Source organism: Microbacterium sp. NPDC057407, assembly GCF_042803895.1.
Classification (GTDB): domain Bacteria; phylum Actinomycetota; class Actinomycetes; order Actinomycetales; family Microbacteriaceae; genus Microbacterium.
Map to the genome: position 1 here is coordinate 1 of NZ_JBHVCA010000002.1, position 54,875 is coordinate 54,875.

At 68.7% G+C, this 54,875-nt stretch carries 60 protein-coding genes and 1 tRNA gene (1 of these 61 running past the window's edge); 39 read left to right on the forward strand and 22 right to left on the reverse strand.

The features are described from left to right. Positions 1-105 precede the first annotated feature (105 nt). From ACFUTX_RS04775 to ACFUTX_RS04855, 17 genes are all read left to right on the forward strand, one after another. Complete coding sequence (locus ACFUTX_RS04775) at positions 106-1,677, forward strand: primosomal protein (RefSeq protein ID WP_378861067.1); 1,572 nt, start codon at positions 106-108, stop codon at positions 1,675-1,677. Continuing rightward, positions 1,677-2,711 (forward strand): HAD-IIA family hydrolase, encoded by a 1,035-nt coding sequence (locus tag ACFUTX_RS04780; RefSeq protein ID WP_378861068.1) that lies wholly within the window; start codon positions 1,677-1,679, stop codon positions 2,709-2,711. The genes ACFUTX_RS04775 and ACFUTX_RS04780 overlap by 1 nt, the downstream gene beginning before the upstream one ends. 39 nt (positions 2,712-2,750) lie before the next feature. Further along, positions 2,751-2,930, forward strand: coding sequence for a hypothetical protein (locus tag ACFUTX_RS04785; protein ID WP_378861069.1), 180 nt, complete (start codon positions 2,751-2,753; stop codon positions 2,928-2,930). Continuing rightward, positions 2,927-3,727: a TlyA family RNA methyltransferase gene (locus tag ACFUTX_RS04790; protein WP_378861070.1), complete on the forward strand. Its 801-nt coding sequence runs from the start codon at positions 2,927-2,929 to the stop codon at positions 3,725-3,727. Before ACFUTX_RS04785 ends, ACFUTX_RS04790 begins: the two co-directional genes overlap by 4 nt. Beyond that, complete coding sequence (locus ACFUTX_RS04795) at positions 3,724-4,668, forward strand: NAD kinase (RefSeq protein WP_378861071.1); 945 nt, start codon at positions 3,724-3,726, stop codon at positions 4,666-4,668. The genes ACFUTX_RS04790 and ACFUTX_RS04795 overlap by 4 nt, the downstream gene beginning before the upstream one ends. Then, entirely contained in the window at positions 4,665-6,353 is a 1,689-nt protein-coding gene (gene recN, locus ACFUTX_RS04800; RefSeq protein ID WP_378862832.1) for a DNA repair protein RecN, read from the forward strand. The genes ACFUTX_RS04795 and recN overlap by 4 nt, the downstream gene beginning before the upstream one ends. Positions 6,354-6,436: 83 nt before the next feature. Next, positions 6,437-8,134, forward strand: coding sequence for a CTP synthase (locus ACFUTX_RS04805; RefSeq protein WP_378862835.1), 1,698 nt, complete (start codon positions 6,437-6,439; stop codon positions 8,132-8,134). Next, positions 8,127-8,732 carry an NUDIX domain-containing protein gene (locus tag ACFUTX_RS04810; protein ID WP_378861072.1) on the forward strand — a complete coding sequence of 202 codons (606 nt, stop codon included), beginning with the start codon at positions 8,127-8,129 and terminating at the stop codon, positions 8,730-8,732. The genes ACFUTX_RS04805 and ACFUTX_RS04810 overlap by 8 nt, the downstream gene beginning before the upstream one ends. A 1-nt stretch (position 8,733) precedes the next feature. Continuing rightward, a complete protein-coding gene (gene xerD / locus ACFUTX_RS04815) occupies positions 8,734-9,678 on the forward strand; it encodes a site-specific tyrosine recombinase XerD (protein ID WP_378861073.1) in 945 nt (314 codons plus the stop codon). 47 nt (positions 9,679-9,725) lie between these two features. Continuing rightward, positions 9,726-10,631: a ParA family protein gene (locus ACFUTX_RS04820; RefSeq protein ID WP_378861074.1), complete on the forward strand. Its 906-nt coding sequence runs from the start codon at positions 9,726-9,728 to the stop codon at positions 10,629-10,631. Further along, positions 10,615-11,460: a segregation and condensation protein A gene (locus tag ACFUTX_RS04825; RefSeq protein ID WP_378861075.1), complete on the forward strand. Its 846-nt coding sequence runs from the start codon at positions 10,615-10,617 to the stop codon at positions 11,458-11,460. Before ACFUTX_RS04820 ends, ACFUTX_RS04825 begins: the two co-directional genes overlap by 17 nt. After that, the gene (gene scpB / locus ACFUTX_RS04830) at positions 11,450-12,097 is read left to right on the forward strand and encodes an SMC-Scp complex subunit ScpB (RefSeq protein WP_378861076.1); all 648 of its coding nucleotides are present in this window, start codon (positions 11,450-11,452) and stop codon (positions 12,095-12,097) included. Before ACFUTX_RS04825 ends, scpB begins: the two co-directional genes overlap by 11 nt. Beyond that, the gene (locus ACFUTX_RS04835) at positions 12,094-12,921 is read left to right on the forward strand and encodes a pseudouridine synthase (RefSeq protein WP_378861077.1); all 828 of its coding nucleotides are present in this window, start codon (positions 12,094-12,096) and stop codon (positions 12,919-12,921) included. Before scpB ends, ACFUTX_RS04835 begins: the two co-directional genes overlap by 4 nt. Then, a complete protein-coding gene (locus ACFUTX_RS04840; protein WP_378861078.1) occupies positions 12,918-14,042 on the forward strand; it encodes a prephenate dehydrogenase in 1,125 nt (374 codons plus the stop codon). The genes ACFUTX_RS04835 and ACFUTX_RS04840 overlap by 4 nt, the downstream gene beginning before the upstream one ends. Beyond that, entirely contained in the window at positions 14,035-14,748 is a 714-nt protein-coding gene (cmk, locus tag ACFUTX_RS04845; protein ID WP_378861079.1) for a (d)CMP kinase, read from the forward strand. Before ACFUTX_RS04840 ends, cmk begins: the two co-directional genes overlap by 8 nt. Further along, positions 14,738-16,273: a ribosome biogenesis GTPase Der gene (gene der / locus ACFUTX_RS04850; RefSeq protein ID WP_378861080.1), complete on the forward strand. Its 1,536-nt coding sequence runs from the start codon at positions 14,738-14,740 to the stop codon at positions 16,271-16,273. The genes cmk and der overlap by 11 nt, the downstream gene beginning before the upstream one ends. A gap of 91 nt (positions 16,274-16,364) precedes the next feature. Then, positions 16,365-17,267: an NUDIX domain-containing protein gene (locus tag ACFUTX_RS04855; protein ID WP_378861081.1), complete on the forward strand. Its 903-nt coding sequence runs from the start codon at positions 16,365-16,367 to the stop codon at positions 17,265-17,267. A 29-nt stretch (positions 17,268-17,296) separates the two neighbouring features. Here the strand turns inward: ACFUTX_RS04855 and ACFUTX_RS04860 are convergent, their stop codons facing one another. The 4 genes from ACFUTX_RS04860 to ACFUTX_RS04875 all read right to left on the reverse strand — a co-directional run bounded on the left by ACFUTX_RS04860 (position 17,297) and on the right by ACFUTX_RS04875 (position 20,920). Then, positions 17,297-17,665, reverse strand: a complete 369-nt coding sequence (locus tag ACFUTX_RS04860; RefSeq protein WP_378861082.1) for an RNA-binding S4 domain-containing protein — start codon at positions 17,663-17,665, stop codon at positions 17,297-17,299. Beyond that, a complete protein-coding gene (locus tag ACFUTX_RS04865; RefSeq protein WP_378861083.1) occupies positions 17,662-18,381 on the reverse strand; it encodes a lysoplasmalogenase in 720 nt (239 codons plus the stop codon). Before ACFUTX_RS04865 ends, ACFUTX_RS04860 begins: the two co-directional genes overlap by 4 nt. An 83-nt stretch (positions 18,382-18,464) precedes the next feature. Further along, entirely contained in the window at positions 18,465-19,052 is a 588-nt protein-coding gene (locus ACFUTX_RS04870) for a GNAT family N-acetyltransferase (RefSeq protein ID WP_378861084.1), read from the reverse strand. Positions 19,053-19,129: 77 nt separating this feature from the next. Then, the gene (locus ACFUTX_RS04875; protein ID WP_378861085.1) at positions 19,130-20,920 is read right to left on the reverse strand and encodes a hypothetical protein; all 1,791 of its coding nucleotides are present in this window, start codon (positions 20,918-20,920) and stop codon (positions 19,130-19,132) included. Positions 20,921-21,128: 208 nt separating this feature from the next. Here ACFUTX_RS04875 and ACFUTX_RS04880 point away from each other — a divergent pair. From ACFUTX_RS04880 to ACFUTX_RS04900, 5 genes are all read left to right on the forward strand, one after another. Beyond that, positions 21,129-21,202 (forward strand) — tRNA-Pro (locus ACFUTX_RS04880). Positions 21,203-21,384: 182 nt separating this feature from the next. Next, complete coding sequence (locus ACFUTX_RS04885; protein WP_378861086.1) at positions 21,385-21,624, forward strand: helix-turn-helix transcriptional regulator; 240 nt, start codon at positions 21,385-21,387, stop codon at positions 21,622-21,624. A gap of 4 nt (positions 21,625-21,628) precedes the next feature. Continuing rightward, positions 21,629-22,810 (forward strand): site-specific integrase, encoded by a 1,182-nt coding sequence (locus ACFUTX_RS04890; protein ID WP_060960683.1) that lies wholly within the window; start codon positions 21,629-21,631, stop codon positions 22,808-22,810. Positions 22,811-22,847: 37 nt separating this feature from the next. Beyond that, positions 22,848-23,123 carry a hypothetical protein gene (locus tag ACFUTX_RS04895; protein ID WP_060960682.1) on the forward strand — a complete coding sequence of 92 codons (276 nt, stop codon included), beginning with the start codon at positions 22,848-22,850 and terminating at the stop codon, positions 23,121-23,123. Next, positions 23,116-24,081 carry a hypothetical protein gene (locus tag ACFUTX_RS04900; protein ID WP_375992803.1) on the forward strand — a complete coding sequence of 322 codons (966 nt, stop codon included), beginning with the start codon at positions 23,116-23,118 and terminating at the stop codon, positions 24,079-24,081. Before ACFUTX_RS04895 ends, ACFUTX_RS04900 begins: the two co-directional genes overlap by 8 nt. 9 nt (positions 24,082-24,090) lie before the next feature. Here the strand turns inward: ACFUTX_RS04900 and ACFUTX_RS04905 are convergent, their stop codons facing one another. The 18 genes from ACFUTX_RS04905 to ACFUTX_RS04990 all read right to left on the reverse strand — a co-directional run bounded on the left by ACFUTX_RS04905 (position 24,091) and on the right by ACFUTX_RS04990 (position 41,267). After that, on the reverse strand, positions 24,091-25,344 hold the full coding sequence (locus ACFUTX_RS04905) for a helix-turn-helix domain-containing protein (protein WP_378861087.1): 1,254 nt from the start codon (positions 25,342-25,344) through the stop codon (positions 24,091-24,093). A 147-nt stretch (positions 25,345-25,491) separates the two neighbouring features. Beyond that, on the reverse strand, positions 25,492-26,061 hold the full coding sequence (locus ACFUTX_RS04910; RefSeq protein ID WP_174524690.1) for a hypothetical protein: 570 nt from the start codon (positions 26,059-26,061) through the stop codon (positions 25,492-25,494). Between the two features lie 8 nt (positions 26,062-26,069). Then, positions 26,070-26,498, reverse strand: coding sequence for a single-stranded DNA-binding protein (locus tag ACFUTX_RS04915; RefSeq protein WP_060960679.1), 429 nt, complete (start codon positions 26,496-26,498; stop codon positions 26,070-26,072). A 53-nt stretch (positions 26,499-26,551) separates the two neighbouring features. Continuing rightward, the gene (locus ACFUTX_RS04920; RefSeq protein WP_378861088.1) at positions 26,552-28,324 is read right to left on the reverse strand and encodes a TraM recognition domain-containing protein; all 1,773 of its coding nucleotides are present in this window, start codon (positions 28,322-28,324) and stop codon (positions 26,552-26,554) included. Then, entirely contained in the window at positions 28,321-28,911 is a 591-nt protein-coding gene (locus ACFUTX_RS04925; protein ID WP_378861089.1) for a hypothetical protein, read from the reverse strand. Before ACFUTX_RS04925 ends, ACFUTX_RS04920 begins: the two co-directional genes overlap by 4 nt. Beyond that, positions 28,908-30,401 carry an ATP-binding protein gene (locus ACFUTX_RS04930; RefSeq protein WP_378861090.1) on the reverse strand — a complete coding sequence of 498 codons (1,494 nt, stop codon included), beginning with the start codon at positions 30,399-30,401 and terminating at the stop codon, positions 28,908-28,910. Before ACFUTX_RS04930 ends, ACFUTX_RS04925 begins: the two co-directional genes overlap by 4 nt. Beyond that, complete coding sequence (locus ACFUTX_RS04935) at positions 30,398-30,877, reverse strand: hypothetical protein (protein ID WP_060960675.1); 480 nt, start codon at positions 30,875-30,877, stop codon at positions 30,398-30,400. The genes ACFUTX_RS04930 and ACFUTX_RS04935 overlap by 4 nt, the downstream gene beginning before the upstream one ends. 53 nt (positions 30,878-30,930) lie before the next feature. Further along, positions 30,931-32,394, reverse strand: a complete 1,464-nt coding sequence (locus ACFUTX_RS04940; protein ID WP_378861091.1) for an SCO6880 family protein — start codon at positions 32,392-32,394, stop codon at positions 30,931-30,933. Next, on the reverse strand, positions 32,391-33,782 hold the full coding sequence (locus tag ACFUTX_RS04945) for a conjugal transfer protein TrbL (protein WP_082808095.1): 1,392 nt from the start codon (positions 33,780-33,782) through the stop codon (positions 32,391-32,393). The genes ACFUTX_RS04940 and ACFUTX_RS04945 overlap by 4 nt, the downstream gene beginning before the upstream one ends. Positions 33,783-33,815: 33 nt before the next feature. After that, positions 33,816-34,085 (reverse strand): DUF6112 family protein, encoded by a 270-nt coding sequence (locus tag ACFUTX_RS04950; protein WP_060960673.1) that lies wholly within the window; start codon positions 34,083-34,085, stop codon positions 33,816-33,818. Positions 34,086-34,181: 96 nt separating this feature from the next. After that, positions 34,182-34,448 (reverse strand): DUF6112 family protein, encoded by a 267-nt coding sequence (locus tag ACFUTX_RS04955; protein WP_378861092.1) that lies wholly within the window; start codon positions 34,446-34,448, stop codon positions 34,182-34,184. 10 nt (positions 34,449-34,458) lie between these two features. Continuing rightward, positions 34,459-35,526, reverse strand: coding sequence for a M23 family metallopeptidase (locus ACFUTX_RS04960; RefSeq protein WP_378861093.1), 1,068 nt, complete (start codon positions 35,524-35,526; stop codon positions 34,459-34,461). 105 nt (positions 35,527-35,631) lie between these two features. Next, on the reverse strand, positions 35,632-36,312 hold the full coding sequence (locus ACFUTX_RS04965) for a hypothetical protein (RefSeq protein WP_378861094.1): 681 nt from the start codon (positions 36,310-36,312) through the stop codon (positions 35,632-35,634). Continuing rightward, on the reverse strand, positions 36,312-37,316 hold the full coding sequence (locus ACFUTX_RS04970) for a ParB/RepB/Spo0J family partition protein (protein WP_378861095.1): 1,005 nt from the start codon (positions 37,314-37,316) through the stop codon (positions 36,312-36,314). Before ACFUTX_RS04970 ends, ACFUTX_RS04965 begins: the two co-directional genes overlap by 1 nt. A 2-nt stretch (positions 37,317-37,318) precedes the next feature. Beyond that, positions 37,319-38,218: a hypothetical protein gene (locus tag ACFUTX_RS04975; RefSeq protein WP_378861096.1), complete on the reverse strand. Its 900-nt coding sequence runs from the start codon at positions 38,216-38,218 to the stop codon at positions 37,319-37,321. Between the two features lie 417 nt (positions 38,219-38,635). After that, the gene (locus ACFUTX_RS04980) at positions 38,636-39,292 is read right to left on the reverse strand and encodes a DUF2637 domain-containing protein (RefSeq protein WP_378861097.1); all 657 of its coding nucleotides are present in this window, start codon (positions 39,290-39,292) and stop codon (positions 38,636-38,638) included. After that, on the reverse strand, positions 39,289-40,101 hold the full coding sequence (locus ACFUTX_RS04985; protein WP_378861098.1) for a bifunctional DNA primase/polymerase: 813 nt from the start codon (positions 40,099-40,101) through the stop codon (positions 39,289-39,291). The genes ACFUTX_RS04980 and ACFUTX_RS04985 overlap by 4 nt, the downstream gene beginning before the upstream one ends. Before the next feature lie 77 nt (positions 40,102-40,178). Continuing rightward, on the reverse strand, positions 40,179-41,267 hold the full coding sequence (locus ACFUTX_RS04990; RefSeq protein WP_378861099.1) for an ArdC-like ssDNA-binding domain-containing protein: 1,089 nt from the start codon (positions 41,265-41,267) through the stop codon (positions 40,179-40,181). A gap of 231 nt (positions 41,268-41,498) precedes the next feature. On the opposite strand from ACFUTX_RS04990, the gene ACFUTX_RS04995 reads away from it, so the two are divergent. From ACFUTX_RS04995 to ACFUTX_RS05075, 17 genes are all read left to right on the forward strand, one after another. Continuing rightward, entirely contained in the window at positions 41,499-42,134 is a 636-nt protein-coding gene (locus ACFUTX_RS04995; protein WP_378861100.1) for a helix-turn-helix domain-containing protein, read from the forward strand. 91 nt (positions 42,135-42,225) lie between these two features. Beyond that, entirely contained in the window at positions 42,226-42,741 is a 516-nt protein-coding gene (locus tag ACFUTX_RS05000) for a hypothetical protein (protein WP_378861101.1), read from the forward strand. Then, positions 42,741-43,697, forward strand: a complete 957-nt coding sequence (locus tag ACFUTX_RS05005; protein ID WP_378861102.1) for a hypothetical protein — start codon at positions 42,741-42,743, stop codon at positions 43,695-43,697. The genes ACFUTX_RS05000 and ACFUTX_RS05005 overlap by 1 nt, the downstream gene beginning before the upstream one ends. A 2-nt stretch (positions 43,698-43,699) precedes the next feature. Then, complete coding sequence (locus ACFUTX_RS05010; protein WP_378862838.1) at positions 43,700-44,848, forward strand: alpha/beta hydrolase family protein; 1,149 nt, start codon at positions 43,700-43,702, stop codon at positions 44,846-44,848. A 98-nt stretch (positions 44,849-44,946) separates the two neighbouring features. Next, positions 44,947-45,399 (forward strand): hypothetical protein, encoded by a 453-nt coding sequence (locus tag ACFUTX_RS05015; RefSeq protein WP_378861103.1) that lies wholly within the window; start codon positions 44,947-44,949, stop codon positions 45,397-45,399. Positions 45,400-45,489: 90 nt separating this feature from the next. Beyond that, positions 45,490-46,158 (forward strand): DsbA family protein, encoded by a 669-nt coding sequence (locus ACFUTX_RS05020; protein ID WP_378861104.1) that lies wholly within the window; start codon positions 45,490-45,492, stop codon positions 46,156-46,158. Between the two features lie 26 nt (positions 46,159-46,184). Beyond that, on the forward strand, positions 46,185-47,177 hold the full coding sequence (locus tag ACFUTX_RS05025; protein ID WP_378861105.1) for an NAD(P)-binding domain-containing protein: 993 nt from the start codon (positions 46,185-46,187) through the stop codon (positions 47,175-47,177). Between the two features lie 13 nt (positions 47,178-47,190). Next, positions 47,191-47,889 (forward strand): copper resistance protein CopC, encoded by a 699-nt coding sequence (locus ACFUTX_RS05030; protein WP_378861107.1) that lies wholly within the window; start codon positions 47,191-47,193, stop codon positions 47,887-47,889. Continuing rightward, positions 47,886-48,161, forward strand: coding sequence for a zf-TFIIB domain-containing protein (locus tag ACFUTX_RS05035; protein WP_378861109.1), 276 nt, complete (start codon positions 47,886-47,888; stop codon positions 48,159-48,161). Before ACFUTX_RS05030 ends, ACFUTX_RS05035 begins: the two co-directional genes overlap by 4 nt. Positions 48,162-48,237: 76 nt before the next feature. Then, positions 48,238-48,786: a signal peptidase II gene (locus ACFUTX_RS05040; RefSeq protein ID WP_378861111.1), complete on the forward strand. Its 549-nt coding sequence runs from the start codon at positions 48,238-48,240 to the stop codon at positions 48,784-48,786. Next, positions 48,783-49,118, forward strand: a complete 336-nt coding sequence (locus ACFUTX_RS05045) for a DUF6804 family protein (RefSeq protein WP_378861113.1) — start codon at positions 48,783-48,785, stop codon at positions 49,116-49,118. The genes ACFUTX_RS05040 and ACFUTX_RS05045 overlap by 4 nt, the downstream gene beginning before the upstream one ends. After that, a complete protein-coding gene (locus ACFUTX_RS05050; RefSeq protein ID WP_378861115.1) occupies positions 49,115-49,714 on the forward strand; it encodes a TlpA family protein disulfide reductase in 600 nt (199 codons plus the stop codon). Before ACFUTX_RS05045 ends, ACFUTX_RS05050 begins: the two co-directional genes overlap by 4 nt. Next, a complete protein-coding gene (locus ACFUTX_RS05055) occupies positions 49,711-50,478 on the forward strand; it encodes a cytochrome c biogenesis CcdA family protein (protein ID WP_378861117.1) in 768 nt (255 codons plus the stop codon). The genes ACFUTX_RS05050 and ACFUTX_RS05055 overlap by 4 nt, the downstream gene beginning before the upstream one ends. Beyond that, positions 50,459-52,147, forward strand: a complete 1,689-nt coding sequence (locus ACFUTX_RS05060; RefSeq protein WP_378861119.1) for a cytochrome c biogenesis protein ResB — start codon at positions 50,459-50,461, stop codon at positions 52,145-52,147. Before ACFUTX_RS05055 ends, ACFUTX_RS05060 begins: the two co-directional genes overlap by 20 nt. Next, positions 52,144-53,085: a cytochrome c oxidase assembly protein gene (locus ACFUTX_RS05065; protein WP_378861121.1), complete on the forward strand. Its 942-nt coding sequence runs from the start codon at positions 52,144-52,146 to the stop codon at positions 53,083-53,085. The genes ACFUTX_RS05060 and ACFUTX_RS05065 overlap by 4 nt, the downstream gene beginning before the upstream one ends. 3 nt (positions 53,086-53,088) lie before the next feature. Then, complete coding sequence (gene lnt / locus ACFUTX_RS05070; protein WP_378861123.1) at positions 53,089-54,708, forward strand: apolipoprotein N-acyltransferase; 1,620 nt, start codon at positions 53,089-53,091, stop codon at positions 54,706-54,708. Then, positions 54,705-54,875 carry the 5' portion of a M23 family metallopeptidase gene (locus ACFUTX_RS05075; RefSeq protein WP_378861125.1) on the forward strand. 1,233 nt of this gene lie beyond the right edge of the window, so 171 of the gene's 1,404 nt are visible here — the first part of the coding sequence; it begins with the start codon at positions 54,705-54,707; its stop codon lies off the right edge, out of view. Before lnt ends, ACFUTX_RS05075 begins: the two co-directional genes overlap by 4 nt.

Sequence of the window (54,875 nt, forward strand, 5' to 3'; positions counted from 1 at the left end):
GAGAGTAGGACACCGCCGGACTTCCATTACCGAAATGGCCACCCAACGCAGGGTGGCCATTTCGCGTTAACCCACCACCCACCCACACCGGGAGGAACTTGAGACATGGTCGACCAGGAGTCACGCGACGACGCCGGCGGGCGCGCGTCCGACGCCCGCGAAAGCGGTCGACCGCCTCGAGCCCGCGACGCCGCCGCACGGAAGCCCCGCGCCAGCGGCGACCGCAAACCATATGGCAACCGTGACAGCAGCGACCGCAAGCCGTACGGGAATCGCGACAGCAGTGACCGCAAACCGTACGGGAATCGCGACAACGGCGACCGCAAACCGTACGGGAACCGCGACACCAGCGACCGCAAACCGTACGGGCCCCGCGCCAGCGGCGACCGCAAACCATATGGCAACCGTGACAGCAGTGACCGCAAGCCGTACGGGAATCGCGACAGCAGCGACCGCAAACCGTACGGGCCCCGCGCCAGCGGCGACCGCAAACCGTACGGGAATCGCGACAGCAGTGACCGCAAGCCGTACGGGAATCGCGACAGCAGCGACCGCAAACCGTACGGGAATCGCGACAGCAGTGACCGCAAGCCGTACGGCGGCGGCGACCGCAAGCCGCGCCCGGACCGGCCGACTCGCGGAGGGGCGGGACGCCCCGGCCGGGCAACGCGTCCCGAGGAGATCCGTCCCGTTCGCCCTCGGCACGACGACCCGGTCATCCCCGAGGAAGTCACCGCCAAGGACCTCAACCCTGGTGCGCGCAACGAGCTCAAGACTCTCAGCAAGGAGAACGCAGAGCAGGTCGCGCGACATCTGGTGATGGCATCCGAGCTCATCGACGACGACCCGGAACTCGCCCACCAGCACGCGCTCTCCGCCTCACGCCGCGCCGGCCGGATCGCCATCGTGCGCGAGACGCTCGCGATCACGGCCTATGCGACCGGCGACTACGCACTCGCGCTCCGCGAACTGCGCACCTACCGCAGGATCTCCGGCAGGGACGACCAGATCGCCCTCATGGTCGACAGCGAGCGCGGCGTGGGTCGCCCCGACCGGGCCCTCGAAGTCGGACGCAGCGTCGACCGCGCGAGTCTGCCCACCGACGTCCGTGTCGGCCTCGCGATCGCCATGTCCGGAGCGCGACTCGATCTCGGCGAACCCGAGCGCGCACTTCTCGAGCTGGACATCCCGGAACTCGACCCCGACCGCGCCTTTGAATGGAGTCCCGCACTTTTCGCCGCCCGAGCGACGGTCCTCGAAGAGCTCGGACGCGACGACGAAGCCACCCGGTGGCGCGAGCGTGCAGAGGTCGCTGCGGATGCGATCGACGCCGCAACCGGCGGCGGTGACCACGAGACGATCTTCATCGACGAGATCATCGAGGTCGACGACGAAGAAGGCGCCGAACCGCACGGCGCCGACGAAGAACGCTCACACGAGCATGGCGCGACTGAGCCGGAGACCGACGACGTCCGTACGCCGTCCGACCAAGCGGGCGAGCTCCCCGCTGCGGGGGACGCGGCATCCGACTCCGCCGATCCTGTGTCCGTCGCCGACGAGGTTGCGGAGATCCTCGCGGAGGCCGGCATCGACGGCGCACCAGCCGCGGAGGCTCCCGACGAGGACGCCGCTTCTGACGACGAGGTGACCGGCACGGACGAAGGCGCGTCGCGCTGATGGCGCTGTTCGGCCGCCGATCCCAGCCGACTCCGCTCGACGGTGTCGACGTGGTGCTCGCAGACCTTGACGGGGTCGTCTACGCGGGAGCGGGCGCTCTGCCGCACGCCGTCGAGAGCCTCACCCGCGCGCGCGACGGACGTGCACTCGGCTATATCACCAACAACGCATCGAGGACGGATGCCTCGGTCGCCGCGCATCTGTCAGACCTGGGCCTTGCGACACGGCCCTCCGAGGTCGTGACCAGCCCGCAGGCCGCGATGCGCCTGCTCGCGCAGCGCGTGAACCCCGGCGCGACCGTGCTCGTGGTCGGCGGGGACGGACTCACCGACGAAGTCACCAAGGCGGGATTCGTGGTCACCCGGTCCGCCGACGATCGACCTGCCGCCGTCGTGCAGGGGTTCGCTCCCGAAGTCGGCTGGACCCAGCTCGCCGAGGCCGCGTTCGCGCTCAAGGTGCCCGAGGAGGACGGCGGCATCCCCTGGATCGCCACCAACACCGACTGGACGATCCCCCAGGCGCGCGGCATCGCCCCGGGAAACGGCACGCTCGTGTCGGCCGTGCACACCGCGGTCGGCCGCCTCGCGACTGTCGCCGGCAAGCCCGAGGTCCCGATCTTCGAAGAGGCGGTTTCGCGGTTCGGGGCGAAGCGTCCCCTCTTCCTCGGTGACCGCCTCGACACCGACATCCTCGGCGCGAACCGCGCCGGCATCGCCTCGGCCCTGGTGCTCACGGGCATCGACCGCCCCAAGCACGTGCTGGCGGCGCCGGCCGGCTCACAGCCCACCTACATCCTCGGCGACCTGCGCGAGCTTCACGAGCCGTACCCCGAGATCCGGGTCGCGGATGGCGTGGCCACCGTGCGCGGCGCCGTGGTCGCCGTCGAGGGACCGGACGTACGAATCGTGTCGGCCGGCGACCGACCCGTCGATCTCCTACGAGCGGGGGCGGCGGCGATCTGGTCGACCGGCCGGGCGATCTTCGGATTCCGGGTGCCTGAGGAGCTCTACGCCGATCCGTTCCACCGGCCCTGATCTCCCGGCGACGTCCGCGCGGCCACGTATCCTGAGAGCATGGCCCAGACCGACGAGCACCGCAGCGTCCCCGACGACGGCACGGCCGATCTGCTCTCGGCCCTCGAGGTGATCGAGGCGCAGCCGCTCGCGACCCGCGCCGAGGCGTACAACGGTCTGCACGACACGCTGGCGCGCCGGCTCGAGGCGGCGCCCGGCGGCGACGCCGGATCCGCATGACGACGCGCCTCGATGCCGCGCTGGCCGCTCGAGGACTCGCCCGCTCGCGCACACACGCCGCCGCGCTGATCGCGGACGGCGTGGTCTCGGTGGACGGCCGGGTGGTGGTGAAGCCCTCCACGCCGGTCGCCGACGACGTCGACCTCACCGTCGCCGGCGGCGATCACTACGTCAGCCGCGCGGCCCACAAGCTCATCGCCGGACTGGACGCCTTCGGCATCGACGTCGCCGGACGCGTGGCACTCGACATGGGCGCGTCCACCGGCGGATTCACCCAGGTCCTTCGGGAGCGGGGCGCAGAGCCGGTGATCGCCGTCGATGTCGGTCACGGGCAGCTCGCGGCATCCGTCGCGCTCGACCCCGGGGTGATCTCGATCGAAGGGTTCAACGTCCGCTACATGACCCCCGAGTCGCTGGCGGAGGCGGGCGGCGTCGTCGCCCCTCCGGCGGTGGTGACCGGCGACCTGTCGTTCATCTCCCTGACCCTCGTTCTGCCCGCCGCGCGGGCGGTGGCCGCGCCCGACGCCGATCTCGTGCTGCTCGTCAAGCCGCAGTTCGAGGTGGGGCGCACCGCCGTCAAGGGAGGGCTGGTCACCGACCCCGCTGCCAGGGCCGATGCGGTCGCCGAGGTGCTGTGGTCGGCATGGGACCTCGGCCTGGGCACAAAAGGTGTCGTCGCGTCGCCGATCGTCGGCACGCACGGCAATTCCGAGTACATCGCACACCTCGCGCCGGGGCGCGGCGCCAATCCGACAGAATGGTTGAGCACTGTGAACCGACTCGCGGGAGCCCGATGACCCCCTCTGACGCGCACGCCGAGCGCAGCATCCTGGTCGTCGCGCACGCCCACCGCGAAGACACCGTCCTTGCGGCGGAGCGCGTGGTCACGGCCCTTCGTGCCGCCGGTGCCCGTCCCGTGCTCGCGGCCGACGACCGTGCGGAGCTGTCGGCGGTGAGAGCCGGATTCGAGGATGTGGCGGCTCTCGGCGAAGACGTGCCCATCGACGACGTCGAGCTGGCGATCGTGCTCGGCGGCGACGGCACGATTCTGCGTGCCGCCGAATTGGTTCGCGACGGCACGGCGCCGGTTCTCGGGATCAACATGGGGCACGTCGGCTTCCTCGCTGAGATCGAGCGTGACGACATGGACGACGCCGTCCGCCGGGTCATCGCCCGCGACTACCAGGTCGAAGAGCGTCTCGCGCTGTCGGTGCGGGTGAAGGATGCCTCGGATGCGGTGATCTACGAGACGTGGGCGCTCAACGAGGCCACGGTCGAGAAGGCCAGCCGTGAGCGCATGCTCGAAGTCGTCATCGAGGTCGACGGCCGTCCCCTGTCGAGCTTCGGCTGCGACGGGGTGGTCGTCTCGACGCCGACCGGATCGACCGCCTACAACTTCTCCGCCGGTGGCCCCGTGATCTGGCCGACGGTGGAGGCGATCTCGGTGGTGCCGCTGTCGGCGCACGCGCTCTTCGCCAAGCCGCTCGTGGTCGGGCCGGAGCACGCCGTGGCCATCGAAGTGCTCGAGCGCACCAACGGCGTGGGCATTCTGTGGTGCGACGGCCGGCGCTCTCACGACCTGCCGCCCGGCGCGAGGGTCGTGGTGCGCCGGTCCACGCGTCCCGTCCGGCTCGCGCGCCTCCATCCGGCACCGTTCACCGATCGCCTCGTGCGCAAGTTCCGTCTGCCGGTCGAGGGATGGCGCGGACCGGCCGCGATCACTGGGCCGACGCCGTGATCGAAGAGATGCGTCTGCGAGACCTGGGCGTCATCGCTGAGGCGACCCTGCCGATCGGTCCTGGGTTCACCGCCATCACCGGCGAGACCGGTGCCGGCAAGACGATGGTCGTCACGGGCCTGGGGCTGCTGCTCGGTCAGCGCGCCGATTCCGGCGCCGTCCGCTCCGGTGCCGCCCAGGCGACGGTCGACGGCGTGTGGATCGTGCCCGAAGCGGGCCCGGTGGCGGAGCGGGTGCGCGAGGCCGGAGGAGAGGTCGACCCTCTCGGCGACGGCACCGCCGAACTGCTCGTGGGTCGTTCGATCTCCAGCGAAGGCAGAGGCCGCGCTTCCGTGGGTGGCCGTGCGGCCCCGGCGGGGGTGCTCGCCGACCTCGCGGACGACCTGGTGGTCGTGCACGGCCAGTCCGACCAGCTGCGGCTGCGCAGCGCCGCGGCGCAGCGAGAGGCGCTCGACCGCTTCGGCGGTGCCGCTGTCGCCGATGCGCGCGGACGCTACCGCGAAGCGTACGAGCGGTGGCGGGCGATCGATCGCGAGCTGTCGTCCCTCGTCGACGACCGCGACGCCCGGGCGCGAGAGGCCGAGGAGTTGCGCGCCCAGGTGGCCGCGATCGAAGAGGCCGCCCCGCAGTCCGGGGAGGACGTCGAGCTCACTCTGCGGGCCGAGCGTCTCGCGAACGCCGAAGAGCTGCGCCTCGCCGCGGCCACCGCCCACGACGTGCTGTCCGGAGAGAGCGAGCCCGACGTGTCGTCGCTGCTCGCCGAGGCGCGGCGTGCTCTGGAGCGCGCCCACGACCCGGTGCTGGAGGACCTCGGCTCGCAGGTCGCCGAACTGGGGTACCGCGCAGCCGACATCGCCGGCGCTCTCGCCGGCTACCTCGCGGATCTCGACGAGTCCGGACCCCACGAGCTCGCCGCCGTCGAGGAGCGGCGCGCGATCCTCGCATCCCTCGTCCGCGCCCACGGATCGCTCGACGCCGCGATCGGTCTTCTCGACACGGGTTCCGCCCGCCTGGCGGAGCTCGATGACGACAGCGACCGCGTCGAGCGCCTGACGGCGGAGAGGGAGGCCGCGGCATCCGTCCTCGACGAGGCGGCCGCCCGATTGACCGAGGCCCGCACCGAGGCGGCGGAGCGGCTGGCGGCGGCGGTGACCTCCGAGCTGCGGGCCCTGGCGATGCCGGACGCCCGGCTGACCGTTGCGGTGTCGCCGGGAACCGAGTCCGCGGCCGGACGCGACGACGTCTCGATCCTGCTGTCGCCGCACACCGGCGCGGAGCCGCGCCCCGTGGCGAGGGGCGCGTCCGGGGGAGAGCTCAGCCGGGTCATGCTCGCGATCGAAGTGGTGATCGCCGGGGTCGACCCGGTGCCGACGTTCGTGTTCGACGAGGTGGACGCGGGGATCGGCGGCGCGGCCGCGATCGAAGTCGGGCGCCGGCTCGCGCGGCTCGCCCAGTCGTCACAGGTCATCGCGGTCACCCACCTGGCGCAGGTGGCGGCCTTCGCGACGAACCACCTGACGGTCGTGAAGGCGGGAGACGGGTCGGTGACGGCGTCCGACGTGCGACGTTTGGACGGCGCGGATCGTGAAGCCGAGATGGCGCGCCTGCTGTCGGGGATGCCTGACAGCGAGGCGGCGTTGACCCACGCACGTGAACTCCTCGACCTTCGGATCGAGGGAGCGTGAGGCCCGAAGCTCCGCCGCTGCGGCGGGCACGCCGCCGACGGTCAGGCTCGAGCACTCGACGTGAGATAGGATAAAAGCCCGTGATGCAGACTTCGGATTCTTCCCACGGCGACTCTTCCAACGACACCACCAAGCACATCTTCGTGACCGGAGGTGTCGTTTCGTCATTGGGCAAGGGCCTGACCGCGGCCAGCCTCGGCAACCTGCTCACCGCTCGCGGCCTTCGCGTCGTGATGCAGAAGCTCGACCCGTACCTGAACGTCGACCCGGGAACGATGAACCCGTTCCAGCACGGCGAGGTGTTCGTCACCGACGACGGCGCCGAGACCGACCTCGACATCGGGCACTACGAGCGGTTCCTCGACATCGAGCTGAGCCAGGCGGCCAACGTCACGACGGGCCAGATCTACTCGCAGGTCATCGCGCGTGAGCGTCGCGGCGAATACCTCGGCGACACGGTGCAGGTGATCCCGCACATCACCGACGAGATCAAGCGCCGCATGCGCCTGCAGGCGACCGAGGAACCCCGCCCCGACGTCATCATCACCGAGATCGGCGGAACGGTCGGTGACATCGAATCGCAGCCGTTCATCGAGTCGGCGCGTCAGATCCGTCACGAGCTGGGCCGCCAGAACGTGTTCTTCGTGCACGTCTCGCTCGTCCCGTTCATGGGCGCGTCGGGTGAGCAGAAGACCAAGCCGACGCAGCACTCGGTCGCCGCCCTGCGCAGCATCGGCATCCAGCCCGACGCGCTGGTGCTTCGCAGCGACCGGCCCGTCACCGAATCGAACAAGCGCAAGATAGCGCTGATGTGCGACGTGGATGAGGGCGCCGTCGTGAACGCGGTAGACGTGCCGAGCATCTACGACATCCCCTCGATGCTCAACGAGCAGGGTCTCGACGAGTACATCGTGCGGGCGCTCGGGCTCGGCCGGGCGGCCGAGGTGGACTGGTCCCGGTGGGAGCGGGTGCTGCAGGCGGTCCACAACCCCAAGCACGAGGTCACGATCGGTCTCGTCGGCAAGTACATCGACCTACCCGACGCGTACCTCAGCGTCACCGAGGCGCTCAAGGCGGGCGGGTTCGCGCAGGAGACGCACGTCAACATCCGGTGGATCCCGTCCGACGAGTGCGAGACGCCCGAGGGGGCGGCGAAGGCTCTGGCCCCGCTCGACGGCATCGTCATCCCCGGAGGGTTCGGGATCCGCGGCATCGAGGGCAAGATCGGAGCGCTGAGGTTCGCTCGCGAGCAGGGCATCCCGACGCTCGGGATCTGCCTGGGCCTGCAGTGCATCGTGATCGAGTACGCGCGGCATGTGGCCGGCATCGAGGATGCCTCGTCCAGCGAGTTCGACCCCGACACGAAGCATCCGGTCATCGCCACGATGGCGGAGCAGATCGACATCCTCGAAAGCGGCGACATGGGAGGCACGATGCGCCTCGGCCTGTACCCGGCCGAGCTCGCCGAAGGGTCGATCGCCGCCGAGGTGTACGGGTCGACGCGCGCCGAGGAGCGCCACCGTCACCGGTACGAGGTGAACAACCGTTACCGGCAGCAGATCGCCGACGCGGGCCTGGTGTTCTCGGGCATCAACCCCGACCTCGACCTGGTGGAGTACGTGGAGCTGCCGCGCGAGGTTCACCCGTACTACATCGCCACGCAGGCGCACCCCGAGCTGCGGTCGCGGCCGACCGACGCCAACCCCCTCTTCCGTGGACTGGTGGGTGCCGCGCTCGAGCGTCACCGTGCCAGCGAGCTGTTCGACGTCGAGAATGACTGACGCCGGGCCGGGCGAGCCGCTTGCGGACGAGCCGCTGTCGCTCGACGTGGTCGACAGCGACCTTGTCTACGAGGGGCGCGTGTGGGACGTCCGCAGCGACACGCTGGACTACAACGGCGACCGGATCGTCCGTCAGTACGTCGACCATCCCGGTGCGGCCGCGATCGTCGCGCTCGACGACGACGATCGGGTGCTGCTGATCCAGCAGTACCGGCATCCCATCCGCCTGCGAGACTGGGAGATCCCCGCGGGACTGCTCGACGTGGCGGGGGAGTCGCCGCTGGAGTCCGCGCGGCGCGAGCTCATCGAGGAAGCCGACCTGGTCGCCGACTCGTGGGAACCGCTCGTCAGCATCTTCACCACTCCCGGCGGCAACGACGAGGTCGTGCACCTCTTCCTGGCTCGCGGTCTGTCCCCGTCGGGACGTGCGCATCCGCGTGAGGCCGAAGAGGCCGACATCCGGGTCGAGTGGGTTCCCCTCGCCGAGGTGGTGTCGGGGGTTCTGGCGGGCCGGCTGCGCAACGGCATCCTGGCGCTCGGCGTGCTCACGGCCGCCGAGAGGCTCCGCGGCGACGGCGCGGTGGCCGCCGAGGGCTGACGTGCGGCTCGAGCGCGCGGTGGACGCGTACCTGCGTCACATCACGATCGAACGAGGACTGTCGGGCAACACGGTCGCCGCGTACCGACGCGACCTGCAGGGGTACGTCCACTGGCTGGCCGAGCGCGGCATCGAGACCACCGATGCGGTCTCACCCGAGGTGGTGACGGCGTTCGCCGCCGAGCGGGCGTCAGCCCAGCCGCCGGTGGCCGCGTCATCCCTCGCCCGTCTCCAGTCGTCGGTGCGCGGACTCCACCGCTTCCTTGCGCGCGAGGGGCTGGAGCCGGTCGATCCGTCCGCTCGGCTGCGTCCCCCGAAGCAGCCCCGGCGATTGCCGAAAGCGCTCACGATCGACCAGGTGGTGCAGTTGCTCGACGCGTCCGGTCCGGCGCCGCAGACGGCGACGGATGCCGCGTCCCCGCCGTCACCGGGCGACCTCATCGGTCTGCGCGACCGGGCGCTTCTCGAACTCCTCTACGCCACGGGCGCCCGCGTGTCGGAGGTCGTTCAGCTCGACGTCGACGACCTGGCCCACGGCGATGTGGTCCGCGTGCGAGGCAAGGGCTCGAAGGAGCGGATCGTCCCCGTCGGGTCGTACGCCCGGGCGGCGGTGGATGCGTACCTCACGCGCTCGCGCCCGGAGCTTTCCCGGCGCGGTCGCGCCACACCGAAACTCTTCCTGGGAGCGCGCGGCGCGCCCCTTTCGCGCCAGTCGGCCTGGCTGGTCATCCAAGCGGCGGCGGAGCGCGCCCAGCTGACCGCGCACGTGTCGCCGCACACGCTGCGTCACTCGTTCGCCACGCATCTGCTGCAGGGCGGGGCGGACGTGCGGGTCGTGCAGGAGCTTCTGGGGCACGCCTCGGTCGCGACGACGCAGATCTACACGCACGTGTCGGTGGACGCCCTGCGTGACGTCTACGTCACCTCTCACCCGCGCGCCCGCTGACTGCTCCCGGGGGAAGCCCCCGCCCGTGACTAGAATCGGTGCACGGCATGGGAAAGTCAGGAGAGTCTGTGGCGGGCAGCAAGCGGGGCGCGAAGACGGCCTCAAGCGACGAGACGCCGATCGGTCCCACCGGCCGTCCGTATCGCGGCTTCCCGACCCCGCCGAAGCTCGACGGACACGGCCCGGCGCGGATCATCTCGCTTTGCAATCAGAAGGGCGGCGTCGGCAAGACCACGACGACCATCAACCTCGCGGCGGCGCTCGCCAGCTACGGGCGCCGGGTGCTGGCGGTGGACTTCGACCCCCAGGGCGCGCTGTCGGCGGGTCTCGGCATCGCGACGCACGAGATCCCGACGATCTACGACCTTCTGCTCGACAGCAAGCGCGAACCGCATGACGCGGTGGTGAAGACCCGTGTGGAGGGCCTCGACGTCATCCCCGCGAACATCGACCTCTCCGCCGCCGAAGTGCATCTGGTGAACGAGGTCGCCCGCGAGCAGACTCTGGCGCGTGCGCTCCGCAAGCTCGCACCCGAGTACGACGTGATCCTGGTGGACTGCCAGCCGTCACTGGGGCTGCTGACGGTGAATGCGCTGACCGCCAGCCACGGCGTGATCATCCCGCTGGAGTGCGAGTTCTTCGCCTTGCGAGGCGTCGCGCTGCTGATCGAGACGATCGACAAGGTGCGCGACCGGCTCAACCCGACGATCACGCTCGACGGTGTGCTGGCCACGATGTACGACCCCCGCACGCTGCACTCTCGTGAGGTGCTGGAGCGCGTGGTGGACGCCTTCGGCGACGACGTGCTCGAGACGGTGATCGGGCGCACCGTGAAGTTCCCCGACGCATCGGTCTCCGGCATGCCGATCACCGAGTTCGCGCCCGAGCACGCCGCCGCGCAGGCCTACCTGCGGCTGGCGCGGGAGCTGGTCGCCCGTGGCGCCGTCGCCTGAGAACGTTCCGCCGCCGGAAGAGGTCACGCCGTCGGGCGAGCAGCCCGCGGAGGGCTTCCGCGTGTCGCTCGGCGTGTTCGACGGGCCGTTCGATCTGCTGCTGACCCTGATCTCGAAGCACGAGCTCGACATCACGGAGGTCTCGCTGTCGCGGGTCACGGACGAGTTCATCGCGTACCTTCGCGAGCTCGGGCCGGACGAGGAGTTGAAGGAGGCATCCGAATTCCTCGTCGTGGCCGCCACCCTCCTCGACATGAAGGTCGCGGGGCTCCTGCCGCAGGGAGAGCTCGTCGACGCGGAGTCGGTCGCGCTGCTCGAGGCGCGGGACCTGTTGTTCGCGCGGCTGCTGCAGTACCGGGCGTTCAAAGAGGTGGCGGTGTGGTTCGAGCGGTGCCTTCAACGCGAGGACCGCCGCCACGCGCGCTCGGTGCCGTTGGACGAGAAGTATCGTCGCGCCGTTCCCGAACTCGTGTGGACGCTGAGCGCCGACGACTTCGCAGCGCTCGCGCTTCTCGCGATGACGCCGAAGGAGATCCCGCACGTCGGTCTCGACCATCTCCACGCGCCACTGGTGAGCATTCGTGAACAGGCGGCCGTGGTGGTGACGCTCCTGCGTGATGCGGGGTCGCTCAGCTTCCGCGAACTGGTAGCGGGCGTCACGCAGCCGGGCGTCGTCGTGGCGCGCTTCCTCTCGGTGCTGGAGCTCTACCGCCACGCCGCCCTGTCCTTCGAACAGCTCGAGCCGCTCGGCGAGCTGACGCTGCGCTGGAGCGCGCAGCGCTGGTCCGACGAGAACCTCGCCACCCTGGGAGCCGACTATGACCGATAGCCCCGATCTGCGCGTCCCCGACGTCGACGCCGCCGCGACCGACGACGCCCCCCGCCCGGCGCCCACGACCGACGTGGCGCGGCGGCTCGAGGCGATCCTTCTCGTGGTCGACGAGCCGCAGAGTCTCGTGAGCCTCGCCACCGCCGTCGGGTCGCCGGTCCCGGCGGTGCGGCAGGCGATCGAAGGTCTCGTCGCCGACTACGACGGCCTCACGGGCGGTCCGGTGCGCGGGTTCGAGCTGCGCGAGGTCGGGGGCGGCTGGCGACTGTACGTGCGCGAGGAGCACGACGACCTCGTGAGCGAGTTCGTCAACGCGCAGGCGCCGTCGCGCCTGTCGCAGGCCGCCCTCGAGACTCTCGCCGTGATCGCCTACAAGCAGCCGGTCACCCGCGCGCAGGTGGCGTCGATCCGCGCCGTGAACGTCGACTCGGTGGTGCGGACGCTGGTGTCGCGCGGGCTGATCACGGAGCTGTTCACGGATGCCGAGACCGGCGCCATCAACTACGGAACGACCGATGCGCTGCTCGTGCATCTGGGGATCAACTCCCTCGACGAGCTGCCGCACATCTCGCCGCTGCTGGACGGTGCGGACGAAGTGGGCCGGATCGACGGCATCGACGGGGAGGTGCGACGGTGAGCGGCGGCGCGCCGGGCGCGGCCGACGCCCCGGAGGGCGTGCGGCTGCAGAAGGTGCTGGCCAATGCCGGCGTCGCCTCGCGGCGCGTCGCCGAGCAGCTGATCGTGGAGGGGCGGGTGCGCGTCAACGGGGTGGTCGTGACCGAGCTGGGGTCGCGGATCCACCCCGAATCCGACCTGGTCGACGTCGACGGGACGGCGGTGCAGCTGGACCAGTCGAAGCGTTACGTCATGCTCAATAAGCCGACCGGCGTGGTCAGCTCGATGAAGGACGAACGCGGTCGTCCCGACCTGCGCCGGTTCACGAAGGACTGGCCCGAGCGCCTCTACAACGTCGGGCGACTGGATGCCGAGACCAGCGGTCTGCTCGTGCTCACCAACGACGGCGAGCTCGCGCACGTGCTCGCGCACCCGTCGTTCGGGGTGACCAAGGTGTACATCGCGAAGGTCGAGGGGAGGGTCTCGCCGCAGACCATCCAGCGTCTGCTGCGCGGGGTCGACCTCGAGGACGGGCGCATCGCCGCCGACAAGGCGCGCCTCCTGTCGAGTTCGGCGGAGGGCGGAGGGTCGCTCGTCGAGCTGACCCTCCACTCCGGCCGGAATCGGATCGTGCGCCGGATGATGGCCGAGGTCGGGCATCCTGTCGTCGAGCTCGTCCGGCGGCAGTTCGGACCCCTCCACCTGGGAACACTGCCAGCCGGGCGTGCACGCGAGTTGACTAAGGTGGAGCGGGGCGCTCTGCTGACTCTCGCGCGTCGCGCGACGGGCGATGCGTCCCCGCACCCCGACGGCCCCGAGCCCCGGGGCGACCTGGAGAACGAGTGACCGAGTCCACCCTGACGTCTGCGCGCGCGCGTGCCCCTCGCATCCAGGGCACCGTGCGCATCGTCGGCGCCGGCCTGCTCGGATCGAGCATCGGGCACGCGCTGACCGCGCTGGGCGTCGACGTCGCACTCGACGACACCTCTCCCGCGCAGCTGCGTCTCGCGATCGACTACGGCGCGGGACGCCGGGCGGCCGACGACGATGCGCCGGTGCTGGTGGTCGTGGCGGTGCCCCCGGACGTCACGGCCGACGTCATCCAGCGCGAGCTCTCGCGCTTCCCGCATGCGGTGGTGACGGATGTCGCCAGCGTCAAGCTCGAGCCGCTGCGCACGCTTCGCGAGCGCGGCGCCGACCTTACGCACTACATCGGATCGCACCCCCTCGCGGGCCGCGAGCGCGGGGGAGCGATCGCCGCGCGCGCCGACATCTTCATCGGCCGCCCGTGGGTCGTGTGCCGCGACGGCGAGACGCCCCCGGGCGACCTGGCCGTGGTCGAGGCGCTCGCCCTCGACCTGGGTGCGACGCCGGTGGAGATGAGCCCCGACGAGCACGACCGGGCCGTCGCGCTCGTGTCGCACGTCCCGCAGCTGGTGGCGAGCCTGCTGGCGGGCCGCTTCGTCGACGCTCCGGAGGGTTCGCTGGGCCTCGCGGGTCAGGGCGTGCGCGATACGACCCGGATCGCGGCATCCGCCCCCGAACTGTGGGTGCAGATCCTCGGAGCCAACGCGGCCCCCGTCGTCGACATCCTCGACGCGCTCGCCGCCGACCTGGGCGACGTGGCCGACGCGCTGCGTGCTCCCGACGAGCCGGGGGCGCGGCGGACCGTCGCCGACACGATCCGCCGGGGCAATGACGGGGTCGAGCGGCTTCCTGGCAAGCACGGCCAGAACCGACGGTTCGAGCAGCTCGTGGTGATGGTCGACGACACCCCGGGGCAGCTCGGCCGCCTGTTCGGCGAACTGGGCGAGCTCGACGTCAACGTCGAGGACCTTCGACTCGAGCACTCACCGGGCGCGCAGTTCGGCCTCGCCGAGATCAGCGTCGTGCCCGGCGCGCTCCGACGCGCCGTCGAGGGCCTCGAGTCCCGCGGCTGGAAGATTGCGAGCACAACGAATGACTGACCTGTCTGCGTCGAGCGGCCCGCTGGTCGTCGCGATCGACGGTCCTGCCGGCAGCGGCAAGTCCAGCGTCTCGAAGCAGGTCGCACGGCTCCTCGGCTTCGGGTTCCTCGACACCGGCGCCGCTTACCGTGCCCTCGCGTGGCTGGCGCTGGAGCGCGGTGTCGACACGTCGGACTCGACGGCGGTGCTCGACGTGATGGGCGACTTCGACTATTCGATCTCGCTGGACGCCGACGAGTTCTGGGTGCGCGTCGGCGCGACCGACGTGACCCGGGCCATCCGCGAGCCCCGCGTCTCGGAGGCGGTGAGCGGCGTCGCCCGGGTCCCGGCCGTCCGGCAATCCGTCAACGCACTGTTCCGCGCGCTCGTGGCGGCATCCGATCGCCCCGGCGTGGTCGTCGAGGGCCGTGACATCACCACTGTGGTGGCCCCGGATGCCCCGGTGCGCATCCTCCTCACCGCGGCGCCGGACGTGCGGGCTGCGCGGCGCAGCGCCGAACTGACGGGTCAGGATGCTGCGGCGGTCGCCACGGCGCTTCACCAGCGCGACGCCGCCGACTCGACGGTGGTCGACTTCCTCACCGCCGCGCCCGGAGTGGAGGTCGTCGATTCGACCGACCTCGACTTCGACCAGACCGTGGACGCCGTGATCGGCGTCATCCGCACGAAAGTGCCTGCACAGACAGGAGCGCACGATGGCAGCTGAGAGCCGTGACGCCGAAGAGTACGAACCCGGCGACGACCATCTCGCCGAGAATCTGGCTTCGCTGGACGAGGAGCTCGCCGAACAGCGGGCCGCGGCCCTGCGCGCGGGGCTCGAGGACTACGACCTCGACGAAGAGGACGCGGCGCTCCTCGAAGGGCTGACGCGCGGCGAGGATGGGATCGAGTACCTTCCGGCGCTGCCGGTCGTGGCGATCGTGGGCCGCCCGAACGTCGGCAAGTCGGCGCTCGTCAACCGCATCCTCGGACGCCGCGAGGCGGTCGTCGAGGACACCCCCGGCGTGACCCGCGACCGCGTCACCTACAAGGCGGAGTGGATGGACCGGCGCTTCTCGCTGGTCGACACCGGGGGCTGGGAACCTGACGCGAGAGGGATCGACCGGTCGGTGGCGGCGCAGGCCGAGGTGGCGATCGACTTGTCGGACGTCGTCCTCTTCGTCGTCGACGCGATGGTCGGCGCGACGTCGACCGACGAGCACGTGGTGCGGCTTCTGCGCAAGAGCGGCAAGCCGGTGTTCCTGGTCGCCAACAAGATCGACGACGCCCGGCAGGAGCCCGAGGCCGCCGCGCTGTGGAACCTCGGACTGGGCGAGCCGCATCCGGTGTCGGCGATCCACGGCCGAGGCGTGGCCGACCTGCTCGACGAGATCATGAATGTGCTCCCGGACGTGTCGGCCGTGGCGAAGCACGAGATCGGCGGTCCCCGGCGGGTGGCGATCCTCGGCCGACCCAACGTGGGGAAGTCGTCGCTGCTGAACAAGGCTGCCGGTGAGGAGCGCGTCGTCGTCAACGAACTCGCGGGCACGACACGCGACCCGGTCGACGAGATCGTCGAGGTCGGCGGCAAGCTGTGGCGATTCGTCGACACCGCCGGCATCCGCCGCCGCGTGCATCTGCAGCAGGGGGCGGACTTCTACGCTTCGCTGCGGACCTCCGCGGCGCTCGAGAAGGCCGAGGTGGCGGTCGTCGTCCTCGACGTGAGCGAGCCGATCAGCGAGCAGGACGTCCGCATCATCGACCTGGTGCTCGAATCGGGTCGCGCCCTGGTGCTCGCCTACAACAAGTGGGACCTCCTGAACACGCCGGAGTTCGAGGATGCCGAGCGCCGGCGCTACCTCGAGCGCGAGATCGAGCAGGACCTCGCCCACGTGGCATGGGCGCCGCGCGTGAACATCTCGGCGCGGACCGGTCGTCACCTCGACAAGCTGGTCCCGGCGCTCGAGACGGCGCTCGAATCGTGGGATCAGCGGATTCCGACCGGCAAGTTCAACGCGTTCCTCACCGAACTGGTCAACGAGCACCCTCACCCCGTCCGGGGCGGCAAGCAGCCGCGCATCCTGTTCGGGACGCAGGCGTCGACCCGTCCGCCGACCTTCGTGCTGTTCACGACCGGCTTCCTCGACCCGGGCTATCGCCGGTTCATCCAGCGTCGCCTGCGCGAGCTGTACGGCTTCGAGGGGTCGCCGATCGTCATCAACATGCGGGTGCGGGAGCGCCGGCAGCGCTGAGCCGCGGCTCGCTCGCCTGAGACGAACACGGCGGCGAGTCATGCGGCGACACTCCCGAGCCGCTCGTGCCGCAGTGTGACAGGCTGGCAGGGTGACCATCGAGCCCCCCGCGCCCGGCGGGCCGCCGCGACCTCTCGGGCCCCGCGACCCGGGTGATGCCTGGGTGGTCGCCCCGACGGGCGAGCGGTACTGGGGCAGATTCGGGGCCGCGGGGCTGCTGGCGGTCGATCCGGACCACGGCGTGCTGCTGCAGCACCGCGTCTCCTGGAGTCACTTCGGCGATACGTGGGCGCTTCCGGGCGGTGCTCGGCACGAGGGCGAGTCGGCGTGCGATGCGGCACTGCGCGAAGCGGCGGAAGAGGCGGGGGTTCCGGGCGGTTCGATCCGGCCGCGGTTCCTGTCGGTGCTCGATCTGGGGTACTGGAGCTACGCCACGCTGGTCGGTGACGTCGTCGTGCCGTTCGAGCCCACGATCAGCGACCCCGAGAGCCGGGAACTCGCGTGGGTGCCCGTCCCCGAGGTGGGGAGCCGCCCCCTGCACCCGGGGTTCGCGGCGTCGTGGCGCGGACTGCGGAACTCCCTCGACGTGCGACCGGCGCTCGTCGTCGACACTGCGAACGTGGTCGGGTCCGTTCCGAACGGCTGGTGGCGCGACCGGGCCGGCGCCGCGAGCGGTCTGCTGGCGCGGCTGTCGCATCTCGCCGTGGAGGGAGTCGCCGCTTCGGAGTTGGGCCTGCCGGAGCATACGTGGTTCCCCGAGTGGGTCGCGGTGCTGGAGGGTCAGGCGCGTGCGGCCGAGGACGCTCCGCACATCGAGGTGATGCGGGCCGAGGCATCCGGTGACGATGCCATCGTCGCGCAAGCCGGTCGGCTCGTCGCGGCGGGCCGATCTGTCACGGTGGTCACGAGCGATCGTGCGCTGCGCGAGCGGGTGACGGATGCCGGGGCTGCCGTTCGCTCGCCGGGCTGGCTGCTCGGCCTCTTGGGGGAGTGAGCGCTCTCGTCGTCGACGGTTCGTCGCGCTCAGCGGCCGCGCAGACGGTCGATGTCTCGTCGCTCTCGCTTGGTGGGGCGTCCGGCGCCGCGGTCGCGGACCGGCACGAACGCCGTCATCTCGCGAGGTGGCGGAGGTGGCGTGCGGTCGTCGACGGCCTCGGCGGCCACGGCCGCGCCGACCCGCTTGGTGATCGGCCGCTTCACCACCAGGATGCGGTCGAAGCCGGCGATGCGGACGCGCAGTTCGTCCCCCGGTCGCACCGGCTGGGCAGCCTTGGCGCGGTCGCCGTTGACGCGGACGTGGCCCGCGCGGCACGCGGCCGTCGCGGCGGACCGGGTCTTGTAGACCCGGACCGCCCACAGCCACGAGTCCACCCGGGCGGAGGCATCCGTCACGCGACCGCCCGGGACGGGACGGCGTGAGTCTCGCCGGTGCGGGTCTCGGCCGTCGCCTGCGCCATGGCGCGAACGCGCTCCGGCGCTGACAGCACGACGCCCGCGGCGAGCAGTCCCTGACTGAGGCAGTAGGTGGCCATCGCGAGCGGGCTCGACCATGCCGGGAGCACGCCGGGCATGAACAGCTCGAAGGCGACCACCGTGTCGGCGACCACGAAGAATGCGCCGCCCCATCGAATGAGCCGGTGGCAGCGGGCGGCGCCGATCGCCGTGCCGGCGAGGAGGAGGCCGTACAGGGCAACCGGGATGAGAAGAGCGCCGAGATCGGCCCAGAGGACCGCGAGGAGAGCCGCCCACCAGACGCCGTAGATCACGGTCCACAGCGGCACGCGTCGTTCGGGCAGGACGCGCCAGAACAGCCAGATGTAGCAGACATGTGCGAGCGCGAAGAACAGCACCATCAGGGGAACGAAGTCGACTCCCGGGAACAGTGGTCCTGCGCCGTCGCCGATCCACGAGAAGCCGATGGCGGTCAGCAGCAGGCTGTGTGCCGGAGTCCAGTGCCGGTGCCCGGACCAGACGACCGCGAGGGCGAGGAAGGGCATGAGCATGAGCTTCGTGGGTCGCGCCGCGTCGTGCGCGTCGATCGCCAACGCCCAGACGTGGACGACCGACGCGAACGCGAACGGCACGAACGCGATCCAGAGTCTCGGCATTGTTCTCCTCGGCAGATGTGCGGGGGAAGTGTCCATAGTGGCACGGACCGGCTGTCTCGTGACGGCCGGAGCAGAAGTCGATGTCATTCGGATAGGTCGAGCGCCATGATCGCCAGGTCGGGTCGGGGCCTGGCGACCTCGCGGAAGCCCAGAGCCGCGAACGTCGAGACCACCCCGTGGAAGAGGGAGTTCGACGTCTTCTTCGGCCCCGCGCCCGGGTCGAGCGGATACCCCTCCACGACGCGTGCGCCGCCGTCACGAGCGAAGTCGACGGCGGCGGCGAGCAGTCGCTCGTTGAGCCCCTGCCCGCGGTGCTCCTTGCGCACGACGAAACAGCTGACCGCCCACACGCTCTCGTCGTCCCATGGCTCGGCGGAGCCGACCTGGAAATGCCGGGTGCGAGCGAGCCGCACCTGTCGCGTGCGGGGCCCGACCCGCACCCAGGCGGCGGGCTCGCTGTCGACGTACGCGATCAGCCCTGGCGGCGGTCCGGCGTCGACCTCGCTGCGGAAGAGGCGGGCGCGCTCGTCGGATGTCGCAGCCTGGAACTGGGCGTTCGTCAGGGTCCACCACTGACATTGGCAGCTGCGGCCGTCGCCGCCGTTGTCGAAGGCGGCCTGGGCGTCGCCGAACCGGTCGGGCGTGGCCGGTGCGATGCTGATCTGCGGCATGAGAGCGACAGTATCGATGACGTCGGACAGAGGTGAGGGTGCGCCCGCGCCGAGCGCCGGCGCACCCTCACCGGGTGTCAGCCGACCTTCTTCCAGGTGCCGCAGCCTCGAGACGTGAAGCCCTTGTCGCTCGAGAGGATCGCGAGCTCCAGACCGACCTTGCTGACGCTGCCGTCGAGAATCACGTCGTCCTCGTAGATCCCGCTGAATCCGCCGTGGATAGCGACGTAGCAGCCTCCGGCTGTGAAGGGACCCACGGCTTTCCAGATGCCCGGACGCATGTCCTTTCCGACGATCCAGGTGCCGTTCGTCACCGACGTCACCAGGTTGGTGGCCGGCCTGTTCCACACGCCGCATCCCTGGGTATAGAAGTGGGTGTCCGAAGCCGAGATGGTCACGACCTTGCGGCCTCCGAAGCTCCCTCCGTAGAAGAAGTTCCAGCCCAGCGCACCTTCCTCGACGCCGACGTTGTCGTCCGAGCGGCGTTCGAAGTAGCAGTTGACTCCGCCGGTCGCCACGTAGGTGCCGGGCGCGATGGTCGTGCCCACCTCGAAGAGCCCGTCGGTCCTCATCGTCGCCGGCGGCAGGATCGCCGCGGTCGACGAGCTGGTCGCGGTGCGCGTGAAGTAGCCCGAGCGGGTTCCGACGATCTTCACCGAGAGCGAAGCCCCGAGGTCGTTCGAAGTGAGCCGGTAGGTCGCGTTCGTCGCGCCTTCGATGGCGACGCCGTTGCGGCGCCACTGGTAAGTGAACGCTGCGGTGGGCGACCATGCCGTGACCTTCGCCGCGATCACGCTTCCGACGCGCAGCGTGCCCGAGATCTTCGGCGCGGAGATCGCCGTGAAAGGACGCTTGACCGTGGGCGTCGATGCCGTACGAGTCAGAGTCTCGTAGCCCGAGCGGCGGGCCGTCACCGTGACGCTCAGCACCTTGCCGAGGTCGGCGGTCGTGATCTTGTAGGTCGCCGACTTCGCGCCCGAGATAGGCGCACCGGAACGGCGCCACTGGTACGTGATGTTCGCTGCGGGGGTCACCGTGCCCGGCTGCGCCGTCAGGGTCGCGCCCACGTACGCGGATCCCTTGATGCTCGGCTCGACCGTGCTGACGAACGCGGCGCTGCCGACGATCAGCGAGGGCGACACGCGCTCCACCGTCGTGTACCCGGGGAGCGTCGCCGTCACGACGGCGGTGAGGCTCTTGCCGAGCGTCGAGGCCGTGGGCGCGTAGGTGGCGGCCGTGACCTTCGAGTAGACGACGACGTTATCGGCGCCGACGATGCGCCACTTGTACGTGAAGGTGGTTCCCTCCGGCCATTCGCCCGGGTCCACGGTGAGGGGCGTGTCGACCGTTGCGGTGTCGCTGTCGAGAACGGGTTCGGATCCGTTCAGGATGCCCGGGCCTATCGCGGTCGTCGATGCCGCGACGACGGACGCCGGCGTCAGACCCTCGAACGAACCGGTGGCCACCGCCCAGACGTACTTGCCCACCAGGCTGCTGTCGAGCTCGAGCGAGGATGCCGTCGCGTCAGCGATGAGCGCGGCGGTCGGATTCTGGTCGACGCCCTCCACGGGAGCGGCGTAGGCCTGGTCGGCGCTCCACCACTCATAGGCGACAGTGGTCTCGGCCGGGGTCCAGGCATCCGCCTCTACCGTCACCGTTCCCCCGACGACGAGGGAGCCGGCGAGGGTCGCACTGGCGGGTGCTACGACGGAGGTGGGCTCGACATCCTCGGCGACGGCCGCAGCCGGCGCTGACGTGACGATGAGCACCGAAGCGGCGACCATCGCGAGGGCGGTGAAGAGGGTACGGCGAGGGGATGAGCCTCTCCGAGCCGACGGCTCGGCGGAGACGTCATGACTCTTGATCATGTACTTCCGTTTTCGATTGGCTGCCCGCGGACTGGGGCCGCGGAGTCGGCCAATTCTAGAGTTCGAGCAGCCCGAGATTCGGTTGCCTGTTGATAACGTTTTCCGCAAGGTTGCCGCAGGCGCGGCTCGCCCGGCGGTCGGCCGTGTTTCGCGAGCCGTGAAGACCTCGGGTAGGATGGGGGAGTTGTCCGCGCTCCGGCTCGGGCATCGGGATGTGGCGCAGCTTGGTAGCGCACTTGACTGGGGGTCAAGGGGTCGCAGGTTCAAATCCTGTCATCCCGACCGGAGAGTCCCGGGAACCTAAGGGTTCCCGGGACTTCTTAGTTGGTGAAACATGACCCTGTCACCGAATTCCTACCTAATTGACCGTCTTCGGCGCCTCGGCAATCAGTCGGCATCGGCACGCGCGAGTTCGCGGCGGTTGTCTCCGATTGATCGTGCGACGCCCGGCGCACCTATCTGGTATGAACGCAAACGACAGCCTCTCCCTCGAGATGTGGGGCTTGGAGCAGCTTCTCGACATCAACGAGCTCGCCGCCTATCTTCGCGTTCCCGTCTCGACGATCTACGAGTGGCGGATGAAGGGTCGTGCACCGCGAGCTCACCGATACGGCAAGCATCTGACGTTCGCTGTCTCGGACGTGCGTGCTTGGGTCGACGCTCAGCGAGAGCCCGAAGCGTCGCCACTCGCCGATCGGCGGTGACCCGATGAGCCGGCAGCGGCTTGCGATCGGTACATTCGGTGAGATCGGATTTCTGCCGGCCGCCGGGGGCCGCGTGGTCGCGCGGGCTCGCTACCGCGACTGGGACGGCCGCACGAGGCAGGTCCAGGTCACTGCCGCGACGGCTGCTCTCGCCGAACGCACGCTGAAGGTGAAGTTCTCAACGAGAAGCTTCTTCCAGCCCTCTACTTCCGTGCTCACGCCCGACAGCCTGTTCTCACAACTCGTCGACTACTGGCTTGACGACGTGGATCAGGAGGGCCGGGTGTCGACGACCACACGGCAGTTGTACGAGCGCAACATGCGAACCCTCGTCATGCCGGCGATCGGCAACCTGACGCTGCGCGAGATCGGCGTCGCACGTTGCGATCAACTCCTCAAGCAGCTGAACAAGCGAAGCTACAGCCGAGCGAAGCACGCGCGCGTCGTGCTTCGCCTGGCGTTCGGCCTGGCGGTGCGACATGAGGTCCTGCCGCGCAATCCAATGGACCACGTCGCTCGACTGACTCGGCAGACAAGCACGCCCGATGCGCTGACCCCTGTCGAAGTGACTGCCATCCGCACGGCGATCGCCGTGTGGGAGGCTGGCCGCGCGATATCCGGACCAAAGCCCGACGGGCAGCTCAGCGCAATCGTCGAGGTCATGCTCGGAACGTCCGCGCGCATCGGCGAGGTGCTCGCCATTCGACGCCGCGACGTCGACATCACGAGCGCGGTGCCCTCAGTTCGCATCGCTGGCACGATCGTCAGCAACAAGGGTGAGCCCACCCAACGGCAGGACCACCCGAAGACCGCGAAGTCTCGGCGCACAGTCGCGATTCCGACGTTCACGGCCGAGGCCGTCCGTCGACGTCTGGCCCGACTCAGCGATGCGTCGCTCGACGCGCTGCTGTTCTGTACCCGAGAGGGCACGCCCCTCACGACGAACAACGTGCGACGCCAGCTTCGACGGGTCATGGAGCTCGCCGGCATCACCGGGGTCACGCCGCACGCATTCCGCCGCACGGTCGCGACGGCGATCAATGAGCGGGCCGGCGTGGAGCTTGCGGCGGAGCTACTGGGCCACACAGATCCAAAGATCACCGTCCAGCACTACATCCGGCGCAACGAGATGGTGAACCCGGCGACGGCTGAACTTCTGGAACGTGCGTTCTCGAAAGAGGCTTGATCGCCGCAGGGTGGGAGTGGTTCGCGCACCTACAGGTATGACCGATCGAGAGCATGTCGACGCCGTCCTCGAGCACGTTGCGGTGCTCGCCTTCCTCTACTACCCGGACATCGAGGTCGACGACCCCACGTACCATCTGGGCGAAGACATTGAGTGGTGCATGGCGCGACTCGGCGATGTGTCTGACGTCGAGCGGGCGCGGATGCGGGTGTTGGTCGCGCGCGCGATCATCGACCCGACGGCGACGCGCGAAGAACTGTTCACCGCCCTCGCTGAACTCAGCGGCGTACTTGCGGTGGGCCACGATGAGTGACCCGCTCGATCCAGACGAGCGCTCGGCCCGGCTGGCCGCGCAGAGGAGGGCATGGAACGACGCTCACCCGACCTACTACGCCGACTACCGGGAGCGAAACCGTGAGTACATCCGCAAGACGAACCGCGAGCGCGAGCGTCGGCGCGCGCAACGCGAGCGAGATGAGAAGGAGCGGCGGCAGAAGGGCATCGAGCGGGCAAAGGAATGGGCACGACAGCATCCGGAGGAACGTCAGCAGGCACGCGAGCGCTATAAGCAGAAGCATCCAGAGGCGTACAAGCAGGCGCAGCGCGAGTACTACTACCGAAACCGTGAAGCGATCGCCGAGCGGCGGCGGGAGCGAGAGGCCGCGGATCCCGAGAAGGCTAACGAGGCCCGTCGGCGCTCGGTCGCTCGGGCGCGCGCAGCCGGGCGCGCAACCGAGTGGTCACCCAGTCCCTCCCAGCAGGAGTCGTATCGACAGCGTGAGAACGAGGCCAGGCGTCTGCAGCGTCGTCGCGCTCGTGCCGGACTGCCAGACCGACGGCTCCACCGCGTCCTGGCAGCGGAGCGGCGCCACAACGACAGCGCCGCAGATGCGTTCTTCGCCCGCAGGCGCACCGGGGACGAGATGGCGCGGATCAGGGATCAGGACGTGCCTACTCCACCAGAGTTGGTGCACGCACTACAGCAACACTCAGAGGCGCGCCGGGTGGCCCGTGAGATTCTGGCCATCGCCGACGTGTACTTCGCAGATCACGAGCTTGAGCTGCGGGCGCGAGTAGCCGAGGTTTCGCGGGCGCGCTTTCGGGCGGGGCTGCTCCCTCTCGACGTGTATACCGAGCCGCGCCGCCGCGCCCTTGAGGTAGCGAATGCCCATTATCGCGGCGGCGTCGTTTCTTCGCTCACCTCATCGCTCCCCATGTTCCAGTGGATGACGGCGGACTTGGCCAAGCGCGACCACGACATCCAGCTCTGACGGAGCCGACTATGCAGGCTCGTCGCGAGAAGGTGGCTGGATCATGAGCACGTTCGTGATGCCGCCCTGATTGACGCAATCCTGGGCGAAGTCGTGCACGTGCCAATAGAAGTCCGTTGGCGGCTCGAGGACATTCACGGTCGTTTCGACCCGGGTGTAGCGGTGCAGTGGCACCGACACGCCCTCATAGGTGAAACCCATGTTGTCCGTCGTCAGGATCGTCAACGGTTGACCACCCGTCCACTGGATCCCGAGACGCAAGTCGTACTCGTCGTTGTCGATCGTCTCGGCTGTGGTCCGCGTGAGGGCCATGAGGTCGGCGATGGCGCACTCAATGGCGGCAGATTGCACCTGCCAGCCCTCGAAGTAGGCGTCGCTGCTCATACGATGCCCGCCGACCGCCGCGGCGATCGTCACGGAACCATCGTGGTGAATGCTCACCCAAGCTTCTTTCCAGAGAGAGCGTTCATCGCTTGCCTTGTTCATGGCGACCCAGCGGCGCAATCCGGGACGCGGGTTGTCGAGGTCGACGTTTTCCAGAGGGTGGACGCCTCCGCGCCCGGCGTAGATGAGGGCCAACCCTACGGTCTTTGTTAACACCGCTCGTGCTTCCTCGCGCGTGAGTCGGTCGCGGAAGCGAGGGATACGTGGGTGAGCCACCGCGATTAGCCATGCGCGGTTGTCGGTATCCCGTCCTGCTGCGGCCTCGTCGAACAGCGCGTCCAACGCCTCAGTGGCGTGTCGGCGTTCCTCGAAGCGAGCCCGGTACATCGCTTCTATCTGGCGTTCCTTCATCCACACGGTGTCAGAATCGTTCCGGACTGGGGCTGCGAAGTAGTCGTTCTTGAAAATCAGGTGTGGCCCGTCGATGCTCGCGGGCACTTCCACCACCACGGCGCGATTGCCTTCCACGCCGAGGCGATGGACGTTGAGTCCGAAGACAAGGGGCGAGATGGCGGTGATCGCCGCGCTCCGTATGGAACGCTCGTATGCCTCGTCGAGCTCTCCTACATCGACTCGCTCGGTAGCAGCCTTCTGCGACTCGCGCACGCCGAACACGATCACCCCGCCGCCGCTGTTCGCCATCGCCGCAACGTCCTTCGGAAAGTCCGTCTGCGGCAGGCCTTTCGCCGGCGGTAGCTCCGACTTCCAATCGAGATCGTTCGCTTCGGCGACCCCCGCCGCGATCGCACCATCGAGGATTTCGTCGGTCAGCGGGCACGGCGTGAGGCCGAGCGCCCGGTGCAGCGCGGTGAACGTCATGCTCCCAGCGTAGGGACGAGCGCCGACGCTTCTCAGACTTCGAATGCGTGAGCGACTCGCCCTCCTGCGCCGCCACCCGCCGCATCACGAGAAGCGTCGCATGCCACTTCCCGTTGATACGCCGGAATGGCGAGGAGGCCTCGGAAACTACTCTGGACGGTGGGTCTCAGCCGCGATGAATGCGTCCTCAACTGCGCGCCGACGCGCGACGTCTTCGACGACGAATCGGCGGAAGTCGGCTGCCCGGTCGTCGATCGTGATCTCTTCCACCGACGGCGTTGGATCCTCGCCTGGCCACGCCGTCTGACGTGTCGCCCGATCGCGATCGAGGCGGGAGCCGCAGGCGGCGACCCAGTCGTGCAGGCGATCGCGAGCCTCGCTGAAGTCACGGTGCCAGCCGAGAGGGGCGGAACCGTGCTGCTCTTCGTCGTAGGCGCACAGCCAGTGCAGGTGCAGGGCGGACAGCTCCCAGACGAGTTCTGCGTGGCGATGCCACAGCGGCGGGATGATCGATGGTCCGATGCCGTACGTGCGGCGCAGCCAGTTCACCCAGCGGTCGAGCTCGACCCACTCGAATGCGGCTTGGTCGGAGGTGAGTAGATTCCAGTTCACCGGGCGGGGGACGTTCGGCAGGCCCTCGGGCTCAGCGTCGGGGCCGTCTGGCAGCGGTGGCTCGAACTCGTACCCGGGGAAGCTGAGAGGCTCGTCGACGGTCATCGGGTGTCTCAGCGGGCGAGCGGTTGGACAGCTGGCCTTGCGGGCGCAGGCGCGGCTGCCGCCACGGGCGGAAGCGTGTTGCGGCGGCGCTGCAGGGTGTAGTTCGTGCGGGCGGAGTCGTGTCCGAGGCGCTTCGCGACGAACTCCTCGGATTCGACCGTGGTGCCGTCCACTTCCCGGGTCGACGTGTGCGTGTAGCCCTCGGCGATGAAGGCATCGCCCTTGTTGAACATCGCGTAAGCCCGTTCCGCGTTTCGCCGGAACATGACGAGGTCGTGGTAGGTGGTCTCGGTCTGGGTGAACGTGCCGTCGTCGTTGCGTTCGAAGTGCTCCTGGCCGATGCGCGCCCAGAAGCGTGCTTCGCCTTTCGCGTTGAACGCGAGCTGCGGTTCCGACGCGAGGAACCCGGAGAGTGATTGCTGGGTGTGGATGGTCATCGGATGCTCCTACGAGAGGCGGCTGGTCGGCGTTTAGCGGGAAGGTGCGTCGGCTATCCCCGCTGAAGTTGTTCTTCGACTTGCGCCCGTTCGGTGCGCAGTGATGTCGCGTCGGGGCGCGCGGTCCACTCGCGCATGCGCGTGACGATCGGTGGTGCCGACCTCAGCAGCAGCAACGCCGTGCCGTATGGCAGTGTGCGGATGACGTCCGGCGGCATGATGGGCACCCGGCGTGTCGAGCGCTGGTTGGAGCGCATGCCACGTTCGCCGACGGTGATCGAGTCGGTGATCTCGTCGCGGTCACCGATCAGGGTGGCGATGTCTTGGAGATCTCGCGATCCCGACGCTCCGCCGAGCACGACCTTGGCGATACTGGCATCCCAGATCGCGGTAGCGGCGTTGTCACCCCACCGTTGCCGTGCCTGGGCGAGGGACTGGAGCACGGGCATCGTGGTGATGCCGGTGCCTCCACCTTCCGCCATTAGCACGGGGAGTGAGGGCAGGGGCGCGAGGTTGCCGACCTCGTCGAGCGCGAGCAGCAGTGGGGGGTCGAGGCGCGCGCCCGGTGATCGTGCGGCGACTCGGCGGGCTGTTTCGACGAGGTCTTCGACGAGCGCGGCAACGAGGGACGAGGAGGCCCCGGCGCCAGCTCCCGTTGCGAGGAGGTACAGGGTCCCGTTGTGGCGGAGGAAGCTCTCCGGATCGAACTGTTCGTCTTCGCTCGGGCTGACGGCGTCGAGGACGCGTGGGTCGGCCAGCGCACCCAACGCCAACGACACGCCTTGCCAGATCGAGTCTCGGGTGCGTGGGTCTGCGTCGATCATCGCCGCGAGCGACTCGGCCCATCCCGTCGCGGCTGCCGGGTGGGAGGTCAGGACAGCGACGGCATCCTTCGCCGCGGCCGGGTCGAGCGTCCAGCGGAACAGTTCTGCGGGTGAGCGCCCGTCGAGCGCCGCGGCATGCAGGAGCGCCTGCAGGGCGGTGCGAGTCTTGCCTTCCCAGAACCCGCCGTTCTCCACACCGGCGCCCGACAGGCCTGTACCGGCGGCAAGGCCGGAAGCGCGGATCATCGCGGTGAGGGGGAGTTCGCAGCCGCGCACTGGCGACCACCGTAGGCCTGCTGGTACGCCCGGCGCGAGGTGTTGCGGGTCGAACACCGCGACCGGGCCGCGTCTCATCCGTGCGCGAATGGTGGTCGTGAGGTTGTCGGGCCTGGTGGAGGTCGTGACGACCGCGCCGGGTGAGTCGAGGATCGAGTTGATCACGATGTGGGCGCCCTTGCCCGAGCGGGGCGGGCCGATCACGAGGATGGAGTCCTCCACCGATGTCCACACCTTCGTTCCCCGCGCGGTGCCGACGAGGTAGCCGACGTCTTCGGGCCGTGGCGTTGCGACAGATGCCCGGAGGTGCGCGGCCCTCGACAGGAGAGAGTGATCGGAGGCAGCGCGGCGAATCTCGGCCGCGGAGGCGATGCCGGCGATGTGGTTGGGGTCGGGCCCGGTGTGCCGCACGTGATTTCGGATGCCGCGCCACGCCCACCATCCCACGGCGGAGATCAGCGTCACGAGAACCGCCACGACGGTCCAGTAGGCCGCGGCATTGAGTCCGGGGGAGCCGAGCGCAACTCCCGGATCAGCGGCGGAGCCGAAGACACCCAGCCCGGCGGCAAGGCCCCCGGTCGGCTGCGCGGCACCTGAGAGGAACGCGGCGATGTTGCCCGCGACACGCAACACGCCGGCGACGGCGACGACCCCGACGAGGGCGAGGAGCGCGAGGTTTGTCAGGCCGTCGCGGCCAGAGACATTGACACCGCCACTGCCGGTCATGTGATGCTTCCGAACACGCACGTGCCGGAGATGCGCCCGGCCAGGACGACCTCGCCAGTGGCGCTCGCCCGGCAGAGGTCCGGTTCCAGCAGTGCGCGTGCGGATCCGTCTGCGGATGCCTTGACGTGCCGCACGATGATCGCGACGGCAACCTCTTCGCCGGCGAGGAAGCCCTCATCGCCCTGCACGACGCGAGGCGGCGCGATCAACGGCGCCGCCTCGATGAGCGGTTCGGGACCGCAGACGAGCTCGCCCGTTGCTCTTCGCGCATCGCCCCGAGAACGCGGCGGTGCGCTCGACGTGATCGAGCCCCGCAGCGGCCGGGTGATGAGGTCGGTGAAGACCGCGCCATCCGTCTCGTAGATGACGACGCGCACCGGCGACCCGTGCGCCCGCAGCACCGTGTCGATGATCTCCGCGAAGGACGCGCGGTTCCAGGATGGTCCGAAGCGCGGCGGTTCGAACGGTGTCCCGTCGACGGCGACGGTCATCGTGCCGTCCGGCGCGATCGTCATCGTGATGACCGGAAGAGCCGCGGGGGCGCGGATGACGTCCGATCGATCTCGTACTGCGTGTGCTGTGCTCATCTCACGCCCTCCGTCATGCGGCTCGTTGTGTCGAACGCGGCGAGCTCTGCGGGATGCATCTGGTGCTGCACCACGAAGCTGCGGTCCTTTATCCGCCAGAGACCCTGACCGGTAGCCAGGCCCGGCAGCAGGCCCTGCTCGGTGCTCGTCAGGCCGAGCGCGCTCGCTGTCGCCCCGAGCTGATCCGCTTCCTGCCGATAGATGATTCGGGTCTCCGCGTTGGCGAGAAGCGATGAGGCGATGGCGCGCATCGCGGAGCCCTGGTCGCCGACGTTGTCGAGATCGGAGAGCTTGTGGAACACGAGGAGGTTCGCGATCCCGTAATGGCGGGCGAGGCGCCATTGCGCATCCATACGGCGCAGCAGCGCGGGATGTGACATGAGTCGCCAGGCTTCGTCGTAGACAACCCACCGCTGCCCGCCGTGCGGGTCGAGGAGAGCGGATTCCATCCACGCGGAGGAGCAGGTCATGAGCACCGAGACGAGCGTCGCGTTCTCTGCGACGCGCGAGAGGTCGAGCGAGATCATCGGAAGGCTGGGATCGAAAGTGACTGTGCTGGGCCCGTCGAACAGCCCGGCCAGGTCGCCAGCAACAAGCCGACGCAGCGCGTGCCCGACGACCCGGCCGTCCTCGACGAGCCGATGGTCGGCGCGTTGGGAGGCGTCAGGAGAGAGGATGCGTTCGACGACCATCGGCAGGATCGGTGTGTCGCACGAGCGGACGGTCTCGGCGAGAGCGAGGTCGATCGCCGTGTGCTCGAGTGGGCTGAGTGGTCGATCGAGCACTGTTTCGGTGAGCGCGCCGATGAGGTCGCGGCGACGCGCGGCGACTTGCCCGGCCCAGCTCTCGTCGGACAGGCCAGCTGGGCGATGCCCTTCATCGAGAGGGTTGAGCCGGGTCGCCATGCCGTGCCCGAGCACGATCGCCTGTCCGCCGACGGCTTCCGCCACGGCGGTGTGTTCGCCTTTCGGGTCCCCCGGCACGTAGACCCGGCGACCGAAGGGGATAGAGCGCGTGTACAGGCTCTTCACGAGCGACGACTTGCCTGAGCCGACGATCCCGGCCAGCACGATGTTCGGCGCGGTGATGATCCCGAGTGAGTAGAGCACCCACGGGTCGTAGACGAACGAGGCACCCGAGTAGAGGTCTTGGCCGACGAAGACGCCCCGCGACCCGAGGCCACCTTCGGCCAGGAACGGGTAGGCGCCCGCCAACGTGGCGCTGGTGTCTTGATGGCGTGGCAGACGTAGGTGCCCAGGAGTTCGAAGCGCTGCGGGCCGCGCCTCGCCGGATTCGGGAAGGTAAGTGGTTGCGCGCTGCTCCGCGCGTAATGCGTCCGCTTCGGCACGGCCCTCGGCGGTTGTGGCGGCGCGTGCGGTGGCGTTGAGGCGTCGGGATGCCTTGCGCCGGGCGTGACGCTCCTTTCGGCGTTCGCCCGCGGGATCCACGAGCACGGTCGTGTGGACGCGTTCGCCTTCGTGCGCGTTCATAGCGTCATCCCGTCGCGACGGTGCGGTCTCGGAACGGAGTGGTGGGTACCGAACAGGCCGGTGGGCTGGAACGAGTCGGCGGCGTTGACGCGCGGCACGAGTGACTCCGAGACCGGCTCGGGGGTCGAGAGGGAGTCCCACGCGATGCGGCCGGAGTGCTGCGATGCCCGGTCGAGGGCAAGGCCGGCTCTCGCGACCAGAGTGGATGCGCGGCGTAGCGCGAGGGCGGCGGCGTGGGCTTCCTCGACCCCTGCCCAGTGGTCGCCGTCGTCGGTGCGGGCGATCGCGTCGGCGTTGGTGTGCGCCAAAGCGAGCTGATCGAGCACCTGTTCGAGCGATCTGAGTCCGCCCAGCAGGTCGCCGACCACCTCGTACGTCTGTGCCGGGTTGTCGAAGGTGCGTGTGGCGTGGGCGAGGGCGCGCAGGGCCGTGCACGCTTCTGCGCCGTCGCTGACGGGGTCTTGGAATGAAGGCATTGCGTCCCCTTGCGAGAGAGTCGTCAGTCAGGTACTTCGTGCGTCCCCGCGCGTCACACGGATCGGCAGAGAGGCAGGGCGGCGGCGGCGAACGCTTGCGCCTGCTGCCCGACGAGCCGTCGCGTCTCGCAGGCGGCTTGCACGGCCGCTTGCTCGATGGCCGCGACCGCCGCATCGAGTTCGTCGACGGTCGGCGCCGACACGGCGATGAGCCCGGTGAATCGCAGCACGCCGTGTCCGGCCGTCAGATCGGACTCCTGCTGCAGCACGTCGTTGTACTCGGCGGTGCGCGCGGCATCCTCAATCTGGCCGATCTTCGCGCGCTGCGCGGCGTCCGAGAGCAGGCCCACCTTCTTCTTGCGGATGTCCCGGGCGGCAAGATCGGCACGGACCGGTGTGCACGTCAAGGTGAATGTGCGTTGGATGCCTGAGGTGAGCAGCAGCGGAGACAGGAAGCCGGGGTAGACCTGCGACCGCGGCCACTCCGAGATCCACAGCACCGCGTGATGGGCCGAGTCGCTGTGCAGCCGGTCCCAGGTTTCGGAGACCGCGAGGGGACCGGCGGTCGCGAGGGACCGGCCGATGTCACCGTGTCGCTCGAGCGCGGGAGCGGCTGCGGGATCGTATGCGGAACGCAGCACGACTGCGACCTCACCGGGTGTGAGCCAACCGGTGGGTGTCAGGTCTGCCGCGCGAAGGGCCGCGGCAAACGTCGTCATCTCCTGGCGGAGCACGCTCGCCGCACCCTTCATGCCGCCCCCGGCGGCGCGGATCTGCCGTGCGGCGGCCCTCATGTCGAGCGCGAGGGACACTGTCGTCGCGTGCCGTTCACCTGCCGGCCCGGCACGTTCGATGAGTTCCCTGTAAGTCACCGAGGGCCAGGATTCATCGTCGATGCCGTGCAGTGTCCACCATTCCGCCAGCCCGCTGCCAGAGCTGGGAACGGTCCGCTCCGAAACCTGGACGCGCGCGATGCGCCCCGAGCGGCACACCGTGGCGAGCACACGGCCCCAACCCGTCACGCGACGTTCCTGTTCGCCGCTGTCGAGCAGTACGAACGCCGGATGCGTGATGCCGGCGATCACCGTCAGCGTCTGAGCGTGAGGGTCTTGAATCATGGCAGCGCCCGTCTCAGGGTCGACCCACTCGCGTAGCGCCGCGGCGTCACCCGGGAGCGCGAGGGTGCCGGCAGGACGCGGCTTGACCAGGTCCGCACGGAAGTGCAGTTGCCCGCCGATGCTCCGCCACATCCATCGGACTGAGATCGGCACCCATTCGATGAGCTTGCGGCCGCCGACGGCGACAAAGGCGAGCACGACGCTGGTCACCCATATCGGGGATGTGATGACGAAGAGGTTGCCGCCGCCCCTGTAGACGGCGCTGGTGAAGGCCACCAGTCCGATGGCGAGCGTCACGAGCTGCGCCAGCGAAAGCCCGAGCATCACGCCTCGCTTGGGGAGCCGCGAGAACTGAATCGGATGCAACTGGTTCGCCCGAGGGGCGTTGTTCGCTGTCATGCCGTCGTCCTTTCGAGCGGGGCGGGAGTCGATCGCGGAGGGGGTGTCGCGGTGCGGGGCGGCGCCGGTGTGCGCAGCTGTGCGGACGGTTGCTCAGCGACTCGCGTGCCCGACGGCAAGGGCGATGCCTGGACCGGGGCGGCGCCTTCGGCCTGGCCCATCGCTGATGCTCCGGCGGCATTGCCGAGCTTGGGGCCTGCGGCGGCTGCTTTGCCGACCACCTGGGCGCCGACGACGACCGCGGCGGCGGGGCCGGCCGCCGCCGCGGCGCCTGAGGCACCGGCGCCCGTAGCGGCACCGGATGATCCCGCACCGGTGGCCGCCCCCGACGCCCCCGCGCCGGCTCCGGACCCGGCGGCGGTGCCCCCGGCGCCGGATGCGGCGGTCGTGGACGCTCCTCCCGACTGGCCACCGCCGTCGAGGATCGACTTGGCCGACTGCGCCGTCCCGGGTGTCACCGGCACGGGCACGGGGCGGTTGAGTGCACCCTTTGCCTCTTGCTCGGTCGACATCGCGTGGTACATGTCGACGCCGACGAAGGAGATGAACTTGTAGGTCATATACGGGGCGAAGGCTGCGACGAGCATGAGCACGACGCCGGCGACCGGGTCGCTGATGGAGGCGAGGTCCAGATCGATCGGTGCGGCGGCCTGGTTGATCGCGACGAGGAACAGCACAACGAGGACGAGCTTCGAGAAGACGAGGGCGACGACGAACGCGACCCATTTGCCGAACCAACCGCGGGCAGCATCCCACGAGAATCCGGCGAGGGCGATCGGGGCGAACACGATCGCCACCAGCAGCAGAGCTTTGCGGATGAGGAGCGAGAACCACACGATCGCGGTCGCGGCGATCGCGAGCCCACCGAGGAATATGGTCATGATCGCGCCGACGCCGGGGCTTGCGATGTTGATTGCGACGAGCCCGGTCGCCATCAGAGCGATCCGGTCACCCATCCCTTCCATCGTGTTCCCCGTTGCTTGGACGATCCCGATCGCCAGCTGATCCGTGATTTCGAGCAGGGTCGCGGTGAGGGCGATCGCGACGAACGATCCGAGCACGGACTTGCCGAGGCCCACGGCAGCTCGTGACAGCGCGGTCGGGTCGCGGTGCGCGAGCCCGGTGATCAGTTGCAGGCAGAAGAACACCAGCATGACGAACAGGGCGACGCCGAAGAGCAGGTTGTAGACCTGCACGTACTGGGCTCCGGTGACGTCGACGAGGGTGGTCGTATCGAACACCGTCCAGACGGCTTGAAAGAACCACGCCGCCGTCGACGCGAGTGTGTGTGCGAGCCAGTCGAAGGGCGCGGCGACGAGAGAGGTGACCCCTGCTCCTACGGCTTGACATACCTCGGCGATTGCCGGGATGTCGCACACGCCATCCACGCGGGTCGTCCTTCCCGATCGGTCGCGCCCTGCTCAGACGGACTGGCCGACGCCCCAGAAGAAGTTCACGAGCGTGACCGACGCGCCGCAGATGATGGCCGCGCCGCACGCCACGAGAACGCCGAGCTTGCCGCGAGATGCGAGGTGCGGGTTCGAGGAGTTCGCTCCGTACCCCCACGCAACGGCGGCGATGATAAGGGCGAGGACCGCGAGGATGAGCCCGACGGTCATCACTGCGCCGACGATCACGCGGAGTTGCTCGATGCCGGGAAGTCCCGACGCGTTGGGGTCGATGTCGATCATGACGGTGCTCCTTGTCTGCGCAGAAAAGAACTTGCGTACAAGGTGCGTGCGGCATCCCCGCGGTCGAGCGATCCCGCTTTCACGCGCGTGCTCGGCTCAGAGTTGTTGGCCGACCCCGAGGAGGAAGTTCATCCATGTGACTCCCGCACCGGCGAGCACTGCGGCACCGATGGCAACGAACAGCCCCGCGCGGGCCCGCTGGGACGACTGGTAGTTCCCGCTCGACGACGCAATCGCCCACGTGACGGCGCAGATCAGAATTGCGAGCACGGCGAACACGAGAACGTACATGAGGAGCGCGCCGACGATCGCGCGGAGCTCACCCGCACCGCCCACCGCTCCCAAGTCGGGGAAGATGTCCATTCCGATCACCTCACGCACACGCCGCCATGCCAGAGGAGGCGGCATCCAAGCCTTCGGCGCCGTGCTGGGCGAGCCACGTGTTGGAGTCAATCGATGACTTGAAAGAGCCGCCGGGGCGGATCTCGAAGTGCAGGTGCGATCCGGTGGACTTACCCGATGACCCGACGTCGCCGATGTGCTGGCCCGCGGTGACACGTTCGCCGACTGACACGTGGATGCCGGTTGCCCACATGTGGGCGTATGCCGACGCGACCCGTTCGCCGCCGACGGTGTGTTCGATGAGGATCAGGTTTCCGTAACCGCCATTCGGGCCCGCCCACGTGACCACCCCGTCCGCGATCGCCAGGATCGGTGTGCCGTCGGCTGCCGCGTAGTCGGTGCCCGCGTGGAACGCCTGCAGGCCGGTCACCGGGTCGGTGCGCGTACCGAAACCACTCGCCCGCACCCACGTGTCACTTGGTAAGGGAAAGACGACTCGGGTGGTCTCCGGCACCGAATCGAGCGGTGTGCTTCCCGTGTTCGACGATGCGGGCGGTCGGGTCAGCGCCGAGATGATCGCCTCGGCGACGGGCTGGTAACGCTGGTATCGGTCAGGGAACGCCGAGCGTTCGACGGCCTGCGCCGCGGCGCCGGGATCTGCGGACTGCCAGCCCGCAATGTCGAGGAGCCCGGCGGGTGAGGGGAAGTTGGGTCCGGTTTCGCCGCCGAAGAACGCGCGCGCCTGGTACTTCGGATCCATTAGCTGGTCGACGCTGCCCCAGCCTGAGGTCGGGCGCATCTGGAACAGGCCGAGTGAGTCGTGGTCGCCCCCGACGCCGTCGTTGGGCAGGTCGAGGGATGCCGGGTGGGCGGCATTCGCCAGCATCCGCAGGGTCGACTCGGTGAGCGCCGCCATCAACCCGATGAGCACGCCCTGCCGTCCAACGCCCTCGATGCCGCTGCCGGTTGTAATGATCGTCGCGGCATGCGTGAGCTGAGTGTGGCCCAGCGTTACCGATGCGCCGTCGCTGCGCACCGCGGTGAGTCTCTCCGGGACGCCTGTCACGACCAGCCCGCCACCGGCCTGACACGTTGCCAAAGCCGCAGTCGAAAGGACGAGCGGAACCGCGATCAGGCCAGCGAGCGGCAACGCAAGCACGGCGATAGCGAGAACGATCAGGAGCTTCTTCATGCTCATGCCCCGTCAAGGGAGCGGGTTGTCCACCTCAGAGAGCCGAAGCAGGCGGCACACGTCGAAGCTCGGCTCGCACGCGATGAAGAGCGTGAACGTGATCGGTCGTGACGTCTCTTGCGGCTGTGCTCCCACGACACCGGCGCGGTTTCGCGTTCCCTTGACCGTGTACGCGATCGTCCCCGGAAGCAGCTGCCCTGGTGCCGCTTGAGCTTCCGCCTCGGGCCAGGATGCCGGGACGAAGACCTCATCGATGGTGAGCCACTGCCGGGTGCTGTAGGTGCGCAGGGTCGACCAGGCCGCCGCGGTCGGCAGGTAGCTGCGAATGTCGGCAGCAAGTCCCGCGGTCTCCGTACCCGAAGGATCCCCGGCATCGACGACGACCTGCGCGTGGTCGGCCGGGGTGAAGTCGGTCGCGGTGTCCCAGTCGATGAGAGCGCGGGCGGCATCGCGTGCGAAGGACTCGGCATTCGTCGTCGATCGGATGGGGGGAAGTGTGGCGCTCGGGGATGTCGGACCCGCAACACTGGTCGAGGGGGAAGCAGGCGTCGGATCATCGGCGGTCGTCGGCGTCGTGGGTGCCGGTGCCAGCACGAGTCCGTACAGGCCGACACCGACGAGCGCGGCCAGAACAGCGAACCCGATCGAGACGAGCACGACGAGACGCTTTCGGGGGCGAGCAGTTGCGGTCATCAGGCGATCTCTTGTGTGAGCTGGGCGCGTGCCCTCCGTAGCGCCGCGAAGAACTCCACCGTCGCGGTGAGCGTCGATTCGAACTGCTCCAGCTGCTCGTCGGTCAGTCCGGTCGCCACAGCATCGACGTCGAAGTGGGTCCACCACTGATCGAGGTCCTCCCACACCCGCACGAAGGCCCGGACGGGGAAGACATGCGCGGAGGCCGCACGAGCGCGGTTCGCTCGGCGACCGCGCTTGGCTTCCCTAACCCGCGCAAGTGCCGCGTTCGCCAATTGCTCGAGTTCGTCGGGAGGTTCGAAGTCGTCCGGTGCCTCGAAGTCCTCGAACTGCTGTGGCGGCTCGGGATCTATGAACTCACGGATTCGCGCGTGGGCCGCAGTGACGCTTCCACCCTGGTCGATGAGTCGCAGCTCCTCCGCGGCCCTCTCCTTGAGCACGGGGTCGGCGACCGGGTTGGCGACAAAGCGTTGCAGTTCGGCGATGCGTTCCAGCGTCGTGTACGACGCGCGGCCCGTGACCATCTGCGCGGCTTGCGTGCGGGTCTTGCCGGGCTTGAACTGCGGTGGTGCCACGGTGGCACCACCGCCCTTTCCGCCCTGCGGATCCGGACCACCGAAGCGCGTCGCGACCTGGCGGCGCGCCGCGTCGTCGGTGATGTAGGTCTTCAACTCGGTGTACAGCGCCGCGGCCTCGGTCGGCGTGAGCGGCTTGTGCAGGACGTTCTCAGCCTGCTCGGCCAGCAGTTCTGCGAGGCGATCCGAGATCCCGGCTCGCACCCACACTTTGATCGTCTTCTCGCCCAGCCGTTTCAGGGCTTCGAGCCGTCGTGCGCCGCACACCAGCACGCCTTCGGGTGTCACCGTGATCGGCTGCAGCAGCCCGTCACGGGTGATCGACTGGGCGAGCTCATCGATATCGCCGTACTCGCTGCGGTGACGCCTCCCAACGATGATCGACTCGATCGATCTCTCGAGCTCGATGTGACCGACGCTTGTTCCCATGGTCACCGCCTCGATCGCTCGGTAGGGGCGGCGAGACTGACCGCGAGGACGAGGTCGTCGTCTGTCAGAAGAGAACGCAGCGGTTCGCCGATCAGTAGCCGGAGCAGGATGCCGCGGCCCGCTGTGGTCCGTGCGACCTCTGGTTCCGGGTTGCCGAGGACGGCGCGCAGCAGCCCGTTCCACGATGCTGACGACAGGTCGAGGAGTGTTCGTCCGTGGACGTCGCGGCGCAGGGACTCCCACGCGGTTGCGCGGGAGGGAACTTCGCTGAGTCGGGCGCAGATGTACTCCATTGCGGTGCGGGCGGGCGTGCGCGGCCAGCCGAGGAGTGCCATGAACGCGATCGCGTTCTCCACCGCCTCAGTGATGCCGACCCCGTCGGATGTGGTGCCGTCAGCCGGGGAGTCTCCAGCGGGATCCACCCGAAGCGCAGGGTGGTAGTCGCTCAAGGGGTTCTCTCGGTCGCTGAATCGTTCGGGGTCGTGGAACGACGAGAACTCTGGCCTCCGCGCCTGGTACACCGAGCACAGCAGGCCGTTCGCACGTTCTTCGGCGATCAGCGTCACTTGCACCGCTCTGGTGACCACTGCCCAGGGATCCTCGGCATTGCGCACCGCGGCCGAGCGCATCGCATCGAAGGCGGCCGCAGCGGCATCCCAAGGATCGAGCCCGTGCTTGCGGGCGAGCTTCGCGTACCGCCGTACGACGTGCCGCATGAGTTCTGCCGCTTCTGGGTCACGGCGCCACGCGCCGTGATCTTGGTCGGCGAGCCGAGTCAGCAGGTCGCGCAGACCTTCCGAGCTCTCAAAGGTGGCTGGCGCCTCCGCCGGCTCGGAAGCGACCGCTGTAAGCGGCGGGCGCTCAGCTGCGTCGACGGCCGGCTGGCAAGTCTGGGGTGACATGGCAACCTCGCTACCGACCGATTCCCGACCGGCGGACGGCGCGATGGGCCGTGCGACCGTTGCCGAATGCTTCCGATGGCGGGAGGTGGAGAGCCCTTTCGCGGATCGCGCGGCGAGTGCTCGCAACACCCTGGGTGGGACGCGAGCGCATTCTACGAGCGAGGGAGGATTCGAGGTCGATGCCCTGACCCGCGACTCGCCCGGTGACGGCGGGAACGAGTTCGGTGGGTCGCATCCACACGACTTCGGTGCGAACCCGTTCGCTCCCGTTCAGCGCGAGCGGCTGCTTCGCGAGTGACGGATCGCCGTGCCGTGCCAGCTCTGAGACTTCGTCGGGAGCCCGCTTGTCGACGAGTTCTCTCTCTGTCGTATCCACACCAAGCGGCGCGTGGGGGTGTTCGACGTGCTCGTATTCGTTCATGGCGTGGCTCCCTTCTGAATCTCAGGTGTGCGGATCGTCCCCGCGAACCATCGTCCGACTGTCGACGGGTGAACCCCGGTGGCACTCGCGATCTCCTTGTTCGACATCCCGCGCTGACGCATCACCACGGCGATGTCCTTGCGGGCACCCTGCTCCGAAACGTCCACCGGCGGGCGGAGCTGCATGATTTCCGTGGAAAGGTCTCGTGCCGCCTCACCTGTGGAGGACACGTCAGATCGGAATCGCTGAGTGAGGACAACGGTGAGGTGCGTGATCGCGAGCAGCACCAGTGGAGGGACTGCGGCGACGGATGCCGCGAGCACGGGTGGCACATCGGCATCGGCTGCGACGATCGCGTGGATCGAGTTCGCGGTGACCGACAGTGCGGCGCCGGCCACCAGCAGCATCCACGGATACCACGCACCCCGTTGCCCGGCGAGCGCGACGACGGCAACGGTTCCGACGACGATGATCCCGTCCACAATGAGCGGCCACGCCCACGCTTGCGTCGGTGCGATCCCGGAGCGGCGTGCGAGATCCGCGAGAGAAGTGAAGGACAGCCAGAACGCGCCGCCGGCGATCAAGACTGTGCCGATGATGGCCGTCCACACCGCAGTCTGCGCCGATCGCAGGTCCGTCGTGCCGGGGATCATAGGGTTACCTCCCCGTTGAGCGCGCGTGGACGTGTGCTTCCCGCGCGGATGCGAAAGGGCGCCACCTGCCCCACCACCGTTCGATACGCAGAGCGGATTGTCGTCACGATCTCGGCCTGGTGCAGCCCCGCGCGCTCGGCTGCCGGCCCGAGCGCGTGGCGCGCGTTCTGATCGGTGATCCCGTTCTCCGCGAGCCGGCAGGCGGCCCAGTACAGGGCACGGTTCCGCTCGCCCTCTCCACGAGTAGCCAGCCAGGACGCGATTCGTTCGACGTCGACCTCGCGGTCGGCCCCCGCAGGTGCCCGGATGGCTGCCGTCGGCCGCGGGTCCAGGAACTGTCGAAGAGCGGCGCCGTCGATAGGGGCGGCATCCCCACGTCCGGCACCGATCAGCTCATATGTCGACTTGTTGCCTTCGAACAGCACCTGCGACGGCGGCACGATGACGTAGGCGCCCTCGCCGCGGAAGTCGATGCCGGCGCGGGCGGCCTGCCACGACGGCTGATCGCGGTCAGGTTCTGCGGGGTAATAGGCATGCATCCCACCGGACGCCGTCTTCACCAGCGCCTGCCAGCGGTCGACGAGACCTTCCCGCCGCGCGAGCTCGAAGGCGGCGAACCCCCGCACCCGACCGTGCACGTCTATGTCGACGACTTCGACAGTGGAAGCCCGTCCGGTCGGCATGCCGATGTTCGCCTGGGGCCACCGCGCCCACCATCGGGCGACCTGGTCGCTGTCAGAGGTGGCGTCATGGAACCCATGCTCGGTGAGCGGGCGCTTCTCCGCAGGCTTGCAGGGGAAGATCGGCACTCCGGCTGCAGAGAGCCTCTCCGCTCCCTCGCGCGGCGAGAGGCCGATCACTCCGGCGAACAGCGCGACGGTATCCATCAGAGATCCCGGATCGAGGCTGCCGGGCGGTCGGAGGAGTGCCGATCGTTCGCGAAGCGGGCATGGCCGAAATGTTCAGCCCGACCCGTAACGGTCGGCAGGTGGGCACCGTGCGGGGTCGCTCCTGTCAGACCGGGCGGGTCGCCCGACCCGAGCTGCGCTGTCGGCAGTGCTTCCAGGATCGTGACCGCTGTCGTCCGCACGCGCTCGCCCGTTGCTTGCACGACTTCCACAGGCGTCTTTCCATCGACGGACGTCGCCCATGTCGCCACGTAGGGGATGGTGTCGCCCGACGTGTCCAGTCCGTGGGCCGCACCGATCATCAGGGCGACGGACTCCGCTTCGACCTCGCCGATTCCGCGATGGTGCACGGCATCTGGGTTATCGGGGCCGTGCAACATGACGTGCGCCAGCTCGTGTGCCAAGGTCTTCGTGCGCGCCGCCGGGTCCATGTCGCCTCGTACGGCGACATCCCGGGCGAGGTAGTCAATCATGCCGTTCGCTCCGCCGAGTTCGTGATCGCTCGCAACAGTGCGCAGCGAGTACCCGTAACTGCGCACCAAGGACGCCAATCCATCCCAGAGGCCTTCCGGGGCCTCTCCCGCGAGCAACTGCGGAGTGGGCGCGTGCGGGATCGGCGCGCCGCTCGTCTGCGAGGCATCCCACACGTATGCGGGCCGCACGCCGACAAGCCGTGAGCGAACGACGTCGTTGGGCCTGGCAGACTCGCGGGGTGCGAGACGACGCCACGACTCCGCAACCTGCGGGGTGGGCGAGGCGAACCGCGCGAGGATCGGCGCGAAGATCATGTAGCCGGTCTGGCCGCGGTCGACCGACCTCCCGAGCGCAAGCCACTGCCGAAACCCTGCGACGTACGTCGGCGCCGGTTCCGTTACCCGCCCCTGCTCGAATGCTGTCAGGTGCTGCAGCCAGATCAGCATCGTGTTGTTGAACGAACGAGCGCGGAGTCGGGCAGCGAACTCGAGAGCCCGAACCCAGTCGCCGCCGGTCACTAGGGTGGCCACGGCTTCCGCGAGTTGCGCGTGTAGCCGTTCAAGCTTCGCCTCAGTGAGGTCCTTGCGAGCCATGGTAAATGGCGCCTCCTCCGTCTCAGCCGGCTTTGGCGGCTTCGTGTGGGAGGTACGCGTCAACTCACCGTCGCGTCGGCGGCAGGCGGGGGAGTCGACATTGGGGGTATGCGTACATAGGTGCACCATACGCCTCGCGTGCTGAATTAGGTAGCAACAGGTTCGGAATGCGTATAGCGATACCCTGCTGTCGTGGGTAGAGGTTCCCAGGGTGAGGCTGGCGCATGGTCAATGGATCTCGTGCGCGCAGTGTCGACGCTTCGAGATGCCGCCGGGATGACGAACCAGGAACTGATCGACCGGGCGGGGATGTCGGCCACATACTTCTACGGGCGACTGCGGGGCGCCGCACCCTTTGACGCGAACGACATCGAGAAGCTCGCGCAGGCACTCGGGACTCACCCGCACGAGATCTCGCGTGTGGCAGCATCCATCGGCGACGCTCGAAAGTTCGAGCCCATCGTCGACGCGGACGCCAAGGAACTTGCTCGCCGGCTAACCGCGGTGTCGCGGGCGCCCCGCCTAGACGGATCCACATTCGATATCGACGGTTTTCTCAGCGAACTCTCCGAACGTGGGGTCGCGCTGGATCGCGAAGAATGGTCAAACCTGCTCGCGGGTGACTCCAGCACACCTATTCGTGTGAGGGTGCTGGAAGGCGTCGGGGCCTATACCGGGGTCCCCACGGCGTACCTGCTCGACCTCGCTGACGCTGCCGCAGTGGAAGCAGCGGAAGCGAACTTGGAGTTCCGCGAGGCGCTGAAGGCGTCGGGCGCGGACTCGGTGTCAGCGCGCGCGGTTGGCGAGATCTCGCCCGCCGCATTGCGGGCGATAGCTCAGACCCTCAGGTCAATCTCTGCGCGTTAGCGCATTCTCCTTACCTCTACTGCGCATCGGCGTACAGTGGAGAGCATTCGAGCGATCGCTATGCCGAGGTCGTGATCGGAGGTCGGGCGTCATGAGCTACCGCGCATCTCAAGATCATGATGAGTTGCGCGCCCGCGCCGAGGCCCAGCTCGAGCGCCTCCATCTCCCAGCCGATGTGGAACTGCAAGACATCGTCAGGCAGGCCGCGGCGGCGACCGGGCGACGGATTGACATCGAGCCGGTCGGCGATCGGGACTGGGAGAACATCACCGGGCTGGTGCTACTCACTGGCGATTCAGCCAAGATCCTCGTGCGGAAGTCCGACCCTCGCTGGTACCAGTTCCACACCGTGCTGCACGAGTTGTCGCACGTCCTGTTCGAGCACGCGGGGTGCGCGACCCTCCCCGTCAAGCATCCCGGATCTCGTCACGTGCGCGCTGGTCAGACTGTGCTCGCGCGGGGCATCGTCACCCCGGACTTCGAGCTCGACCTGGACTTCGCCGACACAGAACTGGTGATCGAAGCCGAAGCCGAGAAGTTGTCGCAGCTCTTATCGCGCCTGCTTCTTCGGCCGCGCCATGGCCATGACGAGGCGGTGTTCGGCTGATGGCGCTCAGAATCGAAGCCGTTGCGTTCCTCGCGTTGCTGCTACTCACGCTGATCCGGTTGCCGTCTGCTATTCGTGAGCCGTCGAGTCGACTGACATGGATCGCTACGATGACAGGGCTGGCGGCAGTGTTCATGGTCGGAGTCGTCGTTCCGTTGCCGATCGTCGACAGCTGGCTCGGCGGAACGAACGTCGCAAACCTCGTCCAGAACATCCTCGCGACGACCGCATTCTGGTTCGTCATGCAGGCGGCGCTCACGCTCGACGGCAGCAGATTCAATCCGCGCAGCCTCTGGGAACTGCCCGCGATGTTCCTCTCGTTCACCATCCCCTTCCTGCTGATCACCGACCGCGGAACGACGACAGATGAGTTCATCAAGGAGACGGCGGATCAGATAGGCCTATGGGCGTACGCGTCGCTCTACATGGGATGCGTCGTATTGATCATGGCCCGGATGCTTCGCGGCATCCACGGGCGCAAGCCTCGGCCGTACATCCTCATCCGCATCGGCGCGTGGGCGATCCTTGCTGCGAGCCTCATTGAGATCTTCTACCTCACGCTGCGCGTCGCCGGCCTCGGACGGACGCAGACTGTCGAAACAGTCGGGGCTCTGTTCACCATTCCCTTCTACGGCGGTGTCGTCCTGGTGTGTGCCGGAATCATCGTGTTCGCGGTCGCCCGGGCCGGCAGGTGGTCGATGAATGCGACGCTTGGGCGGCTCCTCGCGAAGGCGAGCATAGACCGGGGCATGCTTGTGAAGCCCATTCCCGACGAGGACCCCGTGCACGAGACATACCGGCTGGCGGTTCGCCTGACCGACATTGCCAACAGCCAAGAGTTGACGAAGCGCGAACGAGTCCTTCTTCGCGCTGCAACCGAAATGCTTGATCGACAGATGCGGGCGCCGGCCGTAGTCCGGATGTCGAGCGTCATGGGAACGGTGACGGCACCTTGAAGGTGATCGGCACTCTGGCCGCTGCATTCGTCGTGTTGCTAGCGGCTACCACGGGAGTGATTTGGCTGCTGGCGCGTCGAATTGTTGGAGTTGAACCGCGACGGAAGACCGTGACCGTGCGTCGCGTCGGCGACGACATCGAGCTGCCACAAAGCGGCCTCACAGTTGTTGGCGGGAGCTACGGCCTCTGGTTCGGGGAACGGTTTGAGCACCACGCGCTGATTGGGCCGGTGGTGTCGTCGGACGAACACCGTGTCATCCGTCGCGTGCTCAGGAGCACCGCTCCGCTCAGCACGCAACCCTTCGAAGCTCAGTGGACCGGCCACATCATGAGCGGGCCTGCCGAGATAGACCCCGATTGGGATGACGTGGCGGTGCCTCTTCGGGACGGCGCGTCGGCCCCGGCGTGGCTCTTCCGAGGCACTGACCTCGGTGGGCCCTGGGTGATCCACGTTCAGGGGATTCGAACTTCGAGACTCGTCACATTGCGCTCGGTCGAGGTGGCGCAGAGCCTCGGCCTGACGTCGCTGGTGATCACTTACCGAGGCGCCGGAGATGGGCCGACGGCATCCGCCTCGATGCTCGGGCAGCGGGAGTGGAGTGACCTGGCCGACGCGATCGCCTACGCCCGCTCGCGCGGAGCTGGCGCTGTGTACGTGGTGGCGTGGTCGATGGGTGCGGGGCTCGCGCTCGAGCTTCTGCGCCGCGACCCACGGGCGTTCGACCGTCTCGCCCTAATCGCTCCAGCCACTCACTGGCGGGGGATCATCCGTCATGGCGTCAAGAAGGCGAGTCTCCCCGGGTTCGTTGCATCTCTTGTGACATGGATGCTCGGCTCACGGATCGGAAGTGAACTGATAGGTGTTCCGTCGCCGCTGAACTTCCACCGCCTGGACTGGACCAAAAACGTGGCCTTGCCAACGTCGACGATTCTGATCCATTCCGGGGGCGACGACGAGATCCCCTTCGAACTCACGAGTAGGTTCGTCGACGCACACCCAGAGATCATCCTCGTGCAGACGATCGCTTCCCCACACGGCTGGGAGGCCAATGTTGACCCGGAGTTGTTCCGGCGCGCCTTAACCTCGTGGCTCGCAGCTGGCGAGCCCATTATGGGTGGGCCCGACAAGGAACACCGCCCTCGGCTCTGACGGCGACGACCGCGAGCACCGGGTCGTCCGAGCAGCGACCGCCAGGGGCGTGGCTCGTGCGCCGTCGGTCCCGAAGCGACACGGTATAGTCGTGCGGGATGGCTTCGTCGGCCCGGACTCCGCGCTCCGCGACGCTGAATGAGCAGTTGTTGATAATGAGGCTCATTACCAGCGTCGGGTTGGCGTTATTGCTGATGCTGGGTCTGGCCGCGACGGGTCACACGGAGGCAGGCGGTTCGACGCCTGTTCCGGTGGTGATATCTGGGTTGATGGACCCGCACGCCGCGCCTGTGGCAGGTGCCCCCGTTGAATATGAGGCAGTCGTCGGTGGCGTCGCTTCTGGGCCAAACGCTTTGGTGGGCGCTGCGTTGTGCATGCTCGGCGTGTTGTGCGGGCTGACGTTCATGGTGGTGCTGCGAGGCCTGTGGCGTCGGCGGATGCCTCCGGTGCTCGGCGACGGGCCACGGATGCCTTTGCTGCTTGCCGCGCCGGCCGTGCGCGCGCATCCGGTCGTCTTGTCGTTGACGCAGTTGGGTCTTTCCCGAACCTGACATCCGGCACGCCGCCCTTCCGGGTGGCGCTTCGTCCCGGGCGGCGTGCCCGGGTTCTGTCCTGTGCCGTGTCTTGGTTTGGAGTACCCGATGAAAACCCCTGTAAAGGCGACTCTCGTCAGCATTGCCGTCGTGGTAATGCTGTTGCTCGCCGCGTTGATCTATGTCCTTGTCAATCAGAGCCAGACCGCTCCACCTTCGTCTGGGGGCGGTGACGCATCGCCGCAGGTGGTGCGGGGGAGCTCGCACGTCCTCGACGACGGAGGTGAGGGTGCGGTCACAGTGGTGGAGTTCCTGGACTTCGAGTGCGAGGCGTGCGGGGCGTTCTACCCGATCGTGGAAGATCTGCGGAAGCAGTTCGACGGGGAGATCACCTATGTCGTCCGGTACTTCCCTCTTCCTGGTCACGCCAACTCGGAGAACGCCGCGATTGCGGCCGAGGCGGCCGCACAGCAGGGCCGGTTCGAGGACCTGTACCACCGGTTGTTCGAGACGCAGGCGGAGTGGGGTGAGGCGCAGGAGTCACGCGCGGACTTGTTCCGCGGCTTCGCGGAGGAGCTCGGCCTGGACATGGCCGCCTACGACGAGGCGGTCGCCGATCCGGCCACGGCCATGCGTGTGGACATGGACTTCGAAGAGGGTCGCTCGCTCGGGGTGAGCAGCACCCCGACGTTCTTCGTGGACGGGAAACTCGCGGAGTTGCAGGAGTGGGACGATCTCGAAAACGTCATTCAGGCCGCGGTGAACGGCGGTCAGTGATGCGGGCGGGACTGTCGTATCGGCGAGTGATCATCGTCGGCGCCGGGCAGGCGGGGCTCGCGGTGGCAGCTGCGTTGACCGCGGAAGGGTTGCGGCCGCAGCACGAGTTCGTGGTGATCGACGCGGCCCCCCGGGCACGGCGTTCCTGGGCATCGCGATGGCACTCTATGGAACTGCTCAGCGACGCCCGCCACAGTGCGCTCTCTGCGCGCACGATGCTGGGTGATCAGCGCCGTCATCCACGGGCGGACGAGATGGTCGATTACCTCACCTTCGTGGAAGCCGGACTTGGCGTGGAGACGGTCTGGGATGTGCGGGCGACCGGGGTGGAGCATCGCGGAGACGGCTCAACTCTGTTTTTGTCTACGACGGCGGGCGAGGTGCAGACGCGCAACGTGGTGTGCGCGACCGGCGCGGCCGCGCATCCTCGAATCCCAGAGTGGGCCGCCTGGCTTCGTGTGCCTGGCGTCGTGCTGCACAGCAGCGAGTACCTGCACCCGGGGCAGATTCCCTCCGGGGACGTACTCATAGTCGGCGGCGGGAACAGCGGTGTGCAGATTGCTCGCGAGCTGTCCGCGTCGCATACAGTCACCCTGGCGACCCGCACGCCACGGCGGCACCGCTCAGCGATGAGCTACCCTGCCGCGGCCGGTGAAAGTGTGTCCCTCTTTTCGCGCCAAAGACATCCCGAGCCGGTGTTCGGTGACAGCTACGACCAGCTGGGGCGCTCCGGGGTCCGGATCGCCCCAGCGGTGGTCGCGGCGGATGGCGCCGCTGTGAGCTTCGCCGACGGGCGTCAGGTGTCGCCAGGGTCGGTGATCCTCGCCAGCGGATATGACCCGGGCGACCAATGGCTTCCGGAATCGGCACGTGAGCAACCGGCTGGGCGCACGATGACCGGGCTCCCGGGGTTGTTCGTGGCGGGGATGCCACAGTACGGCGGCCGCGGCTCCGACACCCTCGCCGGGGTCGGGAAAGACGCGACAACGATCGCTCAGCACATCATCAACCGGCCCTGAAAGGACCACCGCCTTGACCACCTTCACCGACCACGAACACCCGCACCGATCCGGGTCACGGAGACGGGTCCTCCTCCTGTCCACTCTGACGACGCTGCTGCTGGCCGCCGCGCTCCTGTTCGCCACCGCGGCACCAGCAGCCGCGCACGATGAGATCGTCTCCTCCTCCCCGGAAGCAGGATCCACGGTCAGCGTGGTCCCGGAGGAGATCTCGCTTACGTTCAGCGGCGAGATCCTCACCGATTTCAGCGCCGTGATCATCGAGGTGGTCGCCGCGGACGGGCAGAACATCGCATCGGGGGATCCGGTCGTCGACGGGACCACGGTCACCCAGGCGGTGACACCCGGTCAGGCGGGCGTGTACACGGTGCGGTGGCGAGTCGTCTCCAGCGATGGCCACCCGATCAGCAACGAGTACCAGTACACCGTCGAAGCGATCACCGTCCCCACCCCCGAAGCGACCGAGAAGCAGACACCCGACCCGTCTCCAAGGTCCACCGACACGACCGGCAATCCCGGTCACGGTGAGTCCTCCGGGGGTGGGGAGCTTCTGCCGATCTTGGCTGTCGCCAGCGGCGTGATCGTGCTGGGCGGTGCGCTGGTGGTCGTGCTCATGGTGGCCAGAGAGCGTCGTCGCCGCGACCGAGCAGCTGCTGATGTCGCGGATGGCGGACCCGCCGACGACCAGCAAAAGAAGGAGAACCCCTCATGAAGTGTCCGGTCGACGGCGCCGCCCTGCTGATCACGGAACGCTCCGGGGTCGAGATCGACTACTGCCCGCAGTGCCGGGGGGTGTGGCTGGACCGTGGCGAGCTCGACAAGATCATCGACCGCGCCGCCGACCTCGCCGGCGGCGGCCGGCAAATCAGCACCGCCCCCCATCCGCGGGAGGGCGACCACCCTTCAGACCGCGACAGGGATCATCACGGTCGCTCCGGGCGTCGGCGGAAGGAAGGGTTCCTCGGTGACCTCTTCGACTTCTGACGCCAAGGGTCTCTTCCTGATAGCTGGTCTGATGACCGACGTGTCAGGGGCCTCGCGAACGCACGATGAGCCGCTGATGGTTCGTGAGCAGACCCGCCGGTTCGCCGTCGCGTGCCTTGCCACCGCTGTGGTGATCCTGGTCGAACAGGCGACGAAAGCGGCCGCACTGCAAGGTTTGAGTCAGGAGGAGCGGATCCCGCTGCTCGGGGATCTGCTCGGGCTGCAGCTCGCGTTCAACCCCGGTGCGATCCTCTCCCTCGGCGCCGGGGTCACCGGGCTGCTCACACTCCTCGGGGTCGCTGCCGTGGTGCTACTGGTCATCGCCGCCGCGCGGGCTCGGAACGCATGGTGGGCGCTGGGGATCGGCCTGATCCTGGGAGGCGCGATCGGGAATCTGATCGACCGGCTGTTCTCCCCACCCGGGTTCGGGGTCGGGCACGTCACCGACTTTCTCGCCTACGGGAACCTGTTCATCGGCAACCTCGCCGACGTCGCCCTCGGCGCCGGCGTCATCGTCCTCGGCCTGAGCCTGTGGGTCCGTCACCGCCGCGCCCGCGCGAGCGCAGCGGACGGTGCGACGACCGGTGCGCCGCCCGCTGCGGGCTCCGTGGTGAGCGCGTCATGATGGCCAAGCAGCGCACTCCGTCCGTGTACCAGCGCAACGCGTTCGCGCCGGGGCTGCTCGCGGCGGCGGTGTTGTTCCTTGCGCCGGTGCTGATGGGCGGGGACTGGTTCACGGTGGTTCTGTTCGTCGCGGCCATCTTCGCGGTCATCGTGGGGTGGTTCGCGATCCAGGCGCGGCAGTGGTGGTGGCTGCCGGCGTTTGCGGTGATCGTGGTGATCTGGAACCCGGTGTTCCCGTTCCCGTTCTCCGGTCCTGTGTGGACAGCCGCGCAGCCGGTCGCCGCGGTCGTGTTCCTCGTTGCCGGCGCCCTGATCAAAGTCAAGCGCGCATGATCCGCCGCCACGTCCTTGTCGCCGTGACCCTGGTCGCGGCGTTGCTGCTGGCCGGGTGCACGTCCGGCGACTCGCTCGCGGAGCAGTACCGGGACGGGAACGAGAAGGGCTACATCGCTGGCGACTTCCAGGTCGTCGAGATCCCGGATCCCGACCGCGGCGAGCCGGTGGTGTTCGAGGGGGTCACCGAGACCGGCGAGACGGTGACCAGTGACGACTACCGCGGCGGGGTGCTCGTGGTGAACTTCTGGTACGCCGCGTGCGGGCCGTGCATCGTCGAAGCGCCCCTGCTCGAGGAGGTCTGGCAGGAGTATCAGGACCAGGGCGTGGCGTTCCTCGGGGTGAACACCTACGACCAGCCCGCCACCGCGCTGTCGTTCGCCCGTGACAACAACGTCACCTACCCGAGCGTGATCGACGTGAACGACGGACGCGTCAAGCTCGCGTTCGCGCAGGTCACCCCGATCCAGGCCACCCCGACCACGCTGGTCATCGACCGGGAGGGGCGGGTCGCGGCGCGGATTATCGGTCAGCTGGCCAGCGCGTCGATCCTGTCCACCCTGGTCGCCGACACCCTCGCTGAGGGCATCACATGAATCCGGGAGCGGTGATCGTCGACGGCGCTCTGTGGGTCGCTGTCCCGGTCGCGATCCTCGCCGGGCTGGTCTCGTTCGTGTCCCCGTGCGTGCTGCCGCTGGTGCCGGGCTACCTCGGCTACCTCGGCAGTACCACCACGACATCCATGGCCCCCGCGGTGGACGGGGGGCGCACGGTGACGGCGGAGCGCGCTCGGCTGTTGCTGGGCGTGGGCTTGTTCATCGCTGGGTTCACGGTGGTGTTCGTCGCCGTTACGATCCTCGGCGGCACCTTCGGGTACCTGCTGCTGCAATACGCCAATGTGCTCACTCGCGTCTTCGGGGTCGCCATTATCGCCCTGGGTCTGGTGTTCCTCGGGTTCTTCGGCATCGCCCAGCGCACCCTCCGCCCCCGGGCCCAGCGCAAGGCTGGACTGATCGGGGCGCCGTTGCTCGGGTTCGCGCTCGGCGTCGGTTGGACACCGTGCATCGGTCCGACGCTCGCAGCGATCATCTCGATGTCGTGGAACCTCGGCGACCCTGCCCGCGCGGGCCTGCTCGGGCTCGCGTACTCGCTGGGCCTGGGCATCCCGTTCCTGATCCTCGCGGCCGGATGGGGGTGGGCGTCTCGATCGGTGACGTTCCTGCGCCGCCACATCCGCGCCCTGAACATCATCGGCGGGGCCATGCTCATCGCTCTCGGCTTGCTGATGGTGACCGGGCTGTGGATGGCGCTGATGTCGCAGCTGCAACAGGTGGTGATCAATGTCCCCCTCCCGCTCTGACACCGGCACCGACGTCACCGCCGACCCGCTGCGCCCCGGCGACCACGCCGACAGTGAATCCGCGACGGAGATCACCCAGCCGGCGCTTGGCATCACGGGATGGTTGCGGTGGGCGTGGCGGCAGTTGACCAGCATGCGCACCGCGCTGGTGCTGCTGCTGTTCCTCGCGATCGCCGCCGTGCCCGGGTCGCTGTTCCCGCAACGCAGCGCCGACCCCAACGGCGTCATCCAGTGGGAGCGGGACAACCCCGACGTGTTCCCGCTGGCGGACGCGGTGAGCCTGTTCGACGTGTACGTATCGCCGTGGTTTTCCGCGATCTACCTGCTGCTGTTCATCTCCCTAATCGGTTGCGTGATTCCGCGGGCGAAGCACCACTACAAGGCGCTGCGCGCCCGCCCGCCGCGCACTCCGGTGCGGTTGTCGCGCCTGTCCGAGTACCGCGAACTCACCCTGACCGCGGACGCGAAGCAGACCGATCCGGCCGCGCACGCGGTTCAGGTCGCGGCAGCGCAACTGCGTAAATCCGGGTACCGGGTGGAACGCTACGACGCCAGCGGCGTCGCGTCAGTGTCGGCGGAACGCGGATATCTGCGGGAGACCGGCAACCTGATCTTCCACGTCGCGCTTGTTGGGGTGCTGGTATCAGTCGCGATCGGCGGGTCGTTCGCGTACACGGGGCAGAGGGTCGTTGTTGAGGGCACTACGTTTGTGAACGCGCTCAGCGACTACTCCTCGTTCAACCCCGGCCGGTTCGTCGACGGCACGGGCCTCGCCCCATATTCGCTGACCCTCGACGACTTCCAGGTCTCCTATCGACTGCCCGGTACGCCCGGCGCAGGCCAAGCCGGCGACTTCTCCGCCGACCTCACGATCCGACAGCCTGGTCAAGGTGACCGATTGCAGAGCGTGATCGTGAACTACCCGATCACCGTCGAAGGTGACCGGATCTACCTGCTTGGCAACGGCTACGCCCCCACCCTCACGATCCGCGACGCCGCCGGCGAGGTGGTGTATAGCGAGTCGCAACCGTTCCTGCCGCAGGACTCCAACATGACCTCACTGGGGATCATCAAGATCCCGGACGGGCTGCCCGAACAGGTCGGCCTGGTCGGGTTCTTCTACCCCACCCAGGGGGTGCTGCCCTCCGGCGCGTTCACCTCCGTCTACCCGGACGTGGTCAACCCGGTGCTCACCCTCAACGTGTTCAGCGGGGATCTCGGCATCGACGACGGCACCCCAAGGTCGGTGTACACGCTCGAGGTCGACGGGCTCACCCAGCACACCGGCGGCGACACCGCCGCCGACTCCCTCGAGCTCACCCCCGGCGCCACCGTCGACCTGCCGAATGGATGGGGCACCATCACTTGGGAGGAGGTCGCGGCGGAGCAACCAGTGAAGCGGTTCGCGTCGCTGCAGATCCAACGCGACCCCAGCAGCGGCTGGGTGCTCGCGTTCTCCGTGCTCGCCACCCTCGGCCTGTTCGCCGGCCTGTTCGTGCCCCGCCGCCGGCTCTGGGTGAAAGCCCGCACCACCCCGGACGGCGTGCACGTAGAGTACGGCGGCCTGGCCCGCGGAGAAGACCCCGCGCTGGCTCGCGCCGTCGACGAGTTCGTCTCCCACCACGCGCAGACCCTCCGCCTAGACCCGCCAGTGAAGGGCACGCCGTGACGACAGTGTGGATCCCGGATGCCCCGCCGACTTTGGGCGGGTTCCTCACCCCGGCCCCAATTCCGGCCCCGGTGCTACCGCTCCTCGCGGGACTCCTCGCGGTCGCCTACCTGGCCGGCGCGATCCGGATGTGGGTGCGCGGCCGCGGCTGGCCGGTGTGGCGGACGGTCAGCTTCCTGCTCGGCTGCGTCGCCCTCGCCGCGGTCACCGGGCTGGCGGTGGAGAACTACGGGTACGCCCTGTTCTCGGTGTTCATGTTCCAGCAGCTCACCCTGATGATGGCGATCCCGCCGCTGCTGGTCCTCGGCTCTCCCGGCACCCTGCTGCTACGCGCTACCCCGCACCACGGCCCCGGTCTCTTGGCGCTCCGCGCCGCGCATGCCGGGCTGCGCAGTCGCACCGCACGGTGGCTGCTCAGCCCGTGGCTGGCGGTGCCGCTATACCTGGCCGCGTTTTACGGTCTGTACCTGGCGAACTTCGCCGACCCGATCCTGTCCACCGTCATCGGCCATACCCTCCTCGAGGTCGGGTTCCTGGTCGCCGGGATGCTGTTCACCATCCCGATCCTGTCGTCGGACCCGCTGCCGGTGCGGATGAGTCACGGCGGCCGCACCCTGGACGTGTTCGCCGAGGCCGCCCTGCACGCCTTCTTCGGCGTCTTCCTGATGATGGCCACCACTACCCTCATCGACGGGTTCGCCGGCCCGACGAGCGCGCTGGGCATCGACCCGATCGAAGACCAGCGCCTCGCCGGCGGGCTGGCCTGGTCCTACGGCGAGGCCCCCACCTTGCTGATGCTCATCTACGTCATGCACCGCTGGTTCCGCGACGACACCGCCCAGGCGGTCGCCGCCGACCGTCGCGCCGACGCACACGGCGACCCTGAGCTCGACGCGTACAACGACTACCTCACCCGACTCCACCAGAAAGACACCTGACCGATGCGCACGACCCTGCCGACACCCGCCCCGGCCGCCGCGCCGGAGCAGGAGACGCCGCGCCGCGCCGTTGCGGCATGGTCGCTGCCGGTGTGGGCGGCGGTGCTGGCATCCGCGGCCGCCGGCCTGCTGCTGGATCTCGCCTCCGCACCGGTGGGATGGTGGCCGTTGACGTTCGTGAGTGTCACGGTCGCCCTGGTGGCCCTGATCGGCCGCAGCATCGGCGAGGCGTTGCTGGTCGGCACTGTGTTCGGCGCCGTGTTCTACACGACCCATCTGGTGTGGGTGGGGGAGTTCCTCGGCCCGGTGCCGTGGCTTGCCCTCGCCGGGATGGAAGCGGTCCTGTTCGGCGCGGGCGCGGTGCCGATCGCGCTCGCCCACCGGTGGACCGTCCGCTATCCGGCCCGCGGGCTCGTGCAGCTGCTCGCGGTACCTCCGCTGATCGCGGTTCTGTGGACGGCCCGTGAGGTGGTGATGGGTGCGTGGCCGTACTCCGGGTTCCCGTGGGCGCGCCTCGGGATGACCCAGGTGGGCGGGCCGCTCGCGGAGGTCGCGTCGTGGACGAGCGTGACCGGCCTGTCGCTGCTGATCGTCATTCTGTGCGCCTCGGTGGTGCAGTGGATCCGCGCCGGCGGCATCCGCTTCATGCTCGGGTTGCACCCTGCCGTGAGCGTCGCTGTTCTCCTGGTCGTGACACCGCAGTTCCCCACCGCGCCGGCCGGGGAGTTCCGGGTCGGATGGGTGCAGGGCAACGGCCCCACCGGGTACTTCGACGACAAGGCGCCCGGCGACGTCCTGGCCGCACAGACCGCCGCCACGGTGCCGCTGTACGGGCAGCCGATGGATCTGCTGGCCTGGCCGGAGGGCGGCGTCGACGCCGACCCGCTCAGTGATCCCGCCGCCGCCGAGGCGTTGGACCGGGTCGTGCGCTCGGCCGGGGCGCCGTTGCTGATGAACGCCGCCACCACCCGCGGCGACGAGGTGTTCAACACGTCCCTGCTGTGGACCGCGGATCCCACGGGCCGGCAGTGGCACGACAAGGTCAACCCGGTCCCGTTCGGGGAGTACGTGCCGGACCGGTGGTTCTACGAGCTGATCGTCCCCGACCTGGTCGGACTGATCCAACGCGAGTACACCCCGGGCACCAACCCGCCCATCGTGCAGGTCGGCGACGTCGGGGTGGGGTTGGCGATCTGCTTCGACGTGATCTACGACGCCGTGATCTGGGACGCCGCCCGCGCCGGCGCAGAGGTGTTCGTGTTCCAGACCAACAACGCCGACTTCCGTGGCACCGACGAGAACCTGCAGCAACTCGCGTTCGCCCGGATGCGCGCCATCGAAACCGGCCGCGCGGTCGTCAACGTCTCCACGGTGGGCACCAGCCAGGTCATCACCCCGAACGGCACCACCCTCGACAGCATCGGCGTCGACACCGCTGACGCGTCGATCAGCACCGTCCCGCTGCGCACCGGACTCACCCCGGCGGTGATCCTCGGTCCCTGGCTCACCGCTCTCATCCTCGTCGCAGCCACCGGTGCCCTCACTGCGGCGGGTTTGTCACACCGGGCCCGCCTTCTTGCGGGCGGCAGAGAACGCCAGGTTGATCGGAGGAGACGTTCATGAGCACGTCAAGGATGAGTTTCGTCGCAAACCGATCTCGTTCGGTGCCGGCAACCCAGACCGAGAGCAGCAATCCACCGGTTGTCGGCGAGCCACTGGCTGAGGAACGCGGATGCGCGCCGACGCCCGCCGAGAGCAGGACCTTCGGATACGGGGTGAGTCGACGCACT

Excerpts from the sequence above, each read along its gene's own strand:
- ACFUTX_RS04995 (WP_378861100.1), top strand. The coding sequence starts at position 41,499 with ATGGATCTCGTGCGCGCAGTGTCGACGCTTCGAGATGCCGCCGGGATG.
- ACFUTX_RS04775 (WP_378861067.1), top strand. The coding sequence starts at position 106 with ATGGTCGACCAGGAGTCACGCGACGACGCCGGCGGGCGCGCGTCCGAC.
- ACFUTX_RS04950 (WP_060960673.1), bottom strand. The coding sequence starts at position 34,085 with ATGATCGACATCGACCCCAACGCGTCGGGACTTCCCGGCATCGAGCAA.
- ACFUTX_RS05035 (WP_378861109.1), top strand. The coding sequence starts at position 47,886 with ATGAAGTGTCCGGTCGACGGCGCCGCCCTGCTGATCACGGAACGCTCC.
- ACFUTX_RS04935 (WP_060960675.1), bottom strand. The coding sequence starts at position 30,877 with ATGCCTTCATTCCAAGACCCCGTCAGCGACGGCGCAGAAGCGTGCACG.
- ACFUTX_RS04780 (WP_378861068.1), top strand. The coding sequence starts at position 1,677 with ATGGCGCTGTTCGGCCGCCGATCCCAGCCGACTCCGCTCGACGGTGTC.
- ACFUTX_RS04915 (WP_060960679.1), bottom strand. The coding sequence starts at position 26,498 with ATGACCATCCACACCCAGCAATCACTCTCCGGGTTCCTCGCGTCGGAA.
- ACFUTX_RS04795 (WP_378861071.1), top strand. The coding sequence starts at position 3,724 with ATGACCCCCTCTGACGCGCACGCCGAGCGCAGCATCCTGGTCGTCGCG.
- ACFUTX_RS04805 (WP_378862835.1), top strand. The coding sequence starts at position 6,437 with ATGCAGACTTCGGATTCTTCCCACGGCGACTCTTCCAACGACACCACC.
- ACFUTX_RS05060 (WP_378861119.1), top strand. The coding sequence starts at position 50,459 with ATGTCCCCCTCCCGCTCTGACACCGGCACCGACGTCACCGCCGACCCG.
- ACFUTX_RS04895 (WP_060960682.1), top strand. The coding sequence starts at position 22,848 with ATGACCGATCGAGAGCATGTCGACGCCGTCCTCGAGCACGTTGCGGTG.
- ACFUTX_RS04820 (WP_378861074.1), top strand. The coding sequence starts at position 9,726 with ATGGGAAAGTCAGGAGAGTCTGTGGCGGGCAGCAAGCGGGGCGCGAAG.
- ACFUTX_RS04875 (WP_378861085.1), bottom strand. The coding sequence starts at position 20,920 with ATGATCAAGAGTCATGACGTCTCCGCCGAGCCGTCGGCTCGGAGAGGC.
- ACFUTX_RS04890 (WP_060960683.1), top strand. The coding sequence starts at position 21,629 with ATGAGCCGGCAGCGGCTTGCGATCGGTACATTCGGTGAGATCGGATTT.
- ACFUTX_RS05050 (WP_378861115.1), top strand. The coding sequence starts at position 49,115 with ATGATCCGCCGCCACGTCCTTGTCGCCGTGACCCTGGTCGCGGCGTTG.
- ACFUTX_RS05015 (WP_378861103.1), top strand. The coding sequence starts at position 44,947 with ATGGCTTCGTCGGCCCGGACTCCGCGCTCCGCGACGCTGAATGAGCAG.
- ACFUTX_RS04905 (WP_378861087.1), bottom strand. The coding sequence starts at position 25,344 with ATGACGTTCACCGCGCTGCACCGGGCGCTCGGCCTCACGCCGTGCCCG.
- der (WP_378861080.1), top strand. The coding sequence starts at position 14,738 with ATGGCAGCTGAGAGCCGTGACGCCGAAGAGTACGAACCCGGCGACGAC.
- ACFUTX_RS04810 (WP_378861072.1), top strand. The coding sequence starts at position 8,127 with ATGACTGACGCCGGGCCGGGCGAGCCGCTTGCGGACGAGCCGCTGTCG.
- lnt (WP_378861123.1), top strand. The coding sequence starts at position 53,089 with ATGCGCACGACCCTGCCGACACCCGCCCCGGCCGCCGCGCCGGAGCAG.
- ACFUTX_RS04980 (WP_378861097.1), bottom strand. The coding sequence starts at position 39,292 with ATGATCCCCGGCACGACGGACCTGCGATCGGCGCAGACTGCGGTGTGG.
- ACFUTX_RS04910 (WP_174524690.1), bottom strand. The coding sequence starts at position 26,061 with ATGACCGTCGACGAGCCTCTCAGCTTCCCCGGGTACGAGTTCGAGCCA.
- ACFUTX_RS05055 (WP_378861117.1), top strand. The coding sequence starts at position 49,711 with ATGAATCCGGGAGCGGTGATCGTCGACGGCGCTCTGTGGGTCGCTGTC.
- ACFUTX_RS04965 (WP_378861094.1), bottom strand. The coding sequence starts at position 36,312 with ATGACCGCAACTGCTCGCCCCCGAAAGCGTCTCGTCGTGCTCGTCTCG.
- ACFUTX_RS04975 (WP_378861096.1), bottom strand. The coding sequence starts at position 38,218 with ATGTCACCCCAGACTTGCCAGCCGGCCGTCGACGCAGCTGAGCGCCCG.
- ACFUTX_RS04955 (WP_378861092.1), bottom strand. The coding sequence starts at position 34,448 with ATGGACATCTTCCCCGACTTGGGAGCGGTGGGCGGTGCGGGTGAGCTC.
- ACFUTX_RS05005 (WP_378861102.1), top strand. The coding sequence starts at position 42,741 with ATGGCGCTCAGAATCGAAGCCGTTGCGTTCCTCGCGTTGCTGCTACTC.
- cmk (WP_378861079.1), top strand. The coding sequence starts at position 14,035 with ATGACTGACCTGTCTGCGTCGAGCGGCCCGCTGGTCGTCGCGATCGAC.
- ACFUTX_RS05040 (WP_378861111.1), top strand. The coding sequence starts at position 48,238 with ATGGTTCGTGAGCAGACCCGCCGGTTCGCCGTCGCGTGCCTTGCCACC.
- ACFUTX_RS04970 (WP_378861095.1), bottom strand. The coding sequence starts at position 37,316 with ATGGGAACAAGCGTCGGTCACATCGAGCTCGAGAGATCGATCGAGTCG.
- ACFUTX_RS04790 (WP_378861070.1), top strand. The coding sequence starts at position 2,927 with ATGACGACGCGCCTCGATGCCGCGCTGGCCGCTCGAGGACTCGCCCGC.
- ACFUTX_RS04885 (WP_378861086.1), top strand. The coding sequence starts at position 21,385 with ATGAACGCAAACGACAGCCTCTCCCTCGAGATGTGGGGCTTGGAGCAG.
- ACFUTX_RS04990 (WP_378861099.1), bottom strand. The coding sequence starts at position 41,267 with ATGGCTCGCAAGGACCTCACTGAGGCGAAGCTTGAACGGCTACACGCG.
- ACFUTX_RS05000 (WP_378861101.1), top strand. The coding sequence starts at position 42,226 with ATGAGCTACCGCGCATCTCAAGATCATGATGAGTTGCGCGCCCGCGCC.
- ACFUTX_RS04920 (WP_378861088.1), bottom strand. The coding sequence starts at position 28,324 with ATGACCGGCAGTGGCGGTGTCAATGTCTCTGGCCGCGACGGCCTGACA.
- ACFUTX_RS04865 (WP_378861083.1), bottom strand. The coding sequence starts at position 18,381 with ATGCCGAGACTCTGGATCGCGTTCGTGCCGTTCGCGTTCGCGTCGGTC.
- ACFUTX_RS04930 (WP_378861090.1), bottom strand. The coding sequence starts at position 30,401 with ATGAACGCGCACGAAGGCGAACGCGTCCACACGACCGTGCTCGTGGAT.
- ACFUTX_RS05045 (WP_378861113.1), top strand. The coding sequence starts at position 48,783 with ATGATGGCCAAGCAGCGCACTCCGTCCGTGTACCAGCGCAACGCGTTC.
- ACFUTX_RS04900 (WP_375992803.1), top strand. The coding sequence starts at position 23,116 with ATGAGTGACCCGCTCGATCCAGACGAGCGCTCGGCCCGGCTGGCCGCG.
- ACFUTX_RS05020 (WP_378861104.1), top strand. The coding sequence starts at position 45,490 with ATGAAAACCCCTGTAAAGGCGACTCTCGTCAGCATTGCCGTCGTGGTA.
- ACFUTX_RS04940 (WP_378861091.1), bottom strand. The coding sequence starts at position 32,394 with ATGACAGCGAACAACGCCCCTCGGGCGAACCAGTTGCATCCGATTCAG.
- ACFUTX_RS04925 (WP_378861089.1), bottom strand. The coding sequence starts at position 28,911 with ATGAGCACAGCACACGCAGTACGAGATCGATCGGACGTCATCCGCGCC.
- ACFUTX_RS04785 (WP_378861069.1), top strand. The coding sequence starts at position 2,751 with ATGGCCCAGACCGACGAGCACCGCAGCGTCCCCGACGACGGCACGGCC.
- ACFUTX_RS04870 (WP_378861084.1), bottom strand. The coding sequence starts at position 19,052 with ATGCCGCAGATCAGCATCGCACCGGCCACGCCCGACCGGTTCGGCGAC.
- scpB (WP_378861076.1), top strand. The coding sequence starts at position 11,450 with ATGACCGATAGCCCCGATCTGCGCGTCCCCGACGTCGACGCCGCCGCG.